55 protein-coding genes, 1 tRNA gene and 2 pseudogenes (1 of these 58 only partly in view) are annotated in these 55,216 nt (G+C 67.8%); 23 read left to right on the top strand and 35 right to left on the bottom strand.

Features of this window, described 5'->3' with window-relative positions; genetic code table 11:
• Positions 1-196: the 3' portion of a hypothetical protein gene (locus ACIA3K_RS15340; protein WP_357127484.1), read on the top strand. It extends 533 nt beyond the left edge of the window; the window shows 196 of its 729 coding nt (coding positions 534-729); the start codon falls outside the window, past its left edge; its stop codon occupies positions 194-196.
• 70 nt (positions 197-266) lie between these two features.
• On the opposite strand, the gene ACIA3K_RS15335 is transcribed toward ACIA3K_RS15340, so the two are convergent.
• Positions 267-458, bottom strand: coding sequence for a DUF397 domain-containing protein (locus ACIA3K_RS15335; protein ID WP_396801596.1), 192 nt, complete (start codon positions 456-458; stop codon positions 267-269).
• A 2-nt stretch (positions 459-460) separates the two neighbouring features.
• On the bottom strand, positions 461-1,321 hold the full coding sequence (locus tag ACIA3K_RS15330) for a helix-turn-helix domain-containing protein (RefSeq protein ID WP_396801595.1): 861 nt from the start codon (positions 1,319-1,321) through the stop codon (positions 461-463).
• Positions 1,322-1,913: 592 nt separating this feature from the next.
• Here ACIA3K_RS15330 and ACIA3K_RS15325 point away from each other — a divergent pair.
• The 4 genes from ACIA3K_RS15325 (at position 1,914) to ACIA3K_RS15310 (ending at position 4,079) form a co-directional block, all read left to right on the top strand.
• Complete coding sequence (locus ACIA3K_RS15325; RefSeq protein ID WP_396801594.1) at positions 1,914-2,270, top strand: hypothetical protein; 357 nt, start codon at positions 1,914-1,916, stop codon at positions 2,268-2,270.
• 131 nt (positions 2,271-2,401) lie between these two features.
• Positions 2,402-2,647: a DUF397 domain-containing protein gene (locus tag ACIA3K_RS15320; protein WP_396801593.1), complete on the top strand. Its 246-nt coding sequence runs from the start codon at positions 2,402-2,404 to the stop codon at positions 2,645-2,647.
• 54 nt (positions 2,648-2,701) lie between these two features.
• Positions 2,702-3,151 (top strand): hypothetical protein, encoded by a 450-nt coding sequence (locus ACIA3K_RS15315; protein WP_396801592.1) that lies wholly within the window; start codon positions 2,702-2,704, stop codon positions 3,149-3,151.
• Between the two features lie 34 nt (positions 3,152-3,185).
• Complete coding sequence (locus ACIA3K_RS15310) at positions 3,186-4,079, top strand: JmjC domain-containing protein (protein ID WP_396801590.1); 894 nt, start codon at positions 3,186-3,188, stop codon at positions 4,077-4,079.
• Between the two features lie 80 nt (positions 4,080-4,159).
• Here ACIA3K_RS15310 and ACIA3K_RS15305 read toward each other — a convergent pair whose 3' ends face one another.
• On the bottom strand, positions 4,160-5,056 hold the full coding sequence (locus ACIA3K_RS15305) for a ribokinase (RefSeq protein WP_396801756.1): 897 nt from the start codon (positions 5,054-5,056) through the stop codon (positions 4,160-4,162).
• 10 nt (positions 5,057-5,066) lie between these two features.
• Positions 5,067-5,909: an ABC transporter ATP-binding protein gene (locus ACIA3K_RS15300; RefSeq protein WP_396801589.1), complete on the bottom strand. Its 843-nt coding sequence runs from the start codon at positions 5,907-5,909 to the stop codon at positions 5,067-5,069.
• Between the two features lie 131 nt (positions 5,910-6,040).
• On the opposite strand from ACIA3K_RS15300, the gene ACIA3K_RS15295 reads away from it, so the two are divergent.
• Both ACIA3K_RS15295 and ACIA3K_RS15290 read left to right on the top strand, forming a co-directional pair.
• Positions 6,041-7,051, top strand: a complete 1,011-nt coding sequence (locus ACIA3K_RS15295; RefSeq protein ID WP_396801587.1) for an ABC transporter ATP-binding protein — start codon at positions 6,041-6,043, stop codon at positions 7,049-7,051.
• Complete coding sequence (locus tag ACIA3K_RS15290) at positions 7,048-8,061, top strand: ABC transporter permease (RefSeq protein ID WP_396801585.1); 1,014 nt, start codon at positions 7,048-7,050, stop codon at positions 8,059-8,061. Before ACIA3K_RS15295 ends, ACIA3K_RS15290 begins: the two co-directional genes overlap by 4 nt.
• Positions 8,062-8,143: 82 nt before the next feature.
• On the opposite strand, the gene ACIA3K_RS15285 is transcribed toward ACIA3K_RS15290, so the two are convergent.
• Positions 8,144-9,319 carry an ROK family protein gene (locus tag ACIA3K_RS15285; RefSeq protein WP_396801584.1) on the bottom strand — a complete coding sequence of 392 codons (1,176 nt, stop codon included), beginning with the start codon at positions 9,317-9,319 and terminating at the stop codon, positions 8,144-8,146.
• Positions 9,320-9,484: 165 nt separating this feature from the next.
• On the opposite strand from ACIA3K_RS15285, the gene ACIA3K_RS15280 reads away from it, so the two are divergent.
• From ACIA3K_RS15280 to ACIA3K_RS15265, 4 genes are all read left to right on the top strand, one after another.
• Positions 9,485-10,939: a glycoside hydrolase family 3 protein gene (locus ACIA3K_RS15280; protein ID WP_396801583.1), complete on the top strand. Its 1,455-nt coding sequence runs from the start codon at positions 9,485-9,487 to the stop codon at positions 10,937-10,939.
• 103 nt (positions 10,940-11,042) lie between these two features.
• Complete coding sequence (locus tag ACIA3K_RS15275; RefSeq protein ID WP_396801581.1) at positions 11,043-11,603, top strand: hypothetical protein; 561 nt, start codon at positions 11,043-11,045, stop codon at positions 11,601-11,603.
• On the top strand, positions 11,600-12,094 hold the full coding sequence (locus ACIA3K_RS15270; protein ID WP_396801580.1) for a thiol-disulfide oxidoreductase DCC family protein: 495 nt from the start codon (positions 11,600-11,602) through the stop codon (positions 12,092-12,094). Before ACIA3K_RS15275 ends, ACIA3K_RS15270 begins: the two co-directional genes overlap by 4 nt.
• Complete coding sequence (locus tag ACIA3K_RS15265; RefSeq protein ID WP_396801578.1) at positions 12,057-12,755, top strand: TetR/AcrR family transcriptional regulator; 699 nt, start codon at positions 12,057-12,059, stop codon at positions 12,753-12,755. The genes ACIA3K_RS15270 and ACIA3K_RS15265 overlap by 38 nt, the downstream gene beginning before the upstream one ends.
• Before the next feature lie 220 nt (positions 12,756-12,975).
• Here the strand turns inward: ACIA3K_RS15265 and ACIA3K_RS15260 are convergent, their stop codons facing one another.
• Positions 12,976-13,638 (bottom strand): GNAT family N-acetyltransferase, encoded by a 663-nt coding sequence (locus ACIA3K_RS15260; RefSeq protein ID WP_396801577.1) that lies wholly within the window; start codon positions 13,636-13,638, stop codon positions 12,976-12,978.
• Positions 13,639-13,787: 149 nt separating this feature from the next.
• Between ACIA3K_RS15260 and ACIA3K_RS15255 the strand changes: the two genes are divergently transcribed.
• Both ACIA3K_RS15255 and ACIA3K_RS15250 read left to right on the top strand, forming a co-directional pair.
• Positions 13,788-13,973, top strand: a complete 186-nt coding sequence (locus tag ACIA3K_RS15255; protein ID WP_396801576.1) for a DNA repair protein — start codon at positions 13,788-13,790, stop codon at positions 13,971-13,973.
• A 137-nt stretch (positions 13,974-14,110) separates the two neighbouring features.
• The gene (locus ACIA3K_RS15250) at positions 14,111-14,629 is read left to right on the top strand and encodes a hypothetical protein (RefSeq protein WP_396801574.1); all 519 of its coding nucleotides are present in this window, start codon (positions 14,111-14,113) and stop codon (positions 14,627-14,629) included.
• A gap of 9 nt (positions 14,630-14,638) precedes the next feature.
• Here the strand turns inward: ACIA3K_RS15250 and ACIA3K_RS15245 are convergent, their stop codons facing one another.
• Positions 14,639-15,370 (bottom strand): Clp protease N-terminal domain-containing protein, encoded by a 732-nt coding sequence (locus tag ACIA3K_RS15245; RefSeq protein WP_396801572.1) that lies wholly within the window; start codon positions 15,368-15,370, stop codon positions 14,639-14,641.
• Between the two features lie 133 nt (positions 15,371-15,503).
• On the opposite strand from ACIA3K_RS15245, the gene ACIA3K_RS15240 reads away from it, so the two are divergent.
• The gene (locus tag ACIA3K_RS15240) at positions 15,504-16,319 is read left to right on the top strand and encodes a DUF72 domain-containing protein (protein ID WP_396801755.1); all 816 of its coding nucleotides are present in this window, start codon (positions 15,504-15,506) and stop codon (positions 16,317-16,319) included.
• Positions 16,320-16,328: 9 nt separating this feature from the next.
• Here the strand turns inward: ACIA3K_RS15240 and ACIA3K_RS15235 are convergent, their stop codons facing one another.
• Positions 16,329-18,161 carry a glycoside hydrolase family 15 protein gene (locus ACIA3K_RS15235; RefSeq protein ID WP_396801570.1) on the bottom strand — a complete coding sequence of 611 codons (1,833 nt, stop codon included), beginning with the start codon at positions 18,159-18,161 and terminating at the stop codon, positions 16,329-16,331.
• Between the two features lie 137 nt (positions 18,162-18,298).
• Between ACIA3K_RS15235 and ACIA3K_RS15230 the strand changes: the two genes are divergently transcribed.
• Positions 18,299-18,724: a VOC family protein gene (locus ACIA3K_RS15230; RefSeq protein ID WP_396801569.1), complete on the top strand. Its 426-nt coding sequence runs from the start codon at positions 18,299-18,301 to the stop codon at positions 18,722-18,724.
• Here the strand turns inward: ACIA3K_RS15230 and ACIA3K_RS15225 are convergent.
• The gene (locus ACIA3K_RS15225; protein WP_396801567.1) at positions 18,707-19,930 is read right to left on the bottom strand and encodes an aromatic acid exporter family protein; all 1,224 of its coding nucleotides are present in this window, start codon (positions 19,928-19,930) and stop codon (positions 18,707-18,709) included. The two genes, ACIA3K_RS15230 and ACIA3K_RS15225, sit on opposite strands and share 18 nt — an antisense overlap.
• A gap of 120 nt (positions 19,931-20,050) precedes the next feature.
• Here ACIA3K_RS15225 and ACIA3K_RS15220 point away from each other — a divergent pair, with 120 nt between their 5' ends.
• Positions 20,051-20,500 (top strand): hypothetical protein, encoded by a 450-nt coding sequence (locus ACIA3K_RS15220; protein ID WP_396801566.1) that lies wholly within the window; start codon positions 20,051-20,053, stop codon positions 20,498-20,500.
• Between the two features lie 45 nt (positions 20,501-20,545).
• On the opposite strand, the gene ACIA3K_RS15215 is transcribed toward ACIA3K_RS15220, so the two are convergent.
• The 5 genes from ACIA3K_RS15215 to ACIA3K_RS15195 form a co-directional block, all read right to left on the bottom strand.
• Positions 20,546-20,932 (bottom strand): hypothetical protein, encoded by a 387-nt coding sequence (locus tag ACIA3K_RS15215; RefSeq protein ID WP_396801564.1) that lies wholly within the window; start codon positions 20,930-20,932, stop codon positions 20,546-20,548.
• Positions 20,933-21,034: 102 nt separating this feature from the next.
• Positions 21,035-21,604, bottom strand: a complete 570-nt coding sequence (locus tag ACIA3K_RS15210; RefSeq protein WP_396801562.1) for a kinase — start codon at positions 21,602-21,604, stop codon at positions 21,035-21,037.
• Between the two features lie 22 nt (positions 21,605-21,626).
• Positions 21,627-21,977 (bottom strand): nuclear transport factor 2 family protein, encoded by a 351-nt coding sequence (locus ACIA3K_RS15205; protein WP_396801561.1) that lies wholly within the window; start codon positions 21,975-21,977, stop codon positions 21,627-21,629.
• Between the two features lie 84 nt (positions 21,978-22,061).
• A complete protein-coding gene (locus ACIA3K_RS15200; protein WP_396801559.1) occupies positions 22,062-22,475 on the bottom strand; it encodes a hypothetical protein in 414 nt (137 codons plus the stop codon).
• A gap of 431 nt (positions 22,476-22,906) precedes the next feature.
• On the bottom strand, positions 22,907-23,515 hold the full coding sequence (locus tag ACIA3K_RS15195; protein ID WP_396801558.1) for a CGNR zinc finger domain-containing protein: 609 nt from the start codon (positions 23,513-23,515) through the stop codon (positions 22,907-22,909).
• 51 nt (positions 23,516-23,566) lie between these two features.
• Here ACIA3K_RS15195 and ACIA3K_RS15190 point away from each other — a divergent pair, with 51 nt between their 5' ends.
• From ACIA3K_RS15190 to ACIA3K_RS15180, 3 genes and pseudogenes are all read left to right on the top strand, one after another.
• Positions 23,567-24,280 carry an AzlC family ABC transporter permease gene (locus tag ACIA3K_RS15190; RefSeq protein WP_396801557.1) on the top strand — a complete coding sequence of 238 codons (714 nt, stop codon included), beginning with the start codon at positions 23,567-23,569 and terminating at the stop codon, positions 24,278-24,280.
• A 5-nt stretch (positions 24,281-24,285) separates the two neighbouring features.
• The gene (locus tag ACIA3K_RS15185) at positions 24,286-24,585 is read left to right on the top strand and encodes an AzlD domain-containing protein (protein WP_396801555.1); all 300 of its coding nucleotides are present in this window, start codon (positions 24,286-24,288) and stop codon (positions 24,583-24,585) included.
• Between the two features lie 221 nt (positions 24,586-24,806).
• Positions 24,807-25,064, top strand: a pseudogene (locus ACIA3K_RS15180) (leucine zipper domain-containing protein); the annotation flags it as partial.
• Positions 25,065-25,270: 206 nt separating this feature from the next.
• Here ACIA3K_RS15180 and ACIA3K_RS15175 read toward each other — a convergent pair.
• The 8 genes and pseudogenes from ACIA3K_RS15175 to ACIA3K_RS15140 all read right to left on the bottom strand — a co-directional run bounded on the left by ACIA3K_RS15175 (position 25,271) and on the right by ACIA3K_RS15140 (position 36,996).
• Positions 25,271-25,990, bottom strand: a complete 720-nt coding sequence (locus tag ACIA3K_RS15175; RefSeq protein WP_396801553.1) for a M48 family metallopeptidase — start codon at positions 25,988-25,990, stop codon at positions 25,271-25,273.
• Positions 25,977-29,063 carry a type I restriction endonuclease subunit R gene (locus ACIA3K_RS15170; RefSeq protein ID WP_396801551.1) on the bottom strand — a complete coding sequence of 1,029 codons (3,087 nt, stop codon included), beginning with the start codon at positions 29,061-29,063 and terminating at the stop codon, positions 25,977-25,979. Before ACIA3K_RS15170 ends, ACIA3K_RS15175 begins: the two co-directional genes overlap by 14 nt.
• Entirely contained in the window at positions 29,060-30,241 is a 1,182-nt protein-coding gene (locus ACIA3K_RS15165; RefSeq protein ID WP_396801549.1) for a restriction endonuclease subunit S, read from the bottom strand. Before ACIA3K_RS15165 ends, ACIA3K_RS15170 begins: the two co-directional genes overlap by 4 nt.
• Positions 30,241-32,652 carry a type I restriction-modification system subunit M gene (locus ACIA3K_RS15160; protein ID WP_396801753.1) on the bottom strand — a complete coding sequence of 804 codons (2,412 nt, stop codon included), beginning with the start codon at positions 32,650-32,652 and terminating at the stop codon, positions 30,241-30,243. Before ACIA3K_RS15160 ends, ACIA3K_RS15165 begins: the two co-directional genes overlap by 1 nt.
• A gap of 313 nt (positions 32,653-32,965) precedes the next feature.
• Positions 32,966-34,438 carry a tyrosine-type recombinase/integrase gene (locus ACIA3K_RS15155; RefSeq protein ID WP_396801548.1) on the bottom strand — a complete coding sequence of 491 codons (1,473 nt, stop codon included), beginning with the start codon at positions 34,436-34,438 and terminating at the stop codon, positions 32,966-32,968.
• Positions 34,435-34,758 (bottom strand): hypothetical protein, encoded by a 324-nt coding sequence (locus ACIA3K_RS15150; RefSeq protein ID WP_396801547.1) that lies wholly within the window; start codon positions 34,756-34,758, stop codon positions 34,435-34,437. The genes ACIA3K_RS15155 and ACIA3K_RS15150 overlap by 4 nt, the downstream gene beginning before the upstream one ends.
• 52 nt (positions 34,759-34,810) lie before the next feature.
• A pseudogene (locus ACIA3K_RS15145) lies at positions 34,811-35,727 on the bottom strand (DUF2637 domain-containing protein).
• Positions 35,728-36,108: 381 nt separating this feature from the next.
• The gene (locus ACIA3K_RS15140; RefSeq protein ID WP_396801545.1) at positions 36,109-36,996 is read right to left on the bottom strand and encodes a replication-relaxation family protein; all 888 of its coding nucleotides are present in this window, start codon (positions 36,994-36,996) and stop codon (positions 36,109-36,111) included.
• A gap of 486 nt (positions 36,997-37,482) precedes the next feature.
• Between ACIA3K_RS15140 and ACIA3K_RS15135 the strand changes: the two genes are divergently transcribed.
• Positions 37,483-37,995 (top strand): HAD domain-containing protein, encoded by a 513-nt coding sequence (locus ACIA3K_RS15135; protein WP_396801543.1) that lies wholly within the window; start codon positions 37,483-37,485, stop codon positions 37,993-37,995.
• Positions 37,996-38,105: 110 nt separating this feature from the next.
• Here ACIA3K_RS15135 and ACIA3K_RS15130 read toward each other — a convergent pair whose 3' ends face one another.
• The 6 genes from ACIA3K_RS15130 to amcA (ACIA3K_RS15105) form a co-directional block, all read right to left on the bottom strand.
• Complete coding sequence (locus ACIA3K_RS15130) at positions 38,106-38,675, bottom strand: kinase (RefSeq protein WP_396801542.1); 570 nt, start codon at positions 38,673-38,675, stop codon at positions 38,106-38,108.
• Positions 38,676-38,690: 15 nt separating this feature from the next.
• The gene (locus tag ACIA3K_RS15125) at positions 38,691-39,353 is read right to left on the bottom strand and encodes a pentapeptide repeat-containing protein (protein WP_396801541.1); all 663 of its coding nucleotides are present in this window, start codon (positions 39,351-39,353) and stop codon (positions 38,691-38,693) included.
• A gap of 61 nt (positions 39,354-39,414) precedes the next feature.
• Complete coding sequence (gene amcA / locus ACIA3K_RS15120) at positions 39,415-39,597, bottom strand: multiple cyclophane-containing RiPP AmcA (protein WP_396801539.1); 183 nt, start codon at positions 39,595-39,597, stop codon at positions 39,415-39,417.
• A complete protein-coding gene (gene amcB, locus ACIA3K_RS15115; protein WP_396801538.1) occupies positions 39,594-40,730 on the bottom strand; it encodes a cyclophane-forming radical SAM peptide maturase AmcB in 1,137 nt (378 codons plus the stop codon). Before amcB ends, amcA (ACIA3K_RS15120) begins: the two co-directional genes overlap by 4 nt.
• Entirely contained in the window at positions 40,727-41,074 is a 348-nt protein-coding gene (locus ACIA3K_RS15110; RefSeq protein ID WP_396801536.1) for a hypothetical protein, read from the bottom strand. Before ACIA3K_RS15110 ends, amcB begins: the two co-directional genes overlap by 4 nt.
• On the bottom strand, positions 41,071-41,235 hold the full coding sequence (gene amcA, locus ACIA3K_RS15105) for a multiple cyclophane-containing RiPP AmcA (RefSeq protein WP_396801535.1): 165 nt from the start codon (positions 41,233-41,235) through the stop codon (positions 41,071-41,073). Before amcA (ACIA3K_RS15105) ends, ACIA3K_RS15110 begins: the two co-directional genes overlap by 4 nt.
• 368 nt (positions 41,236-41,603) lie before the next feature.
• Between amcA (ACIA3K_RS15105) and ACIA3K_RS15100 the strand changes: the two genes are divergently transcribed.
• Complete coding sequence (locus tag ACIA3K_RS15100) at positions 41,604-42,830, top strand: helix-turn-helix domain-containing protein (RefSeq protein WP_396801533.1); 1,227 nt, start codon at positions 41,604-41,606, stop codon at positions 42,828-42,830.
• 6 nt (positions 42,831-42,836) lie between these two features.
• Here the strand turns inward: ACIA3K_RS15100 and ACIA3K_RS15095 are convergent, their stop codons facing one another.
• The 3 genes from ACIA3K_RS15095 to ACIA3K_RS15085 form a co-directional block, all read right to left on the bottom strand.
• Positions 42,837-43,511, bottom strand: coding sequence for a YdcF family protein (locus ACIA3K_RS15095; protein WP_396801532.1), 675 nt, complete (start codon positions 43,509-43,511; stop codon positions 42,837-42,839).
• A 343-nt stretch (positions 43,512-43,854) separates the two neighbouring features.
• A complete protein-coding gene (locus ACIA3K_RS15090) occupies positions 43,855-46,428 on the bottom strand; it encodes an ATP-binding protein (protein ID WP_396801531.1) in 2,574 nt (857 codons plus the stop codon).
• 11 nt (positions 46,429-46,439) lie between these two features.
• Positions 46,440-47,156, bottom strand: coding sequence for a hypothetical protein (locus tag ACIA3K_RS15085; protein WP_396801530.1), 717 nt, complete (start codon positions 47,154-47,156; stop codon positions 46,440-46,442).
• Positions 47,157-48,068: 912 nt separating this feature from the next.
• On the opposite strand from ACIA3K_RS15085, the gene ACIA3K_RS15080 reads away from it, so the two are divergent.
• The gene (locus tag ACIA3K_RS15080) at positions 48,069-48,740 is read left to right on the top strand and encodes an HNH endonuclease (protein ID WP_396801529.1); all 672 of its coding nucleotides are present in this window, start codon (positions 48,069-48,071) and stop codon (positions 48,738-48,740) included.
• A 279-nt stretch (positions 48,741-49,019) separates the two neighbouring features.
• Here ACIA3K_RS15080 and ACIA3K_RS15075 read toward each other — a convergent pair whose 3' ends face one another.
• The 3 genes from ACIA3K_RS15075 to ACIA3K_RS15065 all read right to left on the bottom strand — a co-directional run bounded on the left by ACIA3K_RS15075 (position 49,020) and on the right by ACIA3K_RS15065 (position 50,740).
• A complete protein-coding gene (locus tag ACIA3K_RS15075; protein WP_396801527.1) occupies positions 49,020-49,754 on the bottom strand; it encodes a hypothetical protein in 735 nt (244 codons plus the stop codon).
• Positions 49,755-50,300: 546 nt separating this feature from the next.
• Positions 50,301-50,376: transfer RNA gene (locus ACIA3K_RS15070), tRNA-Lys, on the bottom strand.
• 67 nt (positions 50,377-50,443) lie between these two features.
• Positions 50,444-50,740, bottom strand: a complete 297-nt coding sequence (locus tag ACIA3K_RS15065) for a DUF6582 domain-containing protein (protein ID WP_357173115.1) — start codon at positions 50,738-50,740, stop codon at positions 50,444-50,446.
• A gap of 245 nt (positions 50,741-50,985) precedes the next feature.
• Between ACIA3K_RS15065 and ACIA3K_RS15060 the strand changes: the two genes are divergently transcribed.
• Positions 50,986-52,086, top strand: coding sequence for a DUF1996 domain-containing protein (locus tag ACIA3K_RS15060; RefSeq protein ID WP_396801525.1), 1,101 nt, complete (start codon positions 50,986-50,988; stop codon positions 52,084-52,086).
• Between the two features lie 44 nt (positions 52,087-52,130).
• On the opposite strand, the gene ACIA3K_RS15055 is transcribed toward ACIA3K_RS15060, so the two are convergent.
• On the bottom strand, positions 52,131-54,821 hold the full coding sequence (locus ACIA3K_RS15055; protein WP_396801524.1) for an RICIN domain-containing protein: 2,691 nt from the start codon (positions 54,819-54,821) through the stop codon (positions 52,131-52,133).
• Positions 54,822-55,216: the final 395 nt, after the last annotated feature.

Here is a 55,216-nt window from a genome sequence, read left to right as displayed (position 1 = left end):
CGACGAGTTGCCAAAGCTCAAGGAGCACCTGACCGCCGACATCCTGCCGATCCTCGCGACCCTCGACCGGGTCGGGCCCGACCTGCACGACCTGCTCGACGTCACCCGTGACCTCAAGCTCGCCGTGGCCGGCATCCCCGGCCTCGGCATGCTGCGTCGGCGGGGCGAGAAGCTGAGCGACGAACCGGTCGACTGACCCGCGCGCCCGGCCCAACCCGCAACGACGAAGGCCCCCCAGCACGCTGAGGGACCTTCTCTGTGTTCCGTCAGGACTGCTTGGCGAAGCTGACGAACGTCTTCCAGGCTTGCGGTTCGAACGTGAGTGCCGGGCCGGACTGGTCCTTGCTGTCGCGCACACCGACTATGCCGGAGAGGTTGTCGGCCACCTCCACGCACTGCCCGCCGTTGCCCCCACTGCGGCTGCTCTTGCGCCACACGGCTCCGGTTAGGTTACTCATTGCTACATCTCCTTGGCGATCGTGGCTAATAGGTCGGCCGATCGGTCCGCATCGAGCGACAGACCTTCGAGCGCTCTCCACCTCACAGAGTAAGCCGCAACCTCTGCTGGCTTGTCGAGATACAAAGCGCCGGTCAGTGACTCGCTGTATACAGTGGTGGGCTCCGGTGTTCGGATTCCGATCGTTGGAAATTCCAGCACGACGAAACCACCGCCGGTCAAGGCGTAGTTTGGCGGCAAGTCCCGGGGCACGATCCGGATCGTCGCGATCTCGGCGGCTACCTGGTTGTGAAGGTGCCTGAGCTGGTCCGCCATGGCAGGGAACGGCCGGCGCAACACGCTCTCGTCCACAATGACCTCCAGGCGTGGAGGCTCCGGGTGCCTCCGCTTGAAAATCTTCTGGCGCTCCATGCGAAGCTCGACCAGGCGTCCGACTTCCTGCTCTTTCAGCTCCGGGTGCGACCGAAGCAGGTGTTCGGCGTAGGCCCGCGTCTGGAGTAGCCCGGGAAGCGAGTCCGGCTCCCAGTGCCGCAGGCGCGACGCTGCTGATTCCATTCCGACGTACAGCTCAAACCAGGTTGGCAAGGTGTCGCCGTAGGCGTGCCACCAGCCGTTCGCCTTGGTCTCAGCGGCCAGCGCGATCAGCGCCGAGGTCATCTCGGCGGACAAGCCATACAGCACGCACATGGCCATCACGTCGCGTGCCTTGACCGCTGAGCCGCCTCCTTCGATCCGGTACATGGTGGACCGGGACCACTCCAGCGCCTCGCCGGCAGCTTCCAGGGAAAGTCCGGCCTCTTCGCGGCCCTGCTTCAGATAGCGCCCGAGTTGCCTGCGCGGTATGGAAGACCCCGCATGGGGCATCCGGCCTCCTCGTCTCAGATTGAAGCAAGCCATCCATCGATCCTGCGACTGATTCTCGCTGGTTCTCAGGAATGGGACAACCACCATGACATGTGTCAGCGTAAATCATTGCACGACCACGCTCGGCGACAGAGAGTGTCCTTAGGCGAACTTGCTCCAGAGTGAATCGGCTGCTGCGGGTTCGTCGGGGCCGTTCCACTTCCCCCGTGGTGGACCGGCCCGCAACGAGGATTCGGGTCCGGGTCGTGGAGGGGATGGGTAGGTCGCGGCCTGGGCTCCCTCACCAGGAAGGAGGGGTGCGTCGTGGGCGACGATGCCGACCTGGTCCGACCTAGGCACAGGCCGCACCGCTCGAAGCGCTTCCCTGGGGGCAGGCGGTGTGGGTGCCCCTCCTGCCGCACCGCACGCAAGCCGAAGCAGGCAGCGAGCGCGCCGGAGCAGGCAGCGAGCGCGCCGGAGCAGCCGATCGCCGGCCGTGGGACGCCACCTACTGCCGATCCCATACCGCCCTTCAGCCCCTTATGGAACGAGCCGACGCAGATCAATTGGACGCTGGCCGCCGAGCTGGTGACCCGCAGGCAGGAGATGAAGCATGAGCGCCCTGACCACGCAGACGCATCCGCCGCTCGGTGGCCCGAAGGCGGACCGTCCTCGAGCGCATGGCGAGGAGAAGCCGCACACCCCACTGCGCCCGATGTGGTTCTGCCGGGCTGATGGCCAGCAGTGGCCCTGCCCGGAGGCCAGGCTCAGGCTGAGGCGTGAATTCGAGGACAACATCCCCGGCCTCACGATCTACCTGGCCGGCTTGTACTACGAGGCCACCAGGGATCTCTACCGCTTGAACCCATACGACGGCCCTGGCCCGAGCGAGTTGTTCGTGCGCTTCGTGTCCTGGGGGCCGTTCCGCAAGGACGCGGCCGAGCGCCCCAACGGGGCCAGCCGCGCATAGGTTCCACCCACCCCGAGACGCCCGGCCTGGCCGCCTCCCATGGAAAGCAGACGACCAGACCGGGGTGAAGGTGCGCCACCGGTGCGGGGACCGAATCCCCGTATGGCAGTACACCGAAAGGAGATCGTCTCATGGCGATCGATCAGCCGCTCGACCTGTACGAGGTCGACGCCTCCGGCGTGAACCTGCGCAAGCTCTGCGGAGGCGGCATCACGAACACGATGGAGAGCTGCGTCGCGGCCGCCATCCTGCCGGGCAGCGAGGACGCCGTCATCCTGGGTGACTCGAAGCTCGGTGCCGACACGCCGACCCTGCGGTTCACCCGCGACGAGTTGGACAGCTTCTTCGCCGCGTACCAGGCCGGCGAGATCGTCTGATCGACCAGGGCTGGCCGCGTGCGCTACGCGGCCAGCCCACAGTCAGGGGGAACAATGACGCTGGTGACGCAGCATTGGCATGGTTACGGGCCGTGGACCGGTCCACACCAGTTCTTCGGCCGCGAGCACGATCATGAACGACGACCCGGCGTCGCCGGCACCACGGCGGGCGACACGTTCCTCCGGGCCACGGTGCCACCGCTGGAGACCGGCCATTACCTTCTGCGCCGCTTTCAGACGGCGCAGGAGCGGACCTGGACCGACGTGCGGGGAGCGCTGGGCTGGCTGACTGGACTCTACGCCCAGCAGCCACCCGACCCGGCGCTCAGCTACCTGAATGAGGCGGCCCGCGTCGAGCACACCCATTCAGGTCTGGAGGGGGGAGCCGATGCCATCTGGCAGTACACGCTCAGCTTGAGCGGCAACAAGACCATCGAGTACGCGGTCATCTGCTGCCCGCACCGCCACCACACCAGGACGCCTTGCCCCCTCCCACCGAACTGACCTCCGCTCATGGGAGAAGCACATGTCCCTCAAAATGATCCTCGGCCACCAAGCCGCCAATGCCGCTCTCAGCGAGTGGCCCGAGTACCCGTACACGCTGAAGCTGCCGAGCGGCAGCCCGATCCGACCAGCAGTCAACGCGCAGATGATCCGAGGCTTCCTCGACGCCGGCTGCGCGCCGAGTAGCTACGTGAACGTGTTCCATCGGGGCGAAGGGCTGCACCCTGCCCGCTTCACCGCCGACGACCGGGTTGCCCCAGCCTCCGTCCAACTTCTGCTCGACCAGGGTTGCACCATCCAGCTCCGCGAGTTGAATCGGTGGTTTCCGCCCCTGAGCGCAGTCTGCACGGGCATCCAGGCAGAGACCGGCTGCCCGGGATACGTCACGGCCTTCATCACACCGCCGAGCAAGCAGGGCCTCGACTACCACTGGGACCAGTACCTCGGAATCGTGGTGCAACTCCAGGGGACGAAGACCTGGGAGCTGTTCAAGCCCAAGGTCGACGCGCCCTACCGCGACCACTTGATGTCGACGAACCTGTGGCAGGACGACTGGGTCAAGCAGTGGCAGAAGGATGGCCCGTACCAAACTGTCGAGTTGATCCCCGGTGACATCCTCGTGCTGCCGCGAGGCTGGGTGCACAACCCACACTCGCGGAATGCCGTCGAGACCAGCGTGCACCTGACCTTCGTGCTGAAGGAGCGCGTGCCACTCTGGGTCGCCGAACGGTTGGTTGGCAGTGCGATCACCGACGCCCGCTTCCGCGCCGTCATCCCGCCTTCCGGGCTCGACCCGGCGACCATGCCCACGACAGTCGAGCAGACGCGGTCACTTCTGATCGACTACCTCTCCGGGCTGAACGTTGAGGAGATGTCGAGGGCGCTGCGGCGCGCTGCTCAGCAGGAAACCAGCCACGCCATGCTGTGAGCCGAAGTCGAGCGGGCCAGTCTGATCAAGGCTGGCCCGCTCGCCTGCACACCCCGTACGGGCCCACGCTCGACGACGGGTCAGCTCGGGGCGTACAGCGCGTCGATCTCGGCCCGCTGCGGCAGTGCCACCGAGGCGCCGAGCTTGCGTACGCAGGCCGCGCCGGCCGCTGCCGCCCAGCGCACGGCGTCGACGACGTCCCGCCCTTCGCCCCAGCCGACCGCCAGCGCGGCGGTGAACGCGTCGCCGGCCGCCGTGGAGTCGACCACGTCGACCCGGACGGCGGGCACGTGCACCTCGGCGCCCTCCCGGTCGACGTACCAGGCCCCGGCGTCACCGAGGGTGAGTACCGCCCGGGGCACCAGGTCGAGCAGCGCTCTCGGATCGTCCCGGCCCCGGCCGGTGAACGCCTGCGCCTCACCCTCGTTGACGACGAGCAGGTCCACGGCTTCGAGCAGCTCCGGAGGGAGGTCCCGGGCCGGCGCGGCGTTGAGGACGACCCTGGTGCCGGCGGCGCGGGCGGCCAGCGCCGCGGCGGTCACCGTGGGCACCGGGATCTCCAACTGGGCGACCAGGACGTCCGCCTCGCGTACCGTGGCCAGCTCCTCGTCGGTGAGGCCGACCAGCGCGTCGTTCGCGCCGGGGGTGACGACGATCGCGTTCTCCCCCTGGCCGTTCACCATCACGAGCGCCACGCCGGACGTGCCGTAAACCACCCGCAGGTGACCGGTGTCCACGCCCGCCGCCGTGATGCGGGCACGGAGCGTCACGCCGAACGCGTCGGAGCCGATCGCGCCCAGGAAGGTGCAGGAGGCGCCGGCCCGGACGGAGGCGATGGCCTGGTTGGCGCCCTTGCCGCCGGGCACCATCACGAAGTCGGTGCCGAGCATGGTCTGGCCCGGCCGGGGCAGCGAGGGGGCCATCGCGACCAGGTCCATGTTGGCGCTGCCCACCACCACCACCCGCGTCGGCGACATGGTCACCCGCTCAGGCGGCGCGCGCGGTGTAGCGGTCGCCGGAGCGCTCGACCACCAACGGCAGACCGAAGGTCTTGGAGAGGTTGTCGCCGGTCAACATCTCGGCCAGGAGGCCCTGGGCGACGACCGCGCCCTCGCGCAGCAGCAGCGCGTGGGTGAACCCGGGCGGGATCTCCTCCACGTGGTGGGTGACGAGCACCATGGCGGGGGCGTCCGGGTCGTACGCCAGCTCGGCCAGCCGGCCGACCAGGTCCTCGCGGCCACCGAGGTCGAGCCCGGCGGTGGGCTCGTCGAGCAGCAGTAGCTCCGGGTCGGTCATCAGCGCCCGGGCGATCTGGACGCGCTTGCGTTCGCCGTCGGAGAGGGTGCCGTAGCGGCGCTCGGCGAGGTTGCCGACGCCGAGCTGGCTGAGCAGCGCCCTGGCCCGCGCGACGTCGCCGTGCTCGTAGCTCTCCCGCCAGCGTCCGACCACCGACCACGCTGCGGTGACCACCACGTCGCTGACCTGCTCGTCGGCGGGCACCCGCGCGGCGAGCGCGGCCGTGGTGAGCCCGATGCGGGTCTGCAGCTCGTTGATGTCGGTGCGGCCGATCCGTTCACCGAGGACGTACGCGACGCCGGTGGTGGGGTGCAGCCGGCCGGCGGCCAGGTTGAGCAGGGTGGTCTTGCCCGCGCCGTTGGGGCCGAGCACCACCCAGCGCTCGTCCAGCTCGACGCGCCAGGTCAGGTCCTGCAACAGGGCGTTGTCGGAGCGGCGTACGCCCACGCTGTCGAGGCTGACCACCAGATCCGGGTCCACGGGTGCGGCGGCAGGCGCGGCGCCGGCAGCGCCGGGGATCAGGTCACCAGTCACCCGACCATCCAACCACGCAGGAGTGGCGCGCCCCCCACGGGCGGCGCTCTGGCCATAGGGTGAAGCACCGTGTCGTTGATCACCACACCCCAGGGACGGCCCATGCCCGGTCGAGGTTTGGCGCCGCGCGGATGAGCGCGGTCATCGAGATCGAGGGTCTGCGCAAGACCTTCCGCAGTCTGCGCAGCGGCAGGAGGGTGGCGGTCGACGGGTTCGACCTGCTGGTCGAGGCGGGACAGATCCACGGTTTCCTGGGGCCCAACGGCTCGGGTAAGACCACCACGTTGCGTGCCCTGCTCGGGCTGGTCCGCGCCGACAGCGGCCGGATGACGGTGTTCGGCGAGCCGTCGCCGGAGCTGCTGCCCCGGGTGGCGGGGCAGGTCGGCGCCATCGTGGAGAGTCCGCAGTTCTTCGGCAACTTCACCGGCCGTCGTACGCTGCGACTGCTGGCCCGTGCCGGCGGGGTGTCGATCTCGCGGGTGGACGAGGCGCTGGAGCTGGTGGGCCTGCGCGACCGGGGCGACGAGCGGGTGAAGGGCTACTCGCTGGGCATGAAGCAGCGCCTCGCGGTGGCGTCCGCGCTGCTGAAGGATCCGCGTCTGCTCATTCTCGACGAGCCGGCGAACGGCCTCGATCCGGCGGGCATCCGCGAGATGCGCGACCTGATGCGGTCACTCGCCGCGGCGGGGGTGACCGTGCTGGTGTCGAGCCACATCCTGGGCGAGATCCAACTGATCTGCGACCACGTCACGATCATCTCGCGGGGGCGGCGGGTGGCCACCGGCCGGGTGGACGAGGTGCTGGCGGGTCACGACCGGCACGAGTTCCTGGTCCGGGTGGCCGAGCCCGAGCGCGCCGCCGACGTGCTGCGCGCGGCCGAGCTGGCGGCCGCCGTCGAGGGCGAGACGCTGGTGGTGGGCGGGGCGACCGACCCGACGGTCATCAGCCGCGTCCTCGGTGAACAGGATCTGTGGGTCGCCGAGCTGACGCCGCTGCGGCCCGACCTGGAGAGCGTCTTCCTGGAGCTGACCGGGGCCGGGGAGCACCCGTCGGTGCCCCGTCAGGTCGACGAGGCGGCACGACCGGTGGACGCCGACGGCGCGCCGGTGATCGATCTCGACGTTCGGGGAGTGGACGCGTGAACCTGGTCCGGGCCGAGTTGGAGCGGCTCTCCGCACGCCGCTTCGTGCAGCTCATGATCGTCCTGCTGGTGCTGGCGTTCGGCGTCACGGCCGCGACCACGCTGGCCGGGTCACATCGGCCGAGCGCCTACGAACTCTCCTCGGCGCGGCAGCAGGCCATCGAGGCGCGGCGGAGCATGGAGGTCAGCTACCAGCAGTGCCTGGCCCAGCGGGACGGGATCTCGACCCCCGATACCCAGGACTACCTGCCCGCCGACTGTTCGGACATGGACCCGGCCCAGCAGGACCGGTTGCCGATCGCGTCCGACTACCTGTCGGGGGTGTTCAACTTCGCCGAGCAGGCCAAACCGCTGCTGTTCTTCCTCATCGCGTTCCTGGTGCTGTTCGGTTTCCTGGTCGGCGCCTCGTACATCGGGGCGGACCTGAATTCCGGTGGGGTGGTGAACCTGCTGCTGTGGCGGCCACGCCGGTTGACGGTGCTGGGCACGAAGCTGGGCACCCTGCTGGCTGCCGTGTTGGCGCTGGCGGTGGTGGCCTCGGTGGCCTACCTGGCCACCTTCTGGGTGATCGGGCAGACCGCCGGGCTGGCCGGTCAGCTCGGCGGTGACTTCTGGAGTTCGCTGGGCGCCATCCACGTCCGTGGCCTGGTGCTGGTGCTGCTGGCCACCGCGTCGGGTTTCGCCATCGCGACGCTGGGCCGGCACACGTCGGCGGCGCTCGGGGTCGTTGCCGCGTACGCGGTGGTGTGGGAGCTCGGCGCCCGGCTGGTGCTGGCGATCGTCGACGCCCGACGGCCGGAACAGATGATGCTCTCCACGTACATCGGGGCGTGGCTCAGTGGTGAGGTGCGGATCTGGGATTCGCAGCTCTGCCAGCGAAACTTCAGCGGCACGTCCTGCGAGGGCTTCTACACCCTCACCTGGAGACCGTCGCTGGCGGTGCTGCTCGCGGTCGCCGGTGGGTTGACCGTGCTGGCCTTCGCCGCCTTCCGCCGCCGTGATCTGAACTGAGGGTGGCGGCCGCCCGGCGGCAAGAGCTTGCAGCCGGGCGGCCAGCGGTGAAATATTCCTTCACATGACCGCCCCAGCGGGCTCAGCCGACGGTGGAGCCGAACACCTCGTCACGGACGGCGTTCAACGCGGTACGCAGGGCGCCCCGCAGGATCGGCTCCTCGGTGAGGCCGGTGGGCACCACCCGCGGCCGGACCAGGGTGATCGCGGCTACCTCCCGCTGCACCCGGTCGGCGAGCGCCGTGCCACCGGCCTGGCCGACCTCGCCGGCCAGCACGACCAACGGTGGGTCGAGCACCACGCAGGTGCTGGCCACGCCGAGCGCGAGCCGGCGGGCCAACTCGTCGAGCATCGGGCCACCGGCCGCGCCGGCCGCGACCGCCGCACGCACCGCGCCGGCGGCGTCCGACGCGGAGAAGCCGTGCTCGCGGGCCACCGAGCGCACCGAGTCACCGCCGATCACCTGCTGGAAGGCGGGCTTCGCGCGCCGCGAGACATCGCGTGGGATGGGCGCGCCGGGCACCGGCAGGTAGCCGATCTCGCCCGCCGCTCCGCTGCTGCCGTGGTGCAGCCGCCCACCCAGCATGATCGCCAGGCCGACACCGGCACCCACCCAGACCAGGACGAAGTCCGCCACGCCCTGCGCGGCGCCGGACTGCGCCTCGGCCACCGCGGCCAGGTTGACGTCGTTCTCGAAGACCACCGGGGTGTGCAGGTCGTCCCGCAGCGCGGCCAGCAGACCGCTGTGCCAGCGCGGCAGGTTGAAGGCGAAGGTGATGTCGCCGGTCTGCGGATCGACCAGGCCCGGCGTGCCGAGCACGATCCGTCGGACGCTGCTGAGCTGCGCCTGGGCGCTGCTGGCGGCCTGCACCACGGCGTTGTGCACCACGCCCACCGGATCGTCGGTGTCCCGCGTCGACTGCTCCACCCGGCCGATGACGGCGCCGGTGATGTCGGCGCAGGCAGCCACCACCCGGTCCGGCCCGACGTCCACCCCGACGACGTGCGCGCTGCTCGCGCGTACGGCGTAGAGCTGGGCGTTCGGCCCTCGCCCGCCGGCCTGCTCGCCGACCCGGCTGACCAGGCCGCGCTCCTCCAGACGCTCGACGAGCTGCGAGGCGGTGACCTTGGACAGGCCGGTCAGCTCGCCGAGGCGGGCCCGGGTGAGCGGTCCCCGCTCGAGGAGCAGTTCCAGCGCCGCACGGTCGTTGAGCGCCCGCAACAGGCGGGGGGTGCCGGGCAGCCGGGTCGCACTCATGCCACGTCCTCTAGTTTTAGTAAACTTTGCTAACTGTAAACCGACCTGCGAACGGGTAGCCGTAGCGTAACGGTCACCCGGAGGCAGAGTGCTCGGCCAACCCGGCAGGGCGACGACCACCGCGGGTACACGTTCGTATCCACGGGAAGCGAAGGGGGAAATCTCGTGGGGCTCGATCCAGGACTGCGCCGGCTCGCGCTGGGCACGTTGCTCGCCGCGTACCCGGGAGCGGTCCCGCCGCAGTGGGCGGTCGACCTCGTGGCCGACGGCCTGGCCGGGCACACCCTCTTCGGCACGAACGTGCACGACCCCGCGCAGGTGGCGGCGAGCACGGCGGCGCTGCGCGCCGGCCGGTCGGACGTGCTGATCGCCATCGACGAGGAGGGTGGCGACGTGACCCGGCTGGCCCACGCCACCGGTAGCCCGTACCCCGGCAACGCAGCCCTCGGCGCGGTCGGCGACGTGGCGCTCACGCGCCGGGTCTACCAGTCGATCGGCGCGGAGCTGGCCGCGCTGGGCATCACCGTCAACCTGGCCCCCACGGTCGATGTCAACACCGCCGACGACAACCCGGTGATCGGCACCCGCTCCTTCGGCGCCGACCCGCTGCGGGTGGCCGCACACTCGGCCGCCGCCGTCGGTGGCCTCCAGGCCGCCGGTGTGGCCGCCTGCGCCAAGCACTTCCCCGGACACGGCGCGACGGTCACCGACTCCCACCACGAGCTGCCCACGGTGGACGTACCGCTGGAACTGCTTCGCCAGCGCGACCTGCCACCGTTCGCCGCGGTCGTCGCGGCCGGCACGCAGGCCGTGATGACCGCGCACATCCGGGTGCCGGCGCTGACCGGCGAAGGGCCGGCGACCTTCAGCCGGGCCGTCCTGGTCGACCTGCTGCGCGGCGAGTACGGCTTCACCGGCACGGTGATCACCGACGCCCTGGAGATGAAGGGCGCGGCGGTGGCCGCCGGGGGCGTCGGGCCGGCCGCCGTACGGGCGCTGTCGGCCGGCGCCGACCTGCTCTGCATCGGCGCACAGGTCGACGCCGCCCTGGTCGAGCGGGTGGCCGCCGAGATCGTCGAGGCGACCGCCGACGGTCGGCTGCCGATCGCGCGGGTGGAGGAGGCGGCCGGCCGCGCCGCCGCGCTCGCCGCCTGGACCCGGGCCGCCGGCCGGTCGTCGGCCACCCCCGACCCCGATCTGGGGTACGCGGCGGCTCGCCGGGCGGTGCGGGTGGAGGGACTTCTCACCGGCCTGGACCAGCCGCTGGTGGTGCAGCTGCACACCGAGTCCACGATGGCCGAGGGCCGGGTGCCGTGGGGCCTCGGTCCGCACCTCGACGGTGGACGCGAGATCCGCGTCGTGGCCAGCGAGACCGATCAGGCGGCCGTGCGTGAGCTGGCCGGGGAACGACCGATCGTGCTGGTCGGGCGGCACCTGCATCGGCTGCCCGGCGGCCGGGAACTGATCGACGCGCTGGCCGCCGCGCATCCGGTGACCGTCGTGGAGATGGGCTGGCCGGGGACGTGGCGACCGTCCGCCGCACGGGCGTTCGTCACCACGTACGGCGCGAGTCACGCCAACGGACGGGCGGCGGCCGAGGCGCTCGGCCTGGCCGGCTGACCGGAACGACCACAGTCGAGGGTCACCCCACTCTTGAACGTGTTCAATTACTCATCTACGCTGATGCCGCCAGCAGTTGAACATGTTCAAGGGAGGCTTCCGCATGGACATGAAGGTCTGGATGTACCTGGTCTATCTGGCGGTCAGCATCGGCCTGACGATCTGGGTGGCGCGGGCGCTGTCCCGCAACGGGCAGGTCTTCCTCGAAGAGGTGTTCGCCGACGAGCGGCTCGCCGCAGCGGTGAACAGCCTGCTCGTGGTCGGCTTCTACCTGCTCAACCTCGGCTACGTCACGGTCGCCATGAAGCACCGCGACGCGGTCGGGTCGACGAGCCAGGCGATGGAGGAGCTGTCCCTCAAGATCGGTCTGGTGCTGCTGGTCCTCGGCGGGCTGCACTTCTTCAACGTCTTCGCGCTGGGCCGCTACCGCCGCAGTCGGCTCCGCCAGCTCGCCACGCACCCGCCCATCGCCCCGATCGGTCGGCTCCCGGTGCCGCCGGCACCCCTCGGCGCACATCCCGCCGGGCCCCAACCGGCTGCCGCCTATCCGGTCGGGCCACACCCGACGGCCCCCTACCCGACCGGACCACAGCCGCACGTCACGCAGCCCGGCCTCACGCAGCCCGGCGCCGACGGGCCGGGCGCGGGTTCCGCGGCCCGATGACCGCCGCACCGGTCGGCGGGTCCGCCCAGACTCCGGATCCCACCGCGTTCGGGGGTGGTGGGATCCGGGCATTCACCGTCCTGTTCGACGCGAACTGCCCGCTCTGTCGGGCCGCGCGCCGGTGGCTCTCGTCGCGCGCCCAACTCGTACCCCTGGAGTTCGTGCCGGCCGGCTCGGTCGAGGCCCGGCGGCGCTTTCCCGGCCTGGACCACGACGCGACGCTGCGCGACCTGACCGTCGTGGCCGACACCGGTGAGGTGTACGCGGGCGACGGCGCGTGGTTCGCCTGCCTCTGGGCCCTGGCCGACCACCGGTCGGCAGCGGAGCGGCTGTCCCAGCCGCATCTGTTGCCGCTGGCTCGGCAGATGGTGTCGGCCGCCTCGGCGATTCGACAGCGGGTTCGCGATCCGTGGGCCGAGCCGATCGACGAACCGGCGGGATACCGTGACCCCGATGACCGAGCAACCTGCGCCGACGACGCCTGCGGGTGAGCCTGCGACCGTCCGGGGCGAGCAGACCCGGCAGCTGATCCGGGACACCGCGATGCGGCTGTTCCGCGAGCGCGGCTACGCCCAGACCACGATGCGGGCGATCGCTCAGGAAGCCGGCGTGGCGGTGGGCAACGCCTACTACTACTTCGGCTCCAAGGATCACCTGATCCAGGAGTTCTACGCGCAGTCCCAGGCCGAGCTCCGGGCCAGGGCCCAACCGGTGCTCGACCGGGAGGAGGCGTTCGCCGCCCGGCTGACGGGGGTGCTGCACGCCGCCATCGACGTGCTGACCCCGTCGCACGAGTTCGCGGCGACCTTCTTCAAGACGGCGGCGGAACCGACCTCACCGCTCAGCCCGTTCTCCGCCGAGTCGTCCGGCCCACGGCTGGCGGCGATCGACCTGTTCGCCGAGGTGCTGACCGGCTCGACCGCCAAGGTCGACGCGGAGTTGCGTGATCAACTGCCGGAACTGCTCTGGCTGGGGTACATGGGAGTCATCCTCTACTGGGTGCACGATCGCTCACCGGGTCAGGCGAAGACCCGGCAGCTGATCGACGGCGTGGTGCCGCTGGTCGACCGGCTCGTGGCGTTGTCGCGACTGCGGGTGCTCCGCCCGGTGACGCGACAGGTCGTCGACCTGATCCACACGCTGCGTCACTGACCGAACCGTCCGCGCAGCCCGCCGTCATAGCAGGTCAAGTCCACTATTCGACACTCCGACCCGACTGCTCGCATCTTGCAGCTTGCAGTTTCGATACGTAGCGTGATCGATATCGGATCGGCGCGTCAATGGCACGGCCGATCGGAGAGAACCGGGGCCTGGGGGCAGGTTGCGGACCGTGGATCCGGCCCGGGATCCACGGTCCGCGCACTGAGCCCGTTCAGCGCGGATACACCCCGTACGCCCGCCAGCCCTGGTCCGGGAAGCCCGCCGCCTCCGCCACCCGGGCCGAGGCCTGGTTGTCCCTCTCGTGCAGGTAGGTCGGCACCGCGCCCTCGTCCAGGACCCGCCGCGCCGCCTGCGCCACCAGCCGACGTGCGAGGCCACGACCGCGGGCCGCCGGCGCGGTGCCGACGGCGAGCTCGTGCCCGTACGCGTCGTGGCGCTTGATGGCGGCGCCGGCCAGGTAGGCGCCGTCGGCATCGCGCACCACGAGCACCGGCCGGTCGAACAGCCGCAGCCAGGGCGGCAGCCCAGGGGTCGTCGAGGCGACCCACTCGCCCACGTCGGGCAGGGGCGCGGGCGAGAGGGTCCAGCGGAAGGGGCCGTCGTGTACGCAGAAGGCGGGCTGCCCGACGGCCTCCGGCAGTGCGGCGAGCATCCGTTCCGGCGTGCGCTCGATCAACGCCCGGACAGCGGCGACCCGGTCCGGCGCGACGGAGAGCACGGCGCTCCGACCGGTGTCCACGGCGAGGGCCGGGCGCAGCCGGCCGTCCCAGGCCGGCAGTGCCCGCCGACGCGAGGCGACCACGTGCAGCCCGGGCCCGGCCGGCCACTGGCCGAGCCAGGAGGCGAGGTGCAGCTGCAACCGCCGGTCGAGCATGCGTACCTCCCGTCGCCCCACACGTCGTGATCACCGTACGCCTGGGCGGCTCGACCGGGCGGACCATCGCGCCAGCGTGGGACGCCGCCCGAGATTGACCGTCATAGGTATTTCCATACCTGGACACCTTTCTCTGCCACGGTATGGGCATGCCGATTCAGCCGAACGACCGTTTCCACCAGCACCCCGCGCGGCTCTGGAGAGCAGAGGGATCGACCGCGGACGCGCCCACACAGGCGCGGTACCGGATGATCCGTACGACGGGCGCGCTGCCCTGGGCGACGCTGAACGAGTTGCCGGCCGGCTCCGGCCGGCACGGCCTCAACCGGCGCTGAACGCACCGACGCGGCACCGGCCGGGAACGGCGTCGGGGACGACACACCGCAGGAGGTCCAGCGCCAGCTTTCGCACACCTGTCGGGTAATTTCTTCGGAGTCCGGCACCCCGGCCTACGACAGGAGAAGCTCCGCGCATGGGCAAGAAGACGATCCACGTCTCCGACTTCACCGGAACCGTTCTGCAGCAGGACGACGAGGTGGTTCGTATCGTCGTCCTGGAGCACCCGGACCTGGTCGCCGGGCCCGTGCAGCTCGACGCCACCCCGGGCGAGGTGGAGAACATCGACGACGCCGCGCTGGACGTGGCGGTGGTCGAGATCCACGACCGGCACGGCGGGGGCGAGCCCCGACGGGTCGTCCTCACCGCGAGCGAGTTCGACGCGATGGCCACCGACGTCCCGATGGCGCAGTTGTTGAAGACGGCCGAGCGGGTCCGCCCGCCCAAGGCCCGCAAGAGCGCCGAAAAGATCGACTACGGCACGCTGGAGCACGCCGGCAAGCCGCACCGGGGCCGCGTCACCGAGGAGGAGGCCCGGCTGGTCCGCGAGCAGCTCGACGAGGTCAACAAGCGGCTCGCGGACGCGGGCGTACGCCAGATCGACCCGACCGATCCGGAGCACGCCCTGCGCTACGGTTTCCCCGAGGCGTCCTGACCCCGGTCTCTACTGCTGAGCGACGGCGGCGGCGAGGGCGGCGGACAGGTCGGCCTCGACCGCCGCCTTGTCCAGGCCGAGGTCGGTGAGCACTCCGGCGCCATCCTCCTGCTCCAGCAGGGCGAGCAGGATGTGCTCGGTGCCGATGTAGTTGTGCCCGAGGCGCAGCGCCTCCCGGAAGGTCAGCTCCAACGCCTTCTTGCCGTCGGCGTTGTAGGGGATCAGGTCGGGGACGTCGCCGCCGGCGGGCGGGAGGACGGCGCCGACGGCCGAGCGCACCGCCTCGGGGGTCGCACCTCGACCGACCAGCACCCGGGCGGCCAACCCCTCCGGCTCGGCCAGCAGCCCGAGCACCAGGTGCGCGGGGCCGATCTCGGGGCTTCCGGCGGCGCGGGCCTCCTCCTGCGAGGCCATCACCACGTTGCGGGCGCGGGGGGTGAACCTCCCGAAGCCGGCGTTGGGATCGAGCGCCCCCGCGTCGCTGGAGCCCTTGGCCACGAAGCGCTTCTGGGCGGCCTGCTTGCTGACCCCCATGCTGCGGCCGATGTCGGTCCACGACGCACCCGAGCGCCGGGCCTGGTCGACGAAGTGCCCGATCAGGTGGTCGGCGACCTCACCGAGATGGTCCGCGGCGATCACCGCGTCGGTGAGCTGGTCGAGCGCGTCGGTGTGCGCCTTCTTGATCGCTTGGATCAGGTCGTCGAGCTTGACGGGGTTGCTCATCTGGAATGGTTCGGTCATGCGTCAACCATAGGTTGACGCCGGCACTTCGTCAACCACTGGTTGACGACATCGGTCGCCGAACTGCCCGCTAGGGTGGGCACGGCCGCACAGCGGAGGAGGGGCCGGCATGCGTCTGCACGTGGGGTGCGCCATGTGGAGTCACCGGTCGTGGCCGGGGCACTCGCTGCCGTCCGGAGAGCGCCTCCGGCACTACGCCAGCTGGTGCGATGCCGTGGAGGGCAACACCACCTTCTACGCGACCCCGACCCGGGACACCGTGGCATCCTGGGCGGCGCAGACCGGGGCCGGCTTCCGATTCGTCCTCAAGCTGCCCAAGGTCGTCACGCACGAACGTCGACTCACCAACGCCGACGAGCCGCTGCACGCCTTCCTGGACGCGATCGAGCCCCTCGGCCCACGCGTCCACACCCTCTGGATTCAACTGCCGGGGTCGTTCGCGCCGGCCGACGTACCCACGCTCGGCCGGTTCCTCGCGCAACTCCCGGCTTCCCACCGCTACGCCGTGGAGGTCCGCCATCCCGCGTTCTTCACCGAGCCCCGCGCGACCCGGCTGCTCGAGGAGACCCTCACCGGGGCGTCGGCCGAATGGATCCCCTTCGACACCACCACGTTCTTCAGCCGCCCGCCGACAAGTGACGCCGAACGCGACGCCTGGATGAAGAAACCCCGGGTGCCGCTGCGGTCCGTCGCGCTGACCGACCGCCCGATCGTGCGTTACCTGGGCCGCGACGACGACACCCGGACCGTGCAGGGGTGGCAGCGTTGGGTCGAGGTCACCGCCGGCTGGCTGCGCGAGGGGCGCTCCCCCACCATGTTCGTCCACACGCCGGACAACGCCGACGCGCCGCGGCTCGCGCGGCGGTTCCACGACGAGGTACGCGCCCGCGTGCCGGGCCTCGACCCGCTGCCCGAACCGATACCCGTCGAGCCGCTGACCCTCTTCTGACCACCCACGTCACGGCTGTCGGTCGAGCAGCGCGTCGAGGTGATGGGCGGTGCTGATCAGCGATAGGTGACTGAACGCCTGCGGGAAGTTGCCGATCTGCTCGCCGGTGGGGGCGATCTCCTCCGAGTAGAGCCCCAACGGTGTGCTGTAGGTCAGCATCTTCTCGAACGTCAACCGGGCGTCGTCGAGCCGTCCGGACTGGGCGAGGGCCTGGACGTACCAGAAGGTGCACATGCTGAAGGTGCCCTCGGAGCCGACCAGCCCGTCGGGCGAGGCTTCGGGGTCGTAGCGGTAGACGAGACTGTCCGAGACCAACTCGTTGTCTATCGCCCGCAACGTCGACAGCCACATCGGATCGTTCGGCGCGATGAAGCCGACCCCGGGCATCGCGAGCAGCGAGGCGTCGGTGATGTCGGTGCGGTAGTGCTGCACGAAGGCCTGCCGTCCCGGATGGAATCCCCGAGCTATGACCTGCTCGTAGACCGCGTTGCGTTGGTCCGCCCACCGGGTGATGCTCGCGGGACGCCCCCGGTTGTGCGCGATGCGGATGGCACGGTCGAACGCGAGCCAACACATCATCCGCCCGTAGGTGAAGTCCTCCCGGCCGGACCGGGTCTCCCAGATGCCGTCCTCGGGCTGGTCCCAGTGGTCGCAGAGCCAGTCCACCAGGCCGGCCGTCTTGCGCCACCCCTCGTACGACGTCATCAGCCCGCTCTGGTCGGCGAGGTGCAGCGAGTTGAGCGCCTCGCCGTAGATGTCCAATTGCAGCTGGCCCGCCGCGCCGTTGCCGATCCGCACCGGCGCCGACCCGCGATACCCCTCCAGGTGCGGCAGCACCTCTTCGGGGAGGTCCGGCGAGCCGTCGATGCGGTACATGATCTGCAGCGGCACGTTGCCGTCGTGGGCGTCCCGGATGCGTGCTTCGAGCCAGCCCAGATACCTCTGGGCCTCCTCGGTGAAACCGACGCTGAGCAGCGCGTGCACCGAGAACGAGGCATCGCGGATCCAGGTGTAGCGGTAGTCCCAGTTCCGCGGCCCGCCGATCTGCTCCGGCAACCCCATCGTCGGCGCGGCGACCAGGGCGCCCGTCGGGGCGTACGTCATGAGCTTGAGCGTCATGGCCGACCGCTCGACCATCTCCCGCCAGCGACCGGTGTAGGAGGCACGCAGTGCCCACCGACGCCAGTGGTCCCGGGTTTCGGCGAGCAGATCGCAGGCCTCTTCCGTGGTGAGAGCCCGGGGTGGGTGGGGGCAGGCCGTCTCCAGCACGACCCCACCGATGTCGCCCTCGTGCAACTCGTAACGAACGCAGACGCCCTCCGCGTCCCGGTGGATCGCCCCGTCGCCGAGAAGCCGTTTCGCGTCCTTGAACGGGGTCAGGCTGAGCGAGAGGGTCGAGCTGCGAAAGACGTCGCCCTCCGGATGGACCTCCAACTCGTACGGGTCTCGCCCGTAGTTGAACCGGGGCCGGCAGTCGAAGCGGAACCGCATGCTTCCCCGAACCATCCGGACCAGCCGGATCAGCCGGTGCCGGTCGGTGGCCTGTTCGCCCGTCACGGGCATGAAGTCCAACAGCTCGCCCACGCCGTCGGCACTGTGGAAGCGGGTGATCAGGATGGGCGTGCCGGGTAGGTAGAGCTGCTTGCTCGAATACTCGATGCCGTCGGGCGAGAGCTGGAAGTGCCCACCCTTGTCGCGGTCGAGCAGGGCGGCGAAGACGCTCGGCGAGTCGAAGCGCGGCGCGCAGAACCAGTCGATCGTTCCGTCCCTACTGATCAGCGCGGCGGTCTGCAGGTCGCCGATCAGGCCGTGCTCCTCGACCCCCGGATATCGCGTCTGCACACTGACCCCCCTCGTCAGGTTGACGGCGACTACCCGGGAAACCGTCCGCTACACGAACGCCGCCCCGAGATCGGGGCGAGGGTGTCGGTGGCCGCCGCTAGCGTGACTGTTCGACGACATCGACGAGAGGACATCGGATGAGCCTGCGCGGATTCGCCACCCTGAACATCTGGGCGGACGACGTGGCGGCGGCCACCGACTGGTACGCCCGGTTCCTGGGCCAGGAGGCCTACTTCTCGCGACCCGGCCCGGACGGGCGTCCCGCCTACACCGAGTTCCGCCTCGGCGACTACCAGGCGGAGTTGGGCATCATCGACCGCCGGTACGCACCGCCGGGCGCAGCGAGCGGGCCCGGCGGGGCGGTCATGCACTGGCACGTCGACGACCTCGAGGCCACCGTGGAACGGCTCCTGGCTCTGGGTGCCACCGAATACCAGCCGATCACGCCTCGCGGAGACACTGGTTTCGTGACGGCGTCGGTGGTGGACCCCTTCGGCAACGTGCTGGGCGTCATGACCAACCCGCACTACCTCGACATCCTCGCCTCACCCCGGGCGGCCTGAGCTCGGCGTCCCCGTTTCCGCCGCTAGATCCTGGTAGTCCTGATCGACCGCCTGCCGCACCAGCGTCGCCGCCCGCTCGGTCTCGATTCCGCTGGCGATCAGCAGATCGTGGGCGGCCGCCCGGAACTCCCCCACCGCGACCAACCCGGAATAGCCGAGACGATGGATGTGCGGGCGGGTGGAGTCCCGGACGGCTCCCTGCGCACGCCCGACCAGCTCGACACCCGCCAGGATCTTCTCGCGCGCCTCGCTGGGCTCCGCAGCGGCCTGGATCGCCCGGCGCAGTGTTGGCAGCGCGTCCGCCAGCAGGTCGATGGCCTGCGGAAACTCCTCGGGAATCGGCTCGTCGTCCTTCAGCGCGGTCGTCAGTCGCCGACACAGTGAACGGCAACCGTGCAGGCTCCGCTCCAGGTGCCGGATCGCCGTCGTGTGGAAGTCCAGGGAGTCGCGCTCGCGCCACCGCAGGGGCGCCAGCCGCGTCACCTCCTGGGCGGCGCTGAGCCCGTCGTTGAGAGCGCTCAGGCGGGGATCGAGCTCCCGCAACCCGCGCAGGCTCCGTTCGGCGTCCCCGAGATCGCGCCTACGCAGCGACGTCGCCAGATCGTGCATGATGTCGGCCGCCGGCCCGACCACCGGCTCGGCCAGCCGCAGCAGCGTCCGCTGCGGATGAATGGGCACCAGCAGCAGACCGACCCCCAGACCGACCAGCCCACCGACCGCCGCGTCGACGAAACGGGGGACGGACAGGTCGCGTAGCGGCGGCTCCAGGGTGGCGATCAGCACCGCCGTGCCGCCGGCCTGGGTCAGCAGCGAACCACCACCCTTGAGCAGGATGGCGACCCCGATCGCCAGCACGACGACCACACCGGTCTGCCAGAACCCGATGCCGAAGAACGGCATCAGCACGTCACCGACCGCCAGCCCCAGGGTCACCCCGACCAGCAGCTCGATGGTGCGCCGCAGGCGCGACCCCATCGAGGCCGCCACGATGCCGACAGCCGTCGTCGGCGCCAGGACCGGGGAAGGGTTCTTCAAGAACTGGTACGCCACGAACCAGGCGATCGCCGCGGCGATGCCGGCCTGCACCGCGAGCAGCCCGAACAGGCGCAGCCGCCAGGCACGCGTGCGCAGCGCCCGTTGCGCCCACGCCCGTAGGCGGTCGAAGCGGGCCTCCCGGTGGTCCGCCGACTCCTGGTGGGCACACATCCGCGCCGCATACCCGGAGCGCGGAAACCTATCCCGGCTGCGCCAATCGCTTGGGATCCATGCTTGTCGAGGTCTGCTGTACTTGACAACGAGGATTCCCTCGGCAAAGGAGGCACTGCCATGTCCACCTCCGAGTTCAGCCCCGACAGCCTGCGTACGCTGATCCGCGCCGGCGCCTGGGTCGGCCGTTCCGACACCGAGAAGGCCGCCGTACACCTGTTGACCTTCACCAAGTTCCCGGACCAACCCGGCTTCGCCGATCTGGTCGAGGTCGTGCAGATCCCCGAGTACGACGACGGCCACGACATCCAGGTGGCGGTGATCCGCGACTGGCCCGCACTGCTCGCGCTACCGGCGGTCGAGCACCTGTCCGCCGACGACCAACGGCTGCTCGCCCTGGCCGGCAGTCTCGCCACCGGGCAGCCGGTCGACCTGGCCGCCAACGCCGCCGTCAAGGGCCACGAACACGCGGCGAAGGTCGCCGAGGCGATGGTGATCGCCGCCGGCTACCACCTGAAGTACGAGGTCAAGGCGACCGCACGACTCACCACGAGGTTCGCCAAGGCCTGAGAGCGCTGGGGGCAACTTCACGAGTACGGCGGACGGCTCACCACGTCAAGGGGTACGACGCTCGCCCGCATCGCGGGGCAGCCACCGCAGCGCGGCGTCGGCAGTGTCCACCGGGCTGCCGTTGAAAGCGATCGCCGCGCCGGGTGCCCATTGCCGGACGAGGTTCACCACCTTCTCGAAGAGCACGAGCAACGGCTCGTGCTTGCGGAGGCCACCACCGACCACCACACAGGCATAGTCCCTACGTTTCAATGCCTCAACGACAGCGGACTCGGCGTCGTCGTCGGGTGCCACCAGGCACAGATCGGCGTCGACGCCGTGCTCGACGAAACGGGCCTGACCACGTGCTATCGCCGCCACCACCGGCGCCGGATCCCAGCCCGGGATCCGTTCGGGATCAAGACCAATCACCAGTACGGGACCCAGCGCCATACGCACTCCAGTGAAGCGGTTCACCTTCGTTCAACACGGTCGATGCTGTCACAGGTGGCAGCGGTGCGGCGAACGACAACACCGGTTGCCGGCTGATCTGCTCTACGAGTAGCGCACGTTCGGAGGCGGGTCGTCGTCGCATCCGGTCTGGGGTAGCCCGGCCGCAGCGGCGATGGCCTCGACGGCCTCGTCCAGGCTGGTCGTCTCGGGCAGGACGAGTTCGTCAGGCCAGCCCAGGACGTCGTGAGCGGCGTACCAGCCGCTCATGTGCTCGGCGGTGAACTCACTGACCTGCGGACGGGTGAGGTGCCGGCGCAGGGTCTCGGCCAGCGACACGTCGAGGTAGCAGAACAGCGACCGACCACGGTGGCCGTCCCGCAGCGCGGTCAGCATGCCCCGGTAGCGACTGGTGTGCATGATGCCTTCCATGACCACGTGATAGCCGTGGTCCAGCGCGAACCGCACGGTCTGCCCGATCAACGCCGGCGCCGCCCCGCCGGGCCTGTCGCGCTCGCGCAGCAGGATGCGGCGCAGGTAGTCCTGCTCGACGAGAGCACAGCCCCGGCCATGCCGGCGTCGTAGCTCACGACCGATGCTGCTCTTGCCCGAGCCGGAGTTCCCCCGAATGCAGACGAGGATCGTGTCCGGGCTGCCAATGGGGTCAGCGACCACGATGCCTCCTCGGCTCCTTACGTCACTCCCGGATCTCCATCTCGGTCACCAACCCCCTGTCGAAGCGATACACATGCGTGACGGTGCGGTCGGCGACTTTCTTTCCGACCTTGTCATGTACCACCTGATGAACGGTGACGGCAATACGGCCGTCGGCCTCCGTACTGAACGCGGTCGGCGTAACGGTGGGTTCGATCTGCTCCCACTGTCGACGCCAGTAGGCAGCCACCATCTCCCGGCCGTGGATCACGCCTCCTTCCCAACCGTTGGGCCAGGAGACGTCCGGTGCCAGGACTGCCAGCAGGGCGGGGACGTCACGCTCGTTGAAGGCCGCGTAGAGGTTGGTGAGCAGGGCCTGTGCCGGCGAGTTCATCCAGCCAGCATGACCGGTGGACGAGACCTCACCACGTCCTCTTCGCTGTCGGCAGAAGAGCCCGAATCCCGGTCCTGGAGGACCTCAACGCGGGAGCAGTCGTTCAAGACGCTCCACCGCGCCCAGGGCCTCGCCTCGGTGCTTGGCCTGTTTCAGCCAACCGGGCAGTCGGGACACCACTGAGGCGTTCGCCGTGCTGTGCCGTTCTCGAAGCCCGGCCCGCAGGAACTCCTTGAGGTAAGCGAGGTGGCGTGGGTTGAAGGCCCACAACGTGTGGCCGGCGCACGGGGTCTGCAGCCACAGCGGTAGACCGAAGCAGTTGTCCACCAGGGCGGCCGGCACCATGACCGGCCACAGCTCATAGCGCGCGTTGGTCGCCGCACCGCAACCGTCGCAGTGCAGGACGACGACGCGGTGCCGGGGCGCCCCTTCCGCCCGGCGCTCGGCATGCATGCGGCGGCCGCATTGCCTGCACCGCTGTGACACGGTGATGAACACCGGCCCAGCCCAGCTGTTGGGGAGGTGGCGTCGGCAGCCACCGCATTCACAGCCGACGGGCTTGTCTTGTCGGCGGGAGAACCCACAGGTCACGCAGGCGAGTGTCGCCGGCCCCCAGGTACGCCCGATTCCATCCCACTCCCGCAGGACCTTCGTTGCCGCTCCACACTGTGGGCACCGGACGATGAACTCACCGGAGAACGCGGCCAGCCGCCGCCCGTTGTCAACGAAGCGCCCCTTCATCACCGGCCGAGTGTAGGCAGCAACTGGGGCATGGTCTGAAGACTTATCGCGGGGTTGCTGTTGGCGTGACCAGCATGGCCGGTGGCCGGGACATCACGCATTGTCTTCTCTGCCAGCAGATCGCCGTAGCAAACGCGGTGAGCCGTCGTCCGGGCATCGGCGGGGCCCGACGCGGCGGCTGCGGGCGTTCAGCCGGTACGCCGATGGCGCTGCACGTAGTTGCGCACACGGGCGCGGTTGCCGCAGTCCAGCGGGTCGCACCAGCGTCGGCTGCGGTTGCGGGTGCTGTCGAGAAACAGCCAGCCACAGCCCTCGCCGTCGCACCGACGCAACCTGGACAGGTCCGAGTGGCTTACCAGGTCGACGACCGACAGCGCCAGGTAGGGCACGAGCGCCGGTACTGTCGTCGGGTCGACCGCCGGTGCCAACGGTAGCCGGGCCGGAAACGTCGCGACGCCGAGCGCACGCCGCCACCCGGTCGTGATCGTGGTGACGTCGTCGGGGTCGACGGTCTCGCCGTCGACCTGGGCGTCCACCACTCGGATCGCCGTGTCGCGCAGTCGCCGAACCGCTTCCAGCGCCCGGACGGCCTCCGTGGGCCGGTCGACCAGGTCGCCCATCAGCCGACCCCGATCGGCCTCGCCTACCAGGGCGGCGAACCAGTTCACCAGGTCGGCCTGATCGGCGAGCCGGTCGATTTTCCGGGCGGCGTCGAGGCGCCAGGACATCGTGTTGCACAGGTCCAGCGCGAGGTGGCCGCCGATCCGGCTCCAAACGTATGCCCCCGCTTCCGCCATGACCACGACTCTACATGAGCTAAATAGCTTTAGAGCATGTATGGTCCGACCATGACGCCTTCCATCAAGGGCGGCTGGCGAGCCGGGTGGAGAGTTGGTGCCGGCCTGGCGGCCGGTTCGTTCCTGCTGGCCGTGAGCTTCGGCGCGTACGCCGTCACACACGGCTGGCCGGTGGCCCTGACGATCGCCCTGTCGCTGCTGGTCTTTTCGGGCTCGGCGCAGTTCGCCCTGGTGACGGCGCTCGCCGGCGGTGGGCTGCCCGCCGCGTTGACCTCCGCCGCACTGATCAACCTCCGGTTCGTACCCATGGCGGCGGCGACCGCCCGGCACCTGCGCGGCGGCCGATGGCGGCGGGCCGTCGAAGGGCAGGCCGTCGTCGACGGCTCCTGGGCCGCCGCCCAGCGACCCGACGGCGGGTTCGACCGGCGGGTACTCATCGGCGCCACCCTGGTGCAGTGGCCGGCCTGGGTCTGCGGCACCGCCATCGGCACCCTGGCCGTCCCGGACACGTCGCTGATCCGTGCCTGGGGGATCGACATCGTGTTTCCCGGCTTCTTCGTCGTCCTGCTGGTCGACTCGCTCACCGCCCGGCCCCGCCTGGTGCCGGTCACCCTGGCAGCGGCGGCCGTCGCCGGTACCGCCGCCCGGTTCCTGCCGGTCGGCGTGGCGCTGCTGCTGGCGGCCACCGCCGTGCTGCTCGCCCTCCTCGGGCAACGAAACGCTGCGGGTACGCCCCGCAGCACGGCTGCGGAGCAGATCGCATGACTACCATGATCGTCGCGATCGTCGCCCTGGCCGCAATCAACATCAGCTTCAAGGCGATCGGGCCGGCGGTACTGGGAGACCGCCTGTTCCCCGCCCCGGTCCAGACCGCCGTCGACGCCATGCCGGCCGCCCTGTTGGCCGGCCTGCTCGTGATCGACCTGCTCGGACAGTACTGGCAGGCCTTCGACTGGACGCTGCTGCCGGGACTCGGCCTGGCGGTCGCGCTGCGCATCTCCGGCCGACCGCATCTGGTGTGCATCGTCGCGGCGGTCGCCGGCACCTCCGCCCTGCGCGTCGTGACCTGAAGCCACGGCCGACCGGGCAGGGCGACGCGGTCGGCGTACCCAGCGAAACAGCGACCCGCCCACACCGGACACGGATCCGGCCCCGACCAGCACCTAGGTGTGCTGTTCGGGGAGGTTGGTCGAGATTGTGTGATGACACGATCTGATGTCGTAGGTAGGTGAAGGCCTCCGGTTGTGGAGTGGAGCTGTCTAGGAACCGCTCCGGCAACCAGGAGGCCTTCGTGCTCCACCGTAATGCTGCTCTGACCCCACGTGCACGTCTGCGTCTGGCGCGTTTGGTCGTGGACGAGCGTTGGTCGGTCGCTGCGGCGGCGCGACGTTACGACGTGTCGTGGCGCACCGCGAAGCGTTGGGCAGATCGCTACCGCGAGCAGGGCGCTGACGGTATGCAGGACCGCTCGTCACGCCCGCACCATAGCCCGACCCGCACACCGCAGCCCTTGGTCCGCAAGGTCGTGCACCTGCGCTTCAAGCAGCGCCGCCAGGGACTCGAACCCCGATCCCGCGGATTGAGAGCCGGCGTCAATCGCTGCTCTCCTGTCCCCGGACGTCCTACCAGTCCACGGTGGGGCGGTTTCGCTAGGTTGCACCGCACAAACATGCCGCAAAAATCCATCGAGGGCGAACTAATCCATCGGCGGCAGAGCACCCGTCGAGCACCCGATCCAGCGTGAGTCCGCCTATCTCACCAGGTCTCCTCGGCTAGAGGAGCATCGTTTAGCTGGTCGCGAAGACTCCGCCAGTTGGGCATGAACCGGTCCATGAGCTTGGTGAAGCGCGGGCCGTGGTTGCGTTCAAGGTGATGCGTCATCTCATGGACGACGACGTAGGCCAAGCAGTCTGGGTGCTTCTTGGCAAGCTCGACGTTGAACCAAATGTGCCCGCTCTCCCGGCTGCATGACCCCCACTTGGTCTTCATGCGCCTGATTGTCCATCGCGGCACCGATACTTCCAGGATCGGTTCCCACTTGGCAATGAGGTTTGGAATCGCTTGTCGTAGCTGCTCCCGATACCACCCATCGAGCAACTCACGTCGTCGTTCAACTGTGGTGCTTTCCGGGACGTACAGCAACAGCCGTTCGCCGTCTACCTCGAAGTGCGCCCGCCCTGGGCGCTTTAAGACCTTCATTCGGCGGCGAACGCCCCAAACATAGTGGGACTCGCCTGTGACCATCTCTCGCTCGGACTGGCGCGCGGCCGAGCGAAGCTGCTCACGCCGGTGTTTGATCCACGGCAACCGCTGAATCACGGCCAATCGAACGTGCTCGTCGTCAAGCCTGTGTGGAGCTGCGACCCGGACCCGCCCGAGTGGTGGATAGACGCCGATGTGCAGGTTCTTGATGTCCTTGTAAATGACATCGACGTCGATGCCAAGGACCGTCAGGTGGGCGCTAGCGGTACTCATGGCGTGCCCGTACCAGCCCAAACAGTTCATCAAGCCGGTCAAAGTCATCCGGCAGCGCCCGAGCGATTGCGCGCTTGACCTTCTTTTCCTTGATCGGGTTGCCCACCCACGAGTCCGGCTTGGTGTGCCGGATCGTCGTGTCGATCTCGACAGCGATCTCGGTTGACGGCCAGAAGAAGTCGATCAAGGCTCGGCGAGCACCGTTATTGGCCCACTCCGGGTATTCGGTGTCGGACTCGCCCTTGCCGAGCTTGGTCGCGTGCTCCAGGAGCTTCGCGAGGTAGTCCTTATAGTTCAGTGCTCCCTGACGCCGCTCTTCGAGGATGGCGTCGAGCAGTTCCGACATTTTGTCGTAGTATTTAGGGTTCATTGCGCGCTCGTCGATGATCACCTTGCGCATGTTGTTGGTGATCGTCTCTGCTACCGCTTCACGGTCCTTCTTGATTCCTGCGGGAAGCCTGTCGAGCGCACCGGCACCCATCTGCACAATCAGCTGAATAAGCCCGGTGTCCTGGAAGTCGGACACCACCTCGGAGGGTTTTGCGTTGATATAGGTGTCAAGCAGGTGGCGCATGCCAGCCTCGTACTGCTTGAAGTCGACGTTCTCGCCGGCGCCCAGCTTGACCTCGTCTCGCACGTTGGCATAGTGGGTGATCTCGTCCTTGATCGCTGCGGCTTCGGCATCGCTGTAGCCAGCGGCGTTCATCTCGTTGGCGACGTTGCCGTACGCGCGAGTCACGGCCGCCACAGCCTTATACAGCGCCACACGCTTGGACTCGTTGGCCTTAAGCTGCTCGGCGTTGCCCTGCTCGCGGGCACAGAAGTACTGCTGATACTGCAAGGTGTTCTTCGGCGGCTCGACCGGCTCACACAGCGCCCGGATCTTCTCCAAAGCTTCGTCGAGGTCTTCGCGGGCCTTCTCGATCCGGTCGGACAGCAGGCCCTCGATGTCCTTCTTCTCGTAACCTTCCAGAGCGCCCCCGGTGTAGTCGGTGATCGCGCACTCAAGCGAGTTGAACAGGTCCCGATAGTCGACGATGTAGCCGTAGTCCTTGTCATCGCCGTCGAGGCGGTTGACTCGGCAGATGGCTTGGAACAGCCCGTGATCCTGCATCTTCTTGTCGATATACAGGTAGGTAGCGCTTGGGGCGTCGAAGCCGGTCAGGAGCTTGTCGACGACGATGAGCAGGCGCATCTGACCGGGATGGTTGATAAAGCGGTCCTTGACGTCCTTCTCGAACTGCTCGACCTTGGCCATCGCCTTGTCGGCAGGCTCGTTAAAGTGGTCGGCGAGCATCTGCCGATAGATCTCGTACTGGCGCAGTCGCTCGGTGGCGCCATGGCCGGAGTCTTCCTTGGCGATATCGCCAGCCTGCGGCGCGTACGACGTGACGATGGCGCACTTGCCCTTGAACCCGGCCTGCGTGAACAGCTCGTAGAACTTACACGCCTGATAGATGCTCGAACTGACCAGAATCGCGTTGCCGCGGCCATCCGACAGACGCGGCTTGATCTCCATATCGAGCAGGATGTCGTTGACGATCTGCCGGGCACGCGGCTCCGAGCTGACAACCTTCTGCATGGTGCCCCAGCGCTTCTTGAGCTCAGCGCGGGACAGGTCCGTCATGCCCTTGGTCTTAGCGTCGAACCACTTGTCAACCTTCTCGGGTGAGGTCAACTCCTGGTCGATGTTGCGCGCCTCGTAGCGCAGGTCGAGCACAACGCCGTCGGCCACACCCTCATCGAACTTGTAGGTGTGGATGAAGCTGCCGAACTTTTCGATCGTGGTGGCCTTGTCGGCCTTGAGCAGCGGCGTGCCGGTGAAGCCGATGAACATGGCACCCGGCATGAGCGCCTTCATTGCGTCGTGCATCTTGCCCGACTGGGTGCGGTGAGCCTCGTCGACGAAGACAAAGAGGTTGCCCTTGGCGCGGAAGTCCTTGGGGACGGTCGCATTCAACTCGCGGATGAACCCGCTCTCGGCCTGGTCGCGGCCCGACTCGTCCTCCGATCCGCGGAACTTGTGGACCAGCGAGCAGACGAGCCACTCCTCGCTCGTGTTGAGGGTAGCCAGCATGTCGGCACCGCTCTTGGTGCGGTAGATCGACTCGTTGACCCCGAGGAAGACCTTCTCGATCTGCTCGTCCAGCTCGGTGCGGTCGGTGATGAGCAGCACGCGCCCATCCGGCTGGTTCTCGCGAATCCACTTGGCCAGCCACACCATAGTCAGGGACTTGCCGGACCCCTGCGTGTGCCAGACGATGCCGCCCTCGCGCTTGGCGATGCGCTCCTGGGCCGCCTTGACGCCGAAGTACTGGTTGTGCCGGCACGTCTTCTTCTGGCCCGCATCGAAGACCATGAAGTCGTGGACCAGCTCGAGCAGACGCTCTTTCGAGCAGAGCTGGGTCAGGGAACGATCGAGCGGGTCGGCGATGTCAGACGGCTCGCGCCACGCCAGCCAGTATTTCTCCGGCGTGTCGATGACGCTGTAGCGCAGTCCCTCCACATCGTTGCCAGCCATCACGAGCTGCACCGTCGTGAAGAACGACCGGATGAACTTGGGACGCTGGTTCCCGTAGCTCTGGCGGATACCCTCGGAGACGGCCACCTTCGAGCGCTTCAGCTCGATCGTCCCCAGCGCGATGCCGTTCACGTACAGCACGATGTCTGGGCGCTTGGTGTGTTGGCCCAGCACCGTCACTTCCTCAGCCAAGGCGAAGTGGTTGGCCTCCGGGCGTGCCCAGTCGATGAGCCACACCGTCTCCGTCTGCTCGCCCACACCGGGCTTAACCTTCACTCCGTAGCGCAGCAGACCGTAGACGTCGCGGTTCGCCTCGTACAGGTCACGGCCGCCACCGAGCGAAGCGTCGCTCTTCAGCCTGTCGACCGCCTTGTTGATCATGTTGTGGCTGTAGCCGCGGGCACGGAGGTTCTGTGCGAGCAACTCCTCTTCAACGTTGGAGTTTCCCTCACGGTATTCCCAATTTCCGAGATATTCGTATCCCAACAGGTTTCGGAATAGTCCAACGACGCGATCTTGAGTTTTCCGCTCTGGTTGCCCGACATTACTCATGCCGCACTCTCCTTGGCCGGAAGGCGGGTGCGGCCAGTCAGGAGCTGCTGCATCATGCCTTGCTTGAGTTCGCGTGCTTTGGCGAGCCGCTTGGTTAAAGCCGATAGTTCTGTGTCGGCGCCCCTCAGAACGTCGGCGATCGCTGCCTGCTCGCCACGGTCCATCGGAAGACTTACAGGGAAGGAGTGGGCGTCGTTCCTGTTAAAGGTGGGCACTCCCGATCCACTCGCGAAGCGCTTCAGCCCAAGGTAACTGAGAAAGTAATAGGCGAACAGTGCCTCGACCCTGGTAAAGCTCGTTACCCACAATGACGTATTGTGTGGCCAATAATCCTGCTCGACGTAATGCACCTTTCCGATGGTTCCTGAGCGCCCTGTCACGACTCCGGGGCCACTTACCATCGCTTTCGCGTGGTGCCGCGCAACACCGTTCGAGTACACAACTGGGTATGGCCCAGGTCGAACCTGCGTGGTGGGCAGGTCAAAGCCACGCTGCAACGGCAGGAACTCCTTGAGCGGCGCTGTCGCCCACTCCGCCTGGAACCCGGGAAGGCGGGTCCTGCCGGTCAGCAGCTGCTGCATCACACTTTGCTTGATCGCCTGTTTCTTGGCAATCATCCGCTCTAGCGCGGCGATGTGGGCGTCGGCATCCGCTAGAGTTTTCGCAATTCGCGATTGCTCCGCCAACGGCGGCACTAGAGTCGACAACGCGGCCACAGTGGCGAGATTCACCCCAGCCTTGGCACCAGTATCCGTCGATCCGACGAAACGGCGCTGCGATTCCCAACTCGCCAGGTAGTAGGCAACGAAACGGCTATCCACAAGCCGGGGATCGAGGCGTATCCGCGCAATGTGCTGATTTATATATGCAGGCTGAGGAACTTGATCGTCGACGTACCCTACGATCCCGATGTCAGCCGTGATCGAGACAAGGAGATCGCCAGTTGCGAGTCGTGTGCGCCGCGCCTCGGCGTCGTTCAGATCGATTTGGACAAAGCGCATATTGGTCAGATCAAGGTGAATGTTGCTTCGATCGAGGTTCGTGATGCGCACGAACAGGCTGCCATGATCGGCGTAGTACGCTGCCCAGCCTCGCGACCCGCTAGTGACCTGACCGCCGAGCTCAGCCAACGTCTTAACTTGCCAGTCCTGCGGAATCGTAGCTGTTTGGGCATTCATCACTGAACCCCCATCGCAGCGAGGTGTCCCGCGATCCTTGCCTCAATGTCCGCAAGCGATGCGTTCAAGTGCGCGACCGTCTCCGTGTAGCGCTCGCCCAACTCCTTGATTCGGCGCACGAGAGCGAGCGTCAGCGACTCGGCCTCGGACACCACGCGACTGGTGACCGTTGCGTGCCACTTGTCATCGAGCACAAGCTGCTTGATCTCCGGCAACGTGAGATCGCCGTACCTCATGAGGGTCGCGAGATCAAGCGCGGCCTGGGCATCCTTGGCAGCCTTCTTGGCGATGGCTTCGTCGTTGTACAGCTTGATCAGGTGCTGCAAAGCCTTGATCTCTTCCGGGTCAGCCCTTTCGTGCCGGGCCACCTTGAGACGTGTCGAAGCAAGGGCCTTGGAGATCTTGTCGTCATCCATAGCCTCCGCAAGCAGGCCGTCTTCAACGGCATGCTCCTCGATGTACTCCTCGACGGCGCGGCCGGCTTCCTCGGCCGCCACATTCAGCAAGTCGATCTCGGCCTGCTTGTCCGCAAAGTAGCGAGCGACGACGAGGGCAGGTGGGATAAGGTCCATCTTGTACTTTGTGGCACCGCGGCCCGACCCGACAACAAGGTCCGGCGTCTCGGAGAGCTTGCGCTCCTTGTCTTCGATGGTCTTGCGAGGCTTCGCCGCGTCGAGCCATCCGTCGTTCATGATGAGGAAGACATCGTCGTGCATGTCGCCGTGCCAGTAGGTCATGAGCTGCTCGTAGACGTCGTACTCGTCGAGCAGCGGGGTGTCCTTGAACCGGGCCAGTAGATCGTCGCTGATGTGGGCGATCAGGTCCTTTGGGACGGTGTTGGCGTCGATCGCTTGCAGGATTGGCCGGTGGGCGGCGAACCAGTCGTCAACCCGGCCGTGCACATCAGTAGCGAACTTCTGGAACTCGTCGGAGTCCAGAATCGTCTGCGGCACCTCGGTCACGCCGACCGCAAGATCGCTGTAGCCGGAGCGGTTTGGCTTGAAGAGCGTGGTACGAAGGCTCGGGAAAGCGTCCCAGTAGCCGCCGAGCGCGTCCAGATCGCGGTCCGGGATACCGCCATGCAGGTGGGCGTCGAGGTCTTGGATGTCCTCCGGTTCCGAGGAATCGATGTAGCGCGGGATGTTGAGGTTGTAGTCGTTCTTCGGGTCGGCGATCTCGTGGAGCGGCACCATGCGCGAGTAGCGCTCGATCTCAATCTGCCTGTTGAAGACATCGACGATCTTATGAATGTCCTGGCTTCGGAGGCGGTTCTTGTTGCCGTCCTTGATGAAGCCTTTGGAGGCGTCGATCATGAAAACGCCGGTCCGTGCCTGTGCGTTTTCCTTGTCGAGGACGACTATGCAGGCCGGGATGCCTGTGCCATAGAAGAGATTGGCGGGCAGACCGATGATGCCCTTGATGTAGCCACGGCGCAGCAGTTCCTTGCGGATGCCGGCCTCAGCGTTACCGCGGAAGAGCACACCGTGCGGCAGGATGACTGCGGCCTTGCCGTTGCTCTTGAGAGACTTGAGAATGTGCAGCAGGAAGGCGTAGTCACCGTTCTTCTCCGGCGGCCGGCCAAGTTCGAAGCGAACGTACTCGTTCTCCAGGCCGTTGCTCCACGACTTGATCGAGAACGGCGGATTGGCTACCGCGAAGTCGAAGGTCCGTAGTTGCGCACCCTGGGTGAACTGTGGGCTGGTAATCGTGTCACCCTTGCGGATGTCGCGGTCCTCGTAGCCGTGGAGGATCATGTTCATCTGGGCCAGCGCCCAGGTAGCGTTGTCCTTCTCTTGGCCGTAGATGGTGAGGCCGCGCGGGGCCTCATCAGCAACCTTGAGGAGCAACGAGCCCGACCCACACGTGGGGTCGTAAACCGTGTGGTCCTGCCGGGTGCCCGGTCCAATACCGACGACTTTGGCAAGTACGCGCGAGACCTCGGCCGGGGTGTAGAACTGTCCCTTCGACTTGCCCGACTCCGTGGCGAAGTGCCGCATCAGGTACTCGTAGGCGTCGCCGAGCAGGTCGTCGCCCTCGGCGCGGCTCCCTCGGAAGTCCAGGTCAGCGAAGATCGTTACCAGCTTGGAGAGGCGATCCTGCATCTCCTTGCCCTTGCCGAGCTTCTCCTCGTCGTTGAAGTCGGCCAGGTCGATGACCTTCTCGAGCCCGTTGGCCTCGGCGAGCCTGCCGATGATCTTGTTGATCTTGTCGCCGATCTCCTTGTCGCCCTTGAGGGCGACCATGTCATCGAACGACCCGCCTGCTGGGACCTCGATCAGCGAACTTCGGTCAGACTTGGCCTTGTCCGTAACGTACTTCACAAACAGCAGCGTGAGGATGTAGTCCTTGTACTGACTGGCGTCCATGCCGCCGCGGAGCTCGTCGCAGCTTCGCCAGAGTGAGCTATACAGGTCCGACTTCTTGAGAGCCAACGTCACGTCACCCCCTTGTCCAAGTCGAGAGCAGTGCCTGCCCGGGAGCCGCGAGGGGGCGAAAGTGCGACTTGTCCATGCCGAGGCGTCCATCCTTCACATGCCGCTGAGCGACAAATTCGTCACAGTGAGCAACGCCTGAACTGCGTGCCCTAACGATAGCGTCGGGCACTGACGGGGCCCATCCCGACGCGGGCCAGTCCGATTCCGTTCGCTCGGCTCCGGAATATGGCCAGCAGGCGGCGCTGCAGGCTGACGCAACGCTGCTGGCGACGTGTGAGCGGCCCGCGGACTATGCCGGCTTTGTCGCGCCCCGGCGCCGAGGGACGACGGCGGCGGTTGCCTCGGCGGCGGCGTGGGATAGCTCGGGTAGGACGTCGCCGTAGAACCTGGCGGTGAAGTGTGGGCTGGAGTGGCGGAGTCGGTTGGAGATGAATTTCATCTGGACGCCGGCGGCGAGGCCCATGGTCGCGGCGCCGTGGCGGAGGTCATGGAGTCGGATGGGCGGGAGACCGGCTTGCGTGGCGAGGTGGTGGAAGTGGTCGGTGACGTCCGCAGGGTGCAGCCGACCGCCAGTCGGGGTGGTGAACACGAGCCCGGTGGTGGTCCAGGCCGCACCGGCCGCGAGGCGCTCCCGGTGTTGCCGGGTGCGATGGGCGCGCAGCACCGCGACGGTTTCGGTGTCGAGGGCGATCGCGGCTTCGCTGTCGGTGGTTTTGGGTTTGTCGATGGCCGTGGTCCAGCCGTGTTGGACGAGTTGCCAGCGGACGGTGAGGGTGGCGGCGTCGAGGTCGAGGTCGTCCCAGTGCAGGCCGCAGGCTTCGCCGCGGCGTAGGCCGGTGAAGGTGATGAGGTGGTAGAGGGCGTAGAGCCGGTCGTTGGCGTCGTGGGTGTGGTCGAGGAATCTGCCGGTGTGTTCGGGGGTCCAGATCATGACGGGGCTGGGGGTTGTGCCGGTGTCGCGCCAGGTGCGGATGCGTTGGTCGGTCCAGATGGTGGGCTTGGGTGGTCGGGTTGTGGGGAGTTCGACCATGAGGGCGGGGTTGGTGTCGATGTAGCGGTGGCGGCGCATCGCGTCGTTGAGGGCTTTGCGCAGGGTGGCGTGGATGAGGTGCAGGGTTCTGGGGCCGACGATGCGCTGGTTCTTGACCTGGTCACGTTTGCCGGGGTCGCGGCTGACGCGCAGGGTGGCGATGGTGGTGTTGCGTTCGGCGATGGCGTCGTACATGGCGTCGATGTGGCCGGGGCGGAGCCGGTCGATGCGTAGGTGGCCGAGGTACGGGATCAGGTATAGCCGGATGTGGCCTTCGTAGGAGCGCAGGGTGCCGGTCTTGATGTTCTTGCGTCCGGCGAGCCAGTCGGTCAGGTACGCCTGCATGGTGGGCAGTTCGGTGGGGGTGATGTCCAGGTGCAGCGCCCGCCGGACCTGGGCCGGGGTGGGGATGGGCGCGCCGGTCTTGACGGCGGTTTCGATCAGGTCGCCGGTCTTGATGGTGGTGTGCGGGTCGGTGGGGTCGGGGACGGCGAGCGCGGCCCGGATGCGGTCCAGGACGACGTCGGCGTCGGCTTGGGTGGTGTAGGGGCCGTGTCGGAGTGGGCGGCGGGTGCCGTCGGCGCGGGAGGGGATTTCGATTTGCCAGTGCCAGTGGCCGTGGGTGCGGGACCAGCCGCCGCCGAGCCGGCGAAGCTGGGGACAGGAGCGTCCCAGTCGCCGGCCCGTGACGCTGTCGCGGCAGCCGCAGCGTTTGAAGGTGGACCCCTTCACTCATCGTCTCCTGGATGCTCCATATGGTGCCGCCAGCGGTGTCGGGTGGAATCCGCTGGTGGCGGGGTCATCGCATCCACGCTCACCTTCGCATCGGTTTCAAGTCGCCCACCGCCGGTCGCAGCGGGGTCGGGTTGGAGGAGGTGGAGCAGGGCGGCGACCGGGACGATGATGCGGCTGCCGGCCCGGATCAGCGGTATGGGGAACTGGTCGGTGGCGGCGAGCCGGTAGGCCTGGGATCGGCTGATCCCGAGCACCGACGCAGTGGTGGCGAGGCTGGTGGTCACGCCGAGAGCACGGACACGCTCGATCGTCCACACCTGCCCGACGCTGGGCGCGGTCGTGTTGTTGGTCGTGGTGCGGGTTGTCTGGTCAGCGGGGTTCGTTGGGCTGTTCATGATCAGGCTCTCCTGGTTATGAGATGGATGGTTGTGAGGTAGGAGCGAGGTAGCCCTGTCGGGGTCGACCGGCGCAGGGGTGGCTGCTCCGCCACCACCGCGCCACTCCGGCGACAGAGGCGGTGACGTCGGGTCGGTCGGCATGACGGGGCTCACGATCAGTCCGGGCGGTGCCGACGACTCGATCTTGAGGGCCTTGAGGAGTTCGGATACTCGGGTGTTAGACACGATGTGACCGGCTGCGCGGAGGGCTTCGGCGAGCGCTGCCCGGGTCAGTGCCTGGCCGTCTGCGGCGAGCCGGTCCCGGACCTTTCGCGCCGCTGGCAGCAGCTCGGCCACCGCGCGGGACGGCTGCGGGGACGGTCCCCGGTCCGCTCGCCGCCGCCGTTCCCGTCCGCCCCCGTGACGACGGGCATCCGGTGAGCGGACGGTCCGGTTGCTGGACCGCTCCCCCGCCGTGACGGCGGACCGCACGGTCTCGTCCGGTCCGCTGTCCGGACGGGTCCATCCGGCCTCATCCGGTCGGCAGTCCACAACCGCCAGGGCAGGGGCGGGCGTGGCGGTACTGGTCCGGCCAAGGGCGATCTTGACCATGACGAGGAAACCGAGCGCGGGTACGGCGGCGGTGATCCACCCGATGACCGAGGGTTCGGCCTCGACGACCTGCGCTGCCAGGGACAGGGTGACCGCACACGCCAGCACAGTCGCGGGGAACACCGTGGAGGTGTGAGCGCGTTTGCGGCGGCGCAGTTCCAGGCCGGAGGCGATGGACATCAGCTCCAGCACGATCGCATCGGCCCAAGCCAGCCAGCCGGGTTGGCCGTGCGCAGCGGCGACGTTGTGCACGTGGGTGAAGCTGGCCGCTCCGGCTGCGCCGCCAATGGCCAGCATGATGACGACCTGGACGACGCCCTCAACGCGGCTACCCCGCAGCCCTGCGTTCGGGTCAGTGGCCGGTGCCGTCGTGGCCCATCACCTCCTCGACCCGGACCGGAACAACGACCCGTCCGCCTGTCACAAGAGGCCGGATCGGATGGCGGACCGGCCCGGCGTCAGACAACCATCGAGACGGGGACCGCACGCCGGCTGCGGACCGCCCGCCGCAGACGCGGGACCGGGATGCGGTCCTGCGGCTGTGCGAGCGGACGTTCGGTGCTCGCACAGATCTGTCAGCGCCGGCCGAGCTGGTCACGACAGGTCCGTGACAGACGCCGGCCGTTGCTGTGCGATCCGCGGCGGAGGTACTGTCCGCCGCCATCGTGTCGTCGCCAATCACGCGGCCTCACCCGCCCGGCTGGAGACGTCAACGACGTAACCGGCCAGATCAGCCAGCCGCAGCCGCTGCCCTTCGCCACCGTTTACGGCCCACACCGCGTCCGCTGGGCCCAGGCCGGCCGTCGCGGCGTGATCACGGGCCCCGGTGGCAACCGGCACCATCAGCGGCAGGTCGGCCAGCACCCGGAGCAGGTTGCGCTCCCGGGCGGCCGAGGGCAGCCAGAACAGCACCGGCCACATCCGCCCGAGCGCGCCGAACAGTTCCTGATAGCCGTCTACTTTGCCGGTCAGGATGGACAGCTGCTCGGCGCCGGTGTCGTACTCGACGAAGAACGGCACCTCGGCTCCGCCGTCGAGCCACCGGCCGTAGCCGTCCGGGCGGACCCGCGGCTGGTACGCCCGCACCAGCCCCGGATCCTTTCGGCTGGTGAACGTTCCGGCGCGCTGGCACACCGCCTCCGGCAGCCACTGCACCAGGCCGGTGCCCGGGTGGGTGCGGGCGTGTCCGGCGAGGTCGGTGAAGAAGCCGTTCACCCCGAGGCGGTGCGCGAGGCTGCGGGTCGAGGTCCAGCGCCGCCGCTCCACCCGGGCGTGGTCCCGCCGGGGTGGGCGTTCGTCGCGGCTGGCCGCGACGACCTCGGCGCCGAGTTGGTCGATGACGTAGTGGTACGGGTACGAGCCGCCGTCGGCCCGCTGTGGCCGGAACCGGGCCACCAAACGCAGCCGGTACAGGGTCCGCAGCCGCCGTTGGCAGAAGTCCAACGATGGGAACAGGGCGTTCGCGAGTTGGAACGACGTCAACACGCCGTGGTCGTACAACCAGCCCAGCAGCACACGGTCACGGCCGGTCAGCTGGGACTGGACCCGAAGGACCGGATCATCCACCGGCTAACACCTCTTTCCCGGGTACCGAATGCCAGCCCCAGGGGGGAGAGACCCGAGACCAGGCAGGGTCTGTCGCAGGACAAGCCGACGACGCTGACAACCGGGCTGACCTGCGGTGTGAGAGGAAACAGGGGGTCGGTTCGGGGGTCCGGCTGAAGACTGACGTCAACACTGACGCCAAGCCCGACCCCCGAACGGGGATCAAGCCGGAACTCATTACTGCCAATGCCTACGGCAGTTGTTGAAGGTGTCGACGAAAGCACGTGAACTCCTTGGTTGAGGTGTGGATGTGGTGCTGATGGCGTAGGGGGCACCGCAGCGCCGCCGAAGCGGAAAGGCCGGTGAGAGGCATCCCGGCACCGCCCCTGCCGCAGTCGGGGTCAGCGGCGCCGGACTGCCCGCCGCCGGGATCAGCAGCGAAAAGAATGGCCTTGGGGCAAGCGCGCGGAGGTCGCCGTTGGCGGGGTGGGGGCTAGCCTCTGGGTCATGTCCGCCCCTGCACCGCGTCCGTTGCTGTTCCTTGACGTGGACGGCACCCTCATCCCGTTCGGCACACCCGCGGCGGCCGGGCCGGCCAAGTCGTATGGCCGCCCCGTAGCACCGGCCCTACCGGCCGACGCCCATCCCTTGCTGCACAAGGTCGATCCGGAACACGGCCGCCGACTGGAGGCCCTGCCGTGCGATCTTGTGTGGGCGACGACCTGGATGAGCGACGCGAACTACGTGCTCGCACCCCTGCTCGGGCTGCCGCCGCTGCCCGTCGTGGACTGGCCCGACTCCGACGAGGTGGGACCCCTGCACTGGAAGACCCGTGGGCTGGTCGAATGGGCGCAGGGACGCCCCTGCGTCTGGGTCGACGACGAGATCTCCCACGCCGATCAGCAGTGGGTGTCGACTCATCACCCAGGTCCGGCCCTGCTGCATCGGGTCGACCCACGTCGCGGGCTGACCGAGCACGACTTCACCGTCATCGAGAGCTGGCTCAGGCGGGCATGGTAGGGCGAGCTGCACGCGGTCGCAGTCGCCGTGCTTGACGGGCTGGCCACGCGGGACTGATGTTGGCGAACGGTGCGCCGGAACGGCGATACCCAGTAGCCAGCTGAGCTGCTCTACAGGGACGGAACGTTCGGTAGCAGGTCGTCGTCGCGTCCGGTCTGGGGTAGCCCAGCCACAGCGGCGATGGCCTGGACGGCCTCGTTCAGTCCGGTGGTCTCGGGTAGGACGAGCTCGTCGGGCCAGTCCAGGACGTCGTGGGCGGCGTACCAGCCGCTCATGTGCTCGGCGGTGAACTCACTGACCTGCGGGCGCGTGAGGTGCCGGCGCAGGGTCTCGGGCAGGGACACGTCGAGGTAGCAGAACAGGGACCGCCCTCGGTGGTCGTCCCGCAGGGCGGTCAACATGCTGCGGTAGCGGTTGCTGTGCATGATGCCCTCCAAGACCACGTGGTAGCCGTGGTCGAGGGCGAACCGGACGGTCTGCGCGATCAACGCCGGTGCCGCGCCGCCGGGCTTGTCCCGTTCGCGCAGCACGATCCGGCGCAGGTAGTCCTGCTCGACCAGGGCGGAGCCCCGGCCGTGCCGGCGTCGCAGCTCGCGGGCGATGCTGCTCTTGCCCGAGCCGGAGTTGCCCCGGATACAGACGAGGATCGTGTCCGGGCTGCCGGTGGGCTCAGCGAGCACGATCCCTCCTCGGATTCACTCGTTGCGCACGGTGAGGTCGAGGGCGGCGACGGTCAGCCGGGTGAGGTCAGGAAGCTGGTCCTCGTCGACGGTGACGCCGCGCAGGTTGTCCAGCGGCGTCTTGAGGTCGTGGAGGCGGCTGCCCCGCAGGTCGGTCCCGTCGAGCTGACAGGAGTCCAGTTCCAGACCGGCGAGGTCACATGACCGCAGTGCGATGCGGGGTAGCCGGCAGGAAGACCACGCGCCGTTCGTGAGAGTGCACTCGGAGAAGGCGACCGAGCCGGCGGCGGCGACGCGGTGGAAGGTGGCGTAGTCGAAGCGGCAGCCGTCGAACAGGACGTCCTTGAGGCGTACGTCGGTGAACCTGGTACCGGTGAACCGGGAGCCGGTAATCGCGCACCGTTCGATGGTGATGCCGGTCAGGGTCGCGCCGGAGAAGTCAGTGCGGATGATCTCGCAGCCGAAGAGGCTGCCCGCCTCCCAGGTGCTCTCACTCAGGTCCACGCCGGTGATCATGCTGCTGCGAATGCTGACGTCCTCAAGATGCGAGCCGCGCCACGCCGCGCCGTTGACGAGGGCCTCGGTGAGGCCGCCGTCCAGGTTCGTCGTGGTGTCGAGGTCGTCCGGTTCGAGGTCCGGCAGCAGGACCTTCACGTCGCCGATCGTGGTGGTGCGCATGTGTCCTCAACCTGTGTGGGCGCGTGGTGGGCAGGCCACCCCGCGCGCCCGTTGGCGGGGGCTACTTCTTCTTGTTCCAGTTGTCCCAGCCGGGTCGACTGTCGAACTTACCCTTGTTATCCCAGGTGGGGCGGTTGTCGAACTTCGCCGCGTCGATCGACGCTACCGACCGCTGCGGGTCAACGCCGAGGCGGGCGAGTTGCTCGGGTGCGGCGTTGACGAGGGTCGCGAGAGCGTTGGTCATGAGGTTCCTCCTTGAGGGGTGAGGTGATCCGCAGCCGCACGGACGAGGGCCTGGCGGGTGGTTCGGCAGTAGGTGGTCTCGCGGGCGGTGAACGTCGCGTGCTCGAAGTAGCGGTTGCCGGCCTGGGCGCCGCGGCAGAAGTCGTAGAAGGCGCAGAGGTCGGCGCAGTCGTTGAGGGCCGTGACGAACTCGGCGACGTATTCCAGGTCGCCGGCGCGGGCGAGCATGGCGGTGATGGGCTGATGGAGGACGTTGCCGGCGATGAAGTCGCCGTATCGCGGCTCGGTGATGCCGAGCAGTTCCGGTGACAGCAACACCATCTGCCCATCCCAAGAGACGGTCGGGATCGGCTCGTACGGGGCGTGGTTTACGCGCCCGGCGCGGGTGGCGGCGAGATAGTCGGCCAGCCGGTCCACGTCGCGGATCCGCAGCGGGTTGCCGCCGACGCGACGTTTGATGAGGTGCTGCCAGAATCGGTACGCGGCTTCCTCCGACACCGATGCCCGGTCAGCACCCTCCTGCTCTTCGATGTTGAAGCCGACCGACTCGCAGCCGGGCAGGCCGGTGAAGAAGTCGACGAGGGCGTCAGCGTGGTCGATGGTTTCCGGGGTGACCACACAGATCACCGAGTACCCAAGCCCCGCTTCGGCCAGGATCCGCATGCCGCGCAGGGTTCGCGCGTCCGTCGGGTTGCTGGCCCGGTCGAGGCGGTTCCGGTTCAACGCGCCCGGTCCGTCGATGCTGACCCCGACCTCGAACCCGTAGGCGGTGAACAGCTCGCACCACTGGCGGTTGATCAGCGTCGCGTTCGTCTGGATCTCGTGACGCACCAGCCCCGCGCGCCGCAACTCCTCGAACGGGGCCAGCAGATCCCGGAACAGCCCTATGGGTGTGGCGGTGGGTTCGCCCCCGTGCCACACGACACTCACCGGATGACCGCTGTTCTGCTGGGCGATCGACTCGGCACAGGCCCGCGCGACCGCACCGCTCATCAGGCGGCGGGATCTCCGGTCGGGCAGGTAGCAGTAGGTGCAGTCGAGGTTGCAGAAGCTCGTCGGCTGCACGACCAGGGTGTGGAAACTGCCGGCGACCGCCGGCTGGCCGGTGGCATTGATGAGACCGATGCGGTTCACGAGGAGGCTTCCTCGATGCTGACGGCCGTGGTGGTACTGACGCGGTAGGCATGGGTATGCCGGGCCGGCCAGCCGAGGAACCGGTCGAACATGTCCGCAGCGCTCCCCGTGACACTCGGGTTGAGCCGGTGCAAATCGTCGATCGCGTCATGCAGGCAGCCGGCCAGGTAGAGGAACAGGCTCACCGGCACTTCTCGATACTCAGCCAGGAGGGAGAGCTTCGCCGCGCCGCAGGGCCACGGCTGCCCGCATCGGCGACACAGCCACAGCGGGCGCATCGGCAGATGTTCCACCTCGGCGGGCACGAGCCGGTTCACCGAAAGACGACGCTGCTGGCCAGTCACCGGCGACCGCCCTCGCGGGCTTGCTGCTCGAACAGCCGACGCCACACGAAGGTGAGCAGCGGCGGGTCAGCGGGCCACACCTGCCCCGGCGAGGCCGTCCACCTGGGCTTGGGGCGTCGGGGCTGGCCGGCCATGGCGTTACGCGAGACGTACACCGTCATGCCGCCACCCCCACCAGGGACGATGAGCGGCGGGCTCGCCGGGGGAATGGCGAGCCCGCCGCCGCACCACGGCGGCTGGGAGCAGACCGCCGATCACCCACCCACGCAGCCCTCATGGCAGTACGCAGGCGGGGAAAACGTCGAGACAGTTCACTCCCGGACGGGCCGAGCCAGCGGCCCAAGCCGTGGTGTGGTGCGCCGCTCATCGATCCCTCCATCTGCAGCTCCCTGTCAGTCATCCCGACACCGGCATCGACACCGCCGGTGAGCTGGGGTGAACTGAACGTAGGGGCGGTCCGTCCGGAGGACCGGGAAAATCCGTACCGGGTCCGGCAGCCTTCAACGGGCAGGGTGATGGTGTGCGAGGGATGACGGACGACATGACGATCGGCCAGCGCGTCGCCTTCTACCGGCGTCGGCGAGGGCTCTCCCAGGAGGTGCTGGCCGGTCTGGTCGGCAAGACGCAGGAGTGGTTACGCAAGGTCGAAACGAACCGGGCCGACCTGGACCGGCTGTCGGTCATCCGCGCGATCGCCAAGGCCCTCGACGTGTCCCTCGGCGACCTAATCGGCGCCCCGAGCCTGTTCGAGTGGTCGGACGACTCCGGACGCGAGACCATCCCCGCCTTGCGGGCCGCGCTTCACGACTATCGCCACCTCGCGCCGGCGCTTGCCAGCACAGGAGACGTCGAGGCACCCGCCCTGCGCGAGATCGAGAACGACGTCGCCGAGATCTGGACCGCCTACCAGCACTCGCGGTACGGCACCCTCGCCCGCCGACTGCCCTACCTCATCCACGACTGCCTCACCGCCACCGAGGCGTACGACGGAGACGACGGCCAGCGCGCGCACGCGATGACCGCCTACGCCCACCAGCTCGCCGCGTTGTTCCTCACCAAGCTCGGCGAAGGTGACCTCGCGTGGACCGCCGCCAGCCGAGGCTTGGCCGCCGCCAACGCCAGCCACGACCACGTCGTCATCGGCTCACTCAGCCGCTCTGCCGCGCACTCGCTCGCCTCCATCGGCGACTACGCCCAAGCCCTGGGCCTCGCCGCCACGGCGGCGCGGTTCCTGGAACCCCGGCTCGTCAAGCCGACTCCGCAGCTGCTGTCGGTCTACGGCAGCCTGCACCTCGTCTGCGCGCTCGCCGCCGCCCGAGACGACGACCGCGCCTCCGCCGACACCCACATCACCGAAGCCGATACCGCCGCACAGCGGCTCGGCGCCGACGGCAACCACGTGTGGACCGCGTTCGGGCCGACCAACGTATCGATCCACAAGACGACCGTGGCGATGGAACTCGGCGATGTGCAACGCGCCATCGCCATCGGCGCCCCACTCGACACCAGCACCGTGCCCGTCGAGCGGCAGGTTCGCCACGCCATCGAAACCGCCCGAGCCCTCGCCCGGTGGAACCGCATCGACGACGCGCTCGCCGCGCTCCTAGACGCCGAGACCCTCGGGCCCGACCAGGTGCGCTACCACCAGCTCTCCCGCGACCTCGTCCGAGATATCCTCACCCGCCCCCGGCCACCACGACTGGCCGTCGAACTCAGCGACCGAATGGGCGTCCGGACGGGAGGCCCCCGCTGGTAGCTGGGCTCAGATCAACCGGCTCGTGTAGCCAGCCGCCACCAGGCGCTCGAAGGCCGCCCGCACCTCGTCCGGCATCTCCTGGGGGATAGCGAACCCGCACTCGGCGTACACCTCGATCCGCTGCGTGTCGCCCACCAGCATGTCCACCACCCGCCGCGGGTCGCCGATGCTGCTCACGTAGTCGTCCAGCTCGAGCGGGTTTGAGGCGCACACCACATCGATCTCCGGCCACATCAGCTTGCAGGTGGCGTAGGCCCGGCGCTGTTGGTAGGGCCGCGACATGATCAGCACCGACCGCACGGGAATCTGTCGTTCGGTCAGGAGCGCGCGGGAGTACTCGATGTTCTCGGCGGTGTTCGTGGCACGCGGCTCCACGAGAATGGACTCCGCCGGCACACCCTGCTCAACCGCGTACTCGCGATAGTGCACCGCCTCGCCGCGGGGGAACCGCTCGATCGTTGTCGGTGCGTTCGCTCCGGTGAAAACGATCCACGGGAACAACCCTGCTTGAAACAGCCGCGTTGCGACCATCGCCACGCCGAGGTCATGGCTGCCCAAGCCGATGCCCACGTCGCACGGGCGCAGCTCGTGGTGCATGTCGTGGTATCGCCACAGCGTCTCCACGTCAGCCCGGACCTCGTTCGGGAGCACGTGAGTCGGCACCGCAGCCTGCCGATCCATCAACGCCCGCCAGGTAGGGCAAGCGCCGGAGTTTGATTCATGCCCCGTTCCCTCATTGCGTCAGCCTAGGGCAGGCAGTGCCGACACCAGCAGCGCGATCGGCAGCCGCTCCCTCCGTTGGCGCCAACTCGCGTACCTGAACCTGCAACGCCCTCTCGCCGGCCTCGCGGATGGCCGCACCGAGCACGAAGCGAGCCGCGCGATCTGCGGCAAATGAGTGCAGAGAGTTAAGAATCCCAGCTCACTCAAGAGTGCCCGCAGCTGCAGGACTCGAGTCGCGGATCGCAGCGCTCATCGACGATGCCGGCTGGTTCCCGCGTTCCCGTTGACCGAGTTGAGGCGGTCACCTGGGGAGCTCGTCGAGGCGCTCCCGGATGTCGGCTACAAGATCCTGCTTGCCGCCCTCGGACAAGGCGAGGATCGCGTGTTCCCCAATGTCGCGGGAGCCGGGAAGTCCCTCCTCCGCCAGGATGAAGAACAGGCTTCCCGCGGTCAGACCATCCTCTTGCCGCTCGCCAATATCCTGGAAGATCTTCCCTGCTTGAAGGTGGGCTTTGACAGCATCACCGACCCGGCCCGCGCCGAACAGGACGATGCCGAGTTGTCGGTACTCCTGCCCCTCGCCATACCGATCCCCTAACGTTGCAAAGATTAAGCCAGCTCGGGCGTGTGAATCGATGGCATCATCGAGCCGGTTGAGGCCGGACAACGTGCGTCCGAGGCCAGCCCAGGTTTGCGCCAGTCCGAGGCGATCGCGAAGCTGATCGAAAATGTCTAAGGCCGTGCTGTGGGCTTTGTAGGCATCACGGTGCCGACCCAGCCGATTTAGAGCGATGCCGAGATTATTCAAAGCCAGACCTTCACCCCGGTGATCGCCAGTCTGCTGGAAGATCTCCCGAGCGTGGATAGCCGGTTCGACGGCCTCGTCAGGACGGCCGGCTTCAATCAGCGCGAGGCCTAGGTCGTTCGACGTCACTGCTTCACCGTGCGGATCCCCCGCCTCCTGGAAGAGGTTACGCGCGTTAGCCTGTGCTTCTGCTGCTTCATCGGGCTGTCCATTCTCGGCAAGAGCACCGCCCAGGTTGCCCCACGCCTTAGCTTCGCCGTGTTTGTCACCAGCCATCCGGAGGATGTCGCGCGCGTTGGCGCTGACTTCGATCGCCTTGTCGAGGCGGTTCGTTTGGCGGAGGACGATGCCGAAGTCGTTCCACACCCGGCCGGTCGCGCGTAGGTCGCCGGCTTCCTCCAGCCGTTTGAGGCTGTTGCCGAATGCTTCGGCAGCCTCCTCGAATTGCTGCATCTCGGTTAACGCTAGTCCCAAATTGTCCCACGCTGCGCCCTCATAGCGCTGATCGCCGAGTTGATGGAAGAGCTGCTGAGCATGAGTTGCGGCTTCCGCGGCCGCGCTGAAGTGCCCAGCTTGGTAATACGCGATGCTCAGATTGTTCGACGCCGCAGCTTCGCGGGATCGATCACCGACGTGATGACAAAGGTGCCGAGCCCGGGTGGCGATGATGATCCAATCATCGAAATGGCGGCGCAGGCTTTGGTACTCGCCGAGGGTCAGAGCGAGATCGATCGTCACCTCGGTCATCCGGAAGGCCGGCGCGCTCGCCGCCACAGCCATCAGATTGGCGTGCTCGCTGTCCAGCCAGGTCAGGGCCTCGCCGCGGCTGGCAAAGGTGTGCGATTCGGCCACCGCAGTTGGGGTCAGATGCGTACTCGCCGCACTAGCAGCCCAAAGGTAGTAGCGGTACAGCCGCTGCCGCGCCTGACTGGTTTCGGCTTCCTCACCGCCGTCACTGGTGCGCTGCTGTTCGGCAGCGTGCAGACGGAGCAGGTCGTGCATGCTCCAGCGTTCCGGTGCTGGTTCGGTCACTAAATGGGCCCGATGCAGGTCGGCGAGCAGTTCCGCGGCCTCATGCTCCGGGAGCCCGGCGAGGTGGGCGGCGGCGATGGTGGCGATGTCGGTCCCCGGATTTATGGGGATTAGCCGGAACAGACGCGCCTGCGAAACGGTGAGATGCTGGTAGGACAGGTCGAAGGCAGAGCGTACGGCCTTCTGCTGCCGGGTCAAGCCGGACAAGCGGTGCTGTTCGGCCCGCAGCCGGTCGGCGAGTGTCTGCGGCTGTAGCTGACGTCGGTCGACCAGCAGCGCCGCCACGATGCGCAGCGCTAGCGGCAGCCCCGCGCACAGGCCTGCGAGTTCGGTCAGCGCTTCCCGGTGGTCCGCTTGCAGGCGTGGATCCTCCGGGCCGAGACGAGTACCAATCACCTCGGCCAGCACGTCGGTGGAGGCATCCTGTCCCAGCACATCCAGATCGTGCAGCCGAGCGTCCAAGTCGAGCGTGTGCCGAGAGGTCACTAGCACCGGTATCCGGCCATCGCTAGGCAACAGCGGACGGACCTGTTCCTCGCTGTCAACGTTGTCGATGACCAGCAGCAGCCGCCGGTCGTGAGTGGTATAGGCGTCAAGGACGCTGCGCCAGAGCAGGGACCGGCCGCTCAAGTCGGCCGGCATGTGCTCACCCGGGATCCCTAGCGCCGACAGCCATCCCGCCAGAGCGTCCTCGGCGGAAACCCGACGGTCAGGGTCGTAGCCGAACATGTCAACGAAAAGCACGCCGCCGGGAAACCATCCATCAGCAAGGACCTCGTGGGCGATGTGCAGCACCAGCTCGGTCTTGCCGACCCCGGCCATCCCGGCCACCGCGGACACCAGCTGGACGCCGCCGGGACAGTCGGGCCTCAACGCTTCGCGTAGGGCCTCCGCAGCATGCTCGCGCCCGGTGAACACGGGCGAGGCTGGCGGCAGCCCAGTCAAGGCCGGCCGGATCTCGGCTGGCAACGTGACTGAGATATCTCGCCCCATGATCACCGAGCTGAAGAACAGCCCCCCGGTGATCTTGTTCGACACTCGATCGAATCTCACTTCGCGGTTCCCGAGTCGTTGCCTTCAATCGAGGACGTGGGCGGCGGCAGAGAGACATCCTCGATGTCACGGCCCATGATTAACGGTTCGTGGAAGGTGCCGCCTCGCACCTCGTTGCGGACCTCCGACGGTCCTTGCTCGGGGCGTGCCGCGGCCCCGGTCGATGCCGGGCGGCCCGAGCCGACGCGCCGCACGTCCCGGCCAAGCAGGGCTGTCCCCTTCACCAAGGCGTCCGTGACTGTGTTGTGTACCTGATTCGTTGGCCCGGACGAGCTACCGCGCGCCTTGACCACGCTGCAAACAGCCAGGGCTAGCCCGGTGGTACCGACAAACATGCTGATCACGCTGGACCAACGGTCGGCGTCCTCCAGCCCAGCTCGCGCCAGCGCCACGGCTAGCGCGATTAGCCCGACCACCAGACCCACGATCCACCACGGCTTGCTGATGCGCACAATCACCACTGCATTGTGACCGCTGTGCTGCCACTGGGTGAGCTTGCGTCTGCAGTAAGCGATTCGTCGGGTGCCCAGGCCACCAGGTCCGGTCACGTCTGGGTCAGGCGGACGAGGATAGCGCCGGCGTGCCGGCAGCAAGTGCAGCGGAGCGGTGATGTCTCGCGGGCGTTGTTCACCGTGCCGGGTGAAGGCGCCGATGCCGGTGAAGTGACCGGGCACCTCCTGACCTGTCATCCTGCCGAGGAGGAGGAACCGCATGGCGCCGCCGTGTAAGAACCCCAAGAGTTCCGGCGCCAGGCTGTGGCACTGGTGCTGAACTCCGGCTGTCAGAACTGCGACGCAGCCTAGGAGCTGGGCGTCAAGCAAGGGATGCTGCGAAACCGGGCCACCAAGGCCAAGCAGGACCGGGCCGGCACGGCCGGCGGCCCGTCACAGGCGTAAACAAGCCGCGGCTCGCCGCGCGCAGCCACCAACGTCACAGAGCTGTGTCTCCAGCACAGACGGTCAGGCGGGAGAACCGCTGTGGGATCGCTCGCAAGCACTTAAGCAGGGGTGGCAGCCTGTTTCGGCTCCGACCCCCACCGGAGCCCGTCTCTTGATCACCTCCCTCGATCGGGTGCTGCAACCTAGAAGTGTCGCACCTCGCGGGTACCGTCTCATCGTGATCCAGTCTGGAGGGGGGCGACCATGACAGGTGATCGACCCACGACGACATCGCGGTCCCTGAACGGGAGCCACATGAATAGCGCGGTCCGCTCCTGTGTCGACTGCAGCGGTGAACTTCCGCCGGTCAGGGGTCCCGGCCGACATTCTCCACGATGCGGCGACTGCCAGCTCAAACGAAAACGTCAACAGACTCGTCAAGCTCAGCGCCGCAAGCGCGCACCGGAGCGAGAGGCCCGCATCCAGGCTGAACTTGAGCGCCGATGTGTCGACTGTGACGGCTCATTACCGCAGATCCAGGGGCGAGGGAAGCGGCCCGCCCGCTGTGCATCGTGCGCCGAGCTTCATAACCGTCAACGGCGCGTCGAGTACTCCCGGCGGTACTACGCCGACAACTATCCCCAGCGTCCGGAGATTCACCGGTGCGGCAGCTGCGCTGGCGAATTCCGTTGGAAGGGGCGTGGCGGCAATCCGCCTCAGCACTGTCCCTCGTGCACGGCACGCGGCTTGCGAGAGCGTCAGAACGCCAGAAATCGCGCTGCAACGACTGCGCGCAGGCCCGTCGTCTTCACCTGTGTCATCTGTTCGGCGGTTAAACCGGTACAGCGGCTTGGTGCGTTCCCCATCTGTTGTCGAAACTGCCGGCCAGAGTATGCGCGCCGCGCCGAGCAGGCCCGCCGGAATGCGAATGCGCTGCCGCCGACGGTATGGAGCACCACGTGTCTCGGCTGCGGCAAGACCATCGAGCAGACGGGCCGGAACGGAAACTTTCGGAAGCGTTGCCCGCCCTGCAGTGAACAAGCGTGGAAGCGGCAGACCCAGCAGTGGCTTAAGGACCGGCCGGAGCTACGCCGGATAAAGAATCGCAACAACAAGCGCAACCGTCGCCTCGCGCGCCGAGACCCGGAGTCCGAGAAGTTCACCGACATCGAGATCTACGAGCGCGACGGCTGGACATGCGGAATCTGTAAGCGACCGGTTGATCGGACCCTCATCTTTCCGCACCCGATGTCGGTCAGCCTCGACCACGTGACCCCGCTCGCGCGAGGAGGAAAACACCGACGAGACAACGCACAGTGCGCCCACTGGCTGTGTAACTCGCGCAAGACCTACGGGCTGGAATCGGAGATGGACCGAATACGGCTTCGGTCCACGACGATCGTTCGGTTCATCAGCTGAAGACCGCAATGGGTCACAGATAGGGTCTACCTACCGAATGGATTCGAAAGAGGCCGGCTTGGTCTGGACGGCAGGCATGGAGGAACAGCGGAGGCATTAGGGCTTCAGGGATCGGTTGACTTCTGTTGCGCACCTCCAGGAACTCGTCAGCGCGTCGTTTGGTGTTTGCAGGGGTGTCAGCATCACTTCGGGCGCACTCACATCGGCAGAAGCGGATATATTATACGGCCGATGCTTGCTCCTCAGGTGCCCGCCCTATGGCGGCTCCCACGCATTCAATTACTTTGGCCCAACTACCTTCGAATCAACCGGGAAGGCTCCGGGTGAAGGAGGGATGTCGATCAGCCGGTGACGTGCGGTGCCCGCCGCCGGGATCCGCCACACATGCTCGTGCGGCCGGTGGTGGTGCAACAGGCCGACAGTGGTAATCGCGATCGGCGCCCGCAGCGGCCGGCTCACCAGATCAGCGAGCAGGTTGGCCTCCCGTTCCGCGTCCTGAGCGATGACCAGCACCACGCCGACCGGCAAGACCGGGTCAGTGCGCCGATAGCCAGCCAGGACAGCACCGAGTCCGAGAGTTGACCGCTCCCGTTCGGCGATCACCTCACCAACCGGGCCGGGGTCGACGTGCACCAGGAACCGCAGACACCGGCCGTCCTGCAGCCACACGCCGTACCCGTCAGCACGCAGATGCGCCAAGCCATGCTCCCGCAGCCACACCGACGTGTCCAAAGTAGTCAACCACTGGAACAGCCCACACCGGGCGGGATCCTGGCGTGACACCGCGAGCAGCGGCAGGAACAGCAGGTAGTGCGCCGCACCCCAGTCCCGCTGACCCAGACGCAACGGCACCGGCCGCCCCGACAAGACGAGATCACGATCCAGCAGCTCGGTCCCCTCCCCGGTGATCCTGTACCACCAGGCGTGCGCCCGGTCCTCCGCCGACCGTTCCCGGCCCACCAAGCCCATGGTGTGCAACCAGGTGAGGTCCCGGTGCGCGGTCAAACGCGGCACCCCCGCTACCACCGCGATGTCGCTCGTGGTGGCCCAGCCGTGCTATGCCAGGAACGACAGGATTCGCCACCGCCGAGGCGACAGCTCACGATCACCGGCCACCCATCGATGATCCCCCACCCCGTCGACGCCCCACCATCCCGGCGATCCGGCACTGCAGTGACGCCCCGAGGGAACTCCCGCACCCTCAAAACGGGGTTTGTGAGACGTTTTCCATGATCACTGTTCACCGAATCAGCCGAAGAGGTGACGACGAAAGCTGCAGAACCGGCATACCGCGTTCCGCCAAGATCGCCGGTTCCCGACTCCGAACCCATTCGGGAACCGCCCACCGAACCGATCCGGAACCACCGACAGCCGCAACCCCCGGCCGCACGACCATCCCGCGCCGCAGCCACCGACCGGCGTCCCGGAGCACCCCGCCGCGTCCCACCGATGCCACCCCGGTCCACCGGCTCCCGAGCACCCACCGAGCCACCACCACCCACGCCCGGACATGAAAAAGGCCCCGACCCGGTGTGAACCACCAGGTCAGGGCCTTCTCGTTGGTGCGCCGCCAGGGACTCGAACCCCGAACCCGCGGATTAAGAGTCCGCTGCTCTGCCAGTTGAGCTAGCGGCGCTCGCTGACAACGACGAGCACGCTAACACGCCCGCGAACCGGCCCCGGAACCCATCCCCGGCCCGCGTTCAGTGCGCCGGATTGGGCGTGTGCGGTAGTTTGCCGAGCTGCTTCCAGTTCGTCTCGGCGACGTCCACGCCGTAGTGCTTGGCGGCGGCGAGGATGTTCTGGAAGGCCAGGTCGCGGTCGGCGTCGGTGACGCCCTGCACCTGGTCGAAGCGCGCGATGGCGTTGCGGACGTGGCTCGCGTCGGTCATCGGCTCCTTGCGCTTGCCGGGGAAGGCGAAGACGGTCTCCGGCAGCTCGCGCTTGTCCTTGTCGGTCAGGCCGCCGTGCTTCTCGTGGGGCTTCCAGGTCGACTTCATCGCCCACCATTACCCATTTTTCGTCCAGAAGTACGCCCGGACCGGCTTGATTAAGAGTGTTTAAAGACCCTGTCCGGCACGCGCGGCGAATGCCTACCATACGGCGGCCCGTGACCGTTTGGGTCAGCCTGTCGTCAGTTGGTTGGGAGTGACCCGTGTCGTACGAAGGCCCGCCGCCGTCACGTCATCGTCCCCCGGGATGGGCCACCCACAAGAGACTGAGCGTCGCCGCAGGGGTGGCCGTCGTGCTCGTCGTCGCGGCCGGGGCCGTGTACCTGGGCAACGGTGCCGCGCAGTCCGAGCCGTCGAACGCGGCCAACGCCGCCGAGTATCCGTCGCCGTCGGCTGGGCAGGCGGAGTCGTCCGGAACGGCGGTGTCGGCCTCCGCGACACCTTCGGTCTCCGCGACTCCGTCGACCGGCGCGACGCCGTCGGCCGCTGCCGCACCGAAGACCCCTGTGACCGGCTGGGTTCCGATCGACCGGGCGGCCTGGAAGGCGCAGGCCGACGAGTACCAGGCGCTGAAGATCGACCCCGCCCCGGCCGGTGTCGGCGACCTTCCGGAGTTCCGGGCGGACTGCCAGTACAGCCACCGACTGCCGGACGACCCGATCGTCGCCCCCGGCCTCCCGGGCGCCTCACACATGCACTCCTTCGTCGGCAACAAGGCCGTCGACGCGAACACCGTCGCCGGAGACCTGACGAAGTTCACGGCCACGTCCTGCAAGCCGATCCAGGATCACTCCGCGTACTGGGTGCCCACGCTCTACGACAACGCGACCGGGAAGCCGGTCGAGACCACCGGCTTCCGCGTCTACTACCGCTCGCTCGCGAAGAACTCGACCGGCCAGATGCCCATGCCCAACGGCCTGCGCATGATCTCCGGCGACGCCAAGAAGAAGCAACCGACACCGCGCGGCGCGACCGGCCAGTTCTACTGCGCCTTCTACGGTCCCGGTGACCTCGACGGCGTCGCCCGCAGCACCAACGGCAACTGGCCGATCTGCGGCGGGACCGCCACGCTGCACTTCATGCTGCAGTTCCCGGACTGTTGGGACGGCAAGCACCTGGACAGCCCCAACCACAAGGACCATGTGGCGTACGGCAGCGGCGGCGCCTGCCCGCCCGGCCACCCCGTTCGGATCCCGGCGATCACCTTCGACATCCAGTACCCGGCCAAGGGCACCCCGGCGGGCTACTACCTCGCCTCCGACAAGGCGGGCAAGAGCGCCTCGTCGATGCACGGCGACGCGTTCGTGATGTGGGACGTCAACACGATGAACAGGCGCACCAAGAACTGCGTCCTGGGACGCCGGACCTGCGACAACTACGGCTACCAGAAGTAGCCGGGGCCGGGCCGAAAGTCGGCCCGGCCCCGGCTGACGACCGCCTAGCTACGCAGCGTCCACTGCTGGTTGGGGCCTCCGTTGCACGACCAGAGGATGATCTTCGTGCCATTGGCGCTGGCCGCGCCGTTGGCATCGAGACAGAGCCCGGACTGGCCGTTCGTGATGGTGCCGTTGCTGTTGATGTTCCACTGCTGGTTCGCGCCACCGTGGCAGTCCCAGATGATGACCTGGGTGCCGTTGGCCGTGCCCGCCCCGGACGCGTCCAGGCACTTGTTGCCGTACACCATCAGCTGCTTGCTGGACGTGGAGGTCCACCGCTGGTTGGTGCCACTGCCGCAGTCCCAGAGCTGTACCTGGGTGCCGTTGGTGGTCGAGGAGTTGGGGACCTCGATGCAGCGGCCGGACTGGCCGCCCACGAGCTGGCCGCCCTGCTGGGTGCCGCCGCCACTCTGCTGCCGGACGATCGAGGTCGACTCGGCCGAGCGGTTGCCCTGGGCGTCGACGACGTAGAGGCGGTACTCGCCCTGGGTCGAAGGCACGGCGATGGACGTGGCGTTACCGGCCGCCCGCGTCATCGTCGCCCCGGCCGTGAAGGTGGTCGTGCCGTACGGGGCCAGCCAGACCGACTTGCTCGCGTCGCCGGTGCTCCGGATCGGGATCGTCGCCGTGGCGCTGGTGACGTACGTGCTGGCCGGCAGCACGTAGTTGGACACGGAGAACCTGCTGGCCGGGATGATGTCCCGGTAGGCGTCCTCAAGGCCGGAGTTCGCCGCGATGCCGTACGCCGCCGCCGGCCAGACGTAGTCGGAGGAGACGAGGATGTCGGCGACCGTGCTGTTCGGCAGGTTCTTGTTCGACACCTTGTTGATCGGGCCGTAGATCTGCGTGATGCTCAGGTCGTGCTTCCGGCCGAAGTCGTCGGAGTTGATCATCCAGGTGACGTTCTTGTCGATGCTCAGGACGTTGTCCCGGAAGGTGATGTACGCCGAGCCCTCGTCGGGGTGCAGGCCGTACTTGTGGCCCGAGGGCACGCCCTGGAGGTAGTTGTTGGTGATCGTGGTGCCGGGCTGGCTGCCCAGCGTGTAGATGGGCGCCGTGTCGCTGAGGCGCTGCACCGTGTCGATGATGTGGTTGTAGCTGATGGTGTTGTTCCGCGCCGTCGTGGTCGGCCGGTTGGGCGCGATCGAGCCCGATGAGCCGTCGAAGTTCCACCAGCCCCAGCCCATCGTGATGCCCGACCAGGGGGCCTTCTCGATCCGGTTGCGCTGGATCGTCAGGGTGTCGACGAAGTACGCCGAGATGGGGCTGTGCCCGTTGAACAGCACCGCGCTGTCGTAGAGGTAGTTGTTCTTGATCTCGATGTTCTTCGGCAGCCCTTCGACCTGCGGGAGGTACTTCTCCCGGTTGCTCGACGTGCCGTCTCCGATGTAGACGTGCTGGGGATGACCAACGTCGATGGCGGAGCCAGCGATGTCGTTGGTGTAGTTCCCGATCAACTGCGAGTTCTGCACGTCGTTGACCATGCTGATGCCGTCGGCGCCGGTGTGCTGGACCCGGTTGCGTTGCAAAAGGATCCCGTCGGCGTTCTGCACCTGGACGATGCCGGGCGTGACGTCGACGTTGCGGTAGTAGTAGACGTGGAAGTTGCCCTTCGCGTACGCCTGCGCGCCGAGGTTGCCCTGCTGCGCCTGCTTGAAGGACGAGCCGGCGACGTTGAACAGGTTCCAGTCGGAGTGCTGCACGGTCAGGCCGGAGAACGTGATGTTGCGGGCGTGGCTGGTGGTCGAGGTGCCGGCGACCCGCAGCACGGTGGTGACGTTGTTCGGCGCGTACACCGACGCGGTCGTCATGTCCTCGGAGCTGGCCTTGTAGTAGTAGACCGTCTTGGTGCCCTTGTCGAAGAAGAACTCACCGGGTGCGTCCAGGAACTCGTACGCGTTCATGAGTTTGTGGCTGCCGCCGACCTGGGCGTTGCCGTTGAACGCGCCCTGCGCGATGGCCGCGCCGGGCTGCTGGAACAGGGCGACCCGGTTCGAGCCGTCGGTGGTCACCTGACGGACGCCGACGATGGCCGTGGTCCAGGTCGTGCCGGTCTCGATCTCGATGTCGTCCTGGTTGCGGGGGATGGCGGGGAAGTCGCTCTGGCTGTACTTCGCGCCGTCGCACTGGGAGCCCGACTCCCACGCCCAGGATGCCTGCCCGGCGGTGACGTTGTACGTCCCGTAGCAACCCGCCGAGCTGACGGTCTTGGTCGCCATCTGCGCCCGCTTGTCGTTGACGTACAGCGTGCGCAGCTTGGTGCTGCGATCCAGCGGCGCCTTCCAGATGTTGCCGCTGTGCTGGGTCCAGCCGGTGACCGGGACGCCGCCGTCGAGGATGGGGGTCTCGCCGGGATAGGCGGCGTAGCTGATCCGGTACCCGTTGGTGCCGGAGTCGCTGGCGCCGAACTCGACGGTGCTGGTGACCGGGTATCTGCCGCCACGCAGGTAGACGTTGATGTCGCCGGACATGTTCGCGTTAACAGTACGAACGACGTCCCGCGCGCGTTGCACCGTCTTGAACGGTGACGCCTGCGTGCCTGCGTTGGAGTCGTTACCGTCGGGGGCGACGTAGTACGTCTCCTGGACCGCGGCCGAGGCGGGCGATTGACTGATCACCACGGCCGGCAGCGTGGCGGCGACGAGCGCCGCCGCGAGCAGTGCCGTGCGGGTGGTGGATACGGCTGGTCTCACGTGCTGTCCTTTCTCACTTGTCGTCGACGTTGGTGCCGGGGACGTGCATCGAGCGACAAGCAGGGAACAGCGACGCCACCAAGGATCGGCGGGGGGCGCGTGGTGCGGCCCGACCGCACTCTTTTGCCAATCGCTACGAAGTCTTGGGCGGAGCGTATGTCAGACGTGTGACGAATGCAATACGAGATTGGACCCCATCTATGTCTAAATGCCAATCAAAAGCGCAAAGCAGACGAGCGACACTGAGCTTGATCGCCGATCATCCGATGAATCCGGAATCGGGGGGGGGGGGGGGGGGGGCCCCCCCCCCCCCCCCCCCGGGCGGGGGGGGGCCGCCCCCCCACCCCCCCCCCCCCGGGGGGTTGGTACACCACGGAAAGGTGGTGGGGGCGGGC

The organism is Micromonospora sp. NPDC051543, assembly GCF_044454415.1.
Lineage (GTDB): Bacteria > Actinomycetota > Actinomycetes > Mycobacteriales > Micromonosporaceae > Micromonospora.
The sequence above is the reverse complement of the archived record's forward strand: the minus strand, read 5'-3'. Positions and strand labels throughout refer to the sequence as shown.

Bases quoted from the DNA above. Each gene is read 5' to 3' on its own strand.
- ACIA3K_RS15335 (WP_396801596.1), bottom strand. From the start codon at position 458: ATGAGTAACCTAACCGGAGCCGTGTGGCGCAAGAGCAGCCGCAGTGGG.
- ACIA3K_RS15330 (WP_396801595.1), bottom strand. From the start codon at position 1,321: ATGCCCCATGCGGGGTCTTCCATACCGCGCAGGCAACTCGGGCGCTAT.
- ACIA3K_RS15325 (WP_396801594.1), top strand. From the start codon at position 1,914: ATGAGCGCCCTGACCACGCAGACGCATCCGCCGCTCGGTGGCCCGAAG.
- ACIA3K_RS15320 (WP_396801593.1), top strand. From the start codon at position 2,402: ATGGCGATCGATCAGCCGCTCGACCTGTACGAGGTCGACGCCTCCGGC.
- ACIA3K_RS15315 (WP_396801592.1), top strand. From the start codon at position 2,702: ATGACGCTGGTGACGCAGCATTGGCATGGTTACGGGCCGTGGACCGGT.
- ACIA3K_RS15310 (WP_396801590.1), top strand. From the start codon at position 3,186: ATGATCCTCGGCCACCAAGCCGCCAATGCCGCTCTCAGCGAGTGGCCC.
- ACIA3K_RS15305 (WP_396801756.1), bottom strand. From the start codon at position 5,056: ATGTCGCCGACGCGGGTGGTGGTGGTGGGCAGCGCCAACATGGACCTG.
- ACIA3K_RS15295 (WP_396801587.1), top strand. From the start codon at position 6,041: ATGAGCGCGGTCATCGAGATCGAGGGTCTGCGCAAGACCTTCCGCAGT.
- ACIA3K_RS15285 (WP_396801584.1), bottom strand. From the start codon at position 9,319: ATGAGTGCGACCCGGCTGCCCGGCACCCCCCGCCTGTTGCGGGCGCTC.
- ACIA3K_RS15275 (WP_396801581.1), top strand. From the start codon at position 11,043: ATGGACATGAAGGTCTGGATGTACCTGGTCTATCTGGCGGTCAGCATC.
- ACIA3K_RS15270 (WP_396801580.1), top strand. From the start codon at position 11,600: ATGACCGCCGCACCGGTCGGCGGGTCCGCCCAGACTCCGGATCCCACC.
- ACIA3K_RS15265 (WP_396801578.1), top strand. From the start codon at position 12,057: ATGACCGAGCAACCTGCGCCGACGACGCCTGCGGGTGAGCCTGCGACC.
- ACIA3K_RS15260 (WP_396801577.1), bottom strand. From the start codon at position 13,638: ATGCTCGACCGGCGGTTGCAGCTGCACCTCGCCTCCTGGCTCGGCCAG.
- ACIA3K_RS15255 (WP_396801576.1), top strand. From the start codon at position 13,788: ATGCCGATTCAGCCGAACGACCGTTTCCACCAGCACCCCGCGCGGCTC.
- ACIA3K_RS15250 (WP_396801574.1), top strand. From the start codon at position 14,111: ATGGGCAAGAAGACGATCCACGTCTCCGACTTCACCGGAACCGTTCTG.
- ACIA3K_RS15245 (WP_396801572.1), bottom strand. From the start codon at position 15,370: ATGACCGAACCATTCCAGATGAGCAACCCCGTCAAGCTCGACGACCTG.
- ACIA3K_RS15240 (WP_396801755.1), top strand. From the start codon at position 15,504: ATGTGGAGTCACCGGTCGTGGCCGGGGCACTCGCTGCCGTCCGGAGAG.
- ACIA3K_RS15230 (WP_396801569.1), top strand. From the start codon at position 18,299: ATGAGCCTGCGCGGATTCGCCACCCTGAACATCTGGGCGGACGACGTG.
- ACIA3K_RS15225 (WP_396801567.1), bottom strand. From the start codon at position 19,930: ATGTGTGCCCACCAGGAGTCGGCGGACCACCGGGAGGCCCGCTTCGAC.
- ACIA3K_RS15220 (WP_396801566.1), top strand. From the start codon at position 20,051: ATGTCCACCTCCGAGTTCAGCCCCGACAGCCTGCGTACGCTGATCCGC.
- ACIA3K_RS15215 (WP_396801564.1), bottom strand. From the start codon at position 20,932: ATGGCGCTGGGTCCCGTACTGGTGATTGGTCTTGATCCCGAACGGATC.
- ACIA3K_RS15205 (WP_396801561.1), bottom strand. From the start codon at position 21,977: ATGAACTCGCCGGCACAGGCCCTGCTCACCAACCTCTACGCGGCCTTC.
- ACIA3K_RS15195 (WP_396801558.1), bottom strand. From the start codon at position 23,515: ATGGCGGAAGCGGGGGCATACGTTTGGAGCCGGATCGGCGGCCACCTC.
- ACIA3K_RS15190 (WP_396801557.1), top strand. From the start codon at position 23,567: ATGACGCCTTCCATCAAGGGCGGCTGGCGAGCCGGGTGGAGAGTTGGT.
- ACIA3K_RS15185 (WP_396801555.1), top strand. From the start codon at position 24,286: ATGATCGTCGCGATCGTCGCCCTGGCCGCAATCAACATCAGCTTCAAG.
- ACIA3K_RS15175 (WP_396801553.1), bottom strand. From the start codon at position 25,990: ATGAGTACCGCTAGCGCCCACCTGACGGTCCTTGGCATCGACGTCGAT.
- ACIA3K_RS15170 (WP_396801551.1), bottom strand. From the start codon at position 29,063: ATGAGTAATGTCGGGCAACCAGAGCGGAAAACTCAAGATCGCGTCGTT.
- ACIA3K_RS15165 (WP_396801549.1), bottom strand. From the start codon at position 30,241: ATGAATGCCCAAACAGCTACGATTCCGCAGGACTGGCAAGTTAAGACG.
- ACIA3K_RS15135 (WP_396801543.1), top strand. From the start codon at position 37,483: ATGTCCGCCCCTGCACCGCGTCCGTTGCTGTTCCTTGACGTGGACGGC.
- ACIA3K_RS15125 (WP_396801541.1), bottom strand. From the start codon at position 39,353: ATGCGCACCACCACGATCGGCGACGTGAAGGTCCTGCTGCCGGACCTC.
- amcA (WP_396801539.1), bottom strand. From the start codon at position 39,597: ATGACCAACGCTCTCGCGACCCTCGTCAACGCCGCACCCGAGCAACTC.
- amcA (WP_396801535.1), bottom strand. From the start codon at position 41,235: ATGACGGTGTACGTCTCGCGTAACGCCATGGCCGGCCAGCCCCGACGC.
- ACIA3K_RS15100 (WP_396801533.1), top strand. From the start codon at position 41,604: ATGACGGACGACATGACGATCGGCCAGCGCGTCGCCTTCTACCGGCGT.
- ACIA3K_RS15095 (WP_396801532.1), bottom strand. From the start codon at position 43,511: ATGGATCGGCAGGCTGCGGTGCCGACTCACGTGCTCCCGAACGAGGTC.
- ACIA3K_RS15085 (WP_396801530.1), bottom strand. From the start codon at position 47,156: ATGCGGTTCCTCCTCCTCGGCAGGATGACAGGTCAGGAGGTGCCCGGT.
- ACIA3K_RS15065 (WP_357173115.1), bottom strand. From the start codon at position 50,740: ATGAAGTCGACCTGGAAGCCCCACGAGAAGCACGGCGGCCTGACCGAC.